General features: G+C 28.1%; 62 protein-coding genes and 1 tRNA gene (1 of these 63 running past the window's edge). 29 read left to right on the forward strand and 34 right to left on the reverse strand.

Features of this window, described 5'->3' with window-relative positions; translation table 11 throughout:
- The first annotated feature begins 98 nt into the window (after positions 1–98).
- Both B9N70_RS00005 and B9N70_RS00010 read left to right on the forward strand, forming a co-directional pair.
- On the forward strand, positions 99–1,211 hold the full coding sequence (locus B9N70_RS00005; protein ID WP_445082311.1) for a hypothetical protein: 1,113 nt from the start codon (positions 99–101) through the stop codon (positions 1,209–1,211).
- Positions 1,212–1,268: 57 nt separating this feature from the next.
- On the forward strand, positions 1,269–1,529 hold the full coding sequence (locus B9N70_RS00010) for a hypothetical protein (protein ID WP_231909395.1): 261 nt from the start codon (positions 1,269–1,271) through the stop codon (positions 1,527–1,529).
- Here B9N70_RS00010 and B9N70_RS00015 read toward each other — a convergent pair.
- A complete protein-coding gene (locus tag B9N70_RS00015) occupies positions 1,526–1,876 on the reverse strand; it encodes a DCC1-like thiol-disulfide oxidoreductase family protein (protein WP_085113775.1) in 351 nt (116 codons plus the stop codon). The two genes, B9N70_RS00010 and B9N70_RS00015, sit on opposite strands and share 4 nt — an antisense overlap.
- Before the next feature lie 88 nt (positions 1,877–1,964).
- Here B9N70_RS00015 and tldD point away from each other — a divergent pair, with 88 nt between their 5' ends.
- From tldD to B9N70_RS00030, 3 genes are read left to right on the forward strand one after another with little or no spacing between them, the layout of a single operon-like run.
- Positions 1,965–3,377: a metalloprotease TldD gene (gene tldD, locus B9N70_RS00020; RefSeq protein ID WP_085113776.1), complete on the forward strand. Its 1,413-nt coding sequence runs from the start codon at positions 1,965–1,967 to the stop codon at positions 3,375–3,377.
- Positions 3,378–4,694 carry a TldD/PmbA family protein gene (locus B9N70_RS00025; RefSeq protein WP_085113777.1) on the forward strand — a complete coding sequence of 439 codons (1,317 nt, stop codon included), beginning with the start codon at positions 3,378–3,380 and terminating at the stop codon, positions 4,692–4,694.
- Positions 4,691–5,659 carry an NAD(P)-binding protein gene (locus B9N70_RS00030; RefSeq protein ID WP_085113778.1) on the forward strand — a complete coding sequence of 323 codons (969 nt, stop codon included), beginning with the start codon at positions 4,691–4,693 and terminating at the stop codon, positions 5,657–5,659. The genes B9N70_RS00025 and B9N70_RS00030 overlap by 4 nt, the downstream gene beginning before the upstream one ends.
- A 1-nt stretch (position 5,660) precedes the next feature.
- Here the strand turns inward: B9N70_RS00030 and B9N70_RS00035 are convergent, their stop codons facing one another.
- The gene (locus B9N70_RS00035) at positions 5,661–6,344 is read right to left on the reverse strand and encodes a DUF6134 family protein (protein WP_085113779.1); all 684 of its coding nucleotides are present in this window, start codon (positions 6,342–6,344) and stop codon (positions 5,661–5,663) included.
- A 55-nt stretch (positions 6,345–6,399) separates the two neighbouring features.
- Between B9N70_RS00035 and yczE the strand changes: the two genes are divergently transcribed.
- Positions 6,400–7,047, forward strand: coding sequence for a membrane protein YczE (yczE, locus tag B9N70_RS00040; protein WP_085113780.1), 648 nt, complete (start codon positions 6,400–6,402; stop codon positions 7,045–7,047).
- Here yczE and typA read toward each other — a convergent pair.
- From typA to groES, 3 genes are all read right to left on the reverse strand, one after another.
- Entirely contained in the window at positions 7,044–8,870 is a 1,827-nt protein-coding gene (gene typA / locus B9N70_RS00045) for a translational GTPase TypA (RefSeq protein WP_085113781.1), read from the reverse strand. The two genes, yczE and typA, sit on opposite strands and share 4 nt — an antisense overlap.
- 278 nt (positions 8,871–9,148) lie before the next feature.
- Positions 9,149–10,810 carry a chaperonin GroEL gene (groL, locus tag B9N70_RS00050; protein ID WP_085113782.1) on the reverse strand — a complete coding sequence of 554 codons (1,662 nt, stop codon included), beginning with the start codon at positions 10,808–10,810 and terminating at the stop codon, positions 9,149–9,151.
- 22 nt (positions 10,811–10,832) lie between these two features.
- Positions 10,833–11,123 carry a co-chaperone GroES gene (gene groES, locus B9N70_RS00055; RefSeq protein ID WP_085113783.1) on the reverse strand — a complete coding sequence of 97 codons (291 nt, stop codon included), beginning with the start codon at positions 11,121–11,123 and terminating at the stop codon, positions 10,833–10,835.
- A gap of 124 nt (positions 11,124–11,247) precedes the next feature.
- Here groES and B9N70_RS00060 point away from each other — a divergent pair, with 124 nt between their 5' ends.
- Genes B9N70_RS00060 through B9N70_RS00085 form a run of 6 tightly spaced genes read left to right on the forward strand, consistent with a single transcriptional unit; the run spans position 11,248 to position 17,654 of the window.
- Complete coding sequence (locus B9N70_RS00060; RefSeq protein WP_085113784.1) at positions 11,248–12,066, forward strand: TIGR01459 family HAD-type hydrolase; 819 nt, start codon at positions 11,248–11,250, stop codon at positions 12,064–12,066.
- A 4-nt stretch (positions 12,067–12,070) separates the two neighbouring features.
- Positions 12,071–12,988, forward strand: coding sequence for a bifunctional riboflavin kinase/FAD synthetase (locus tag B9N70_RS00065; RefSeq protein ID WP_085113785.1), 918 nt, complete (start codon positions 12,071–12,073; stop codon positions 12,986–12,988).
- Entirely contained in the window at positions 12,988–15,702 is a 2,715-nt protein-coding gene (gene ileS, locus B9N70_RS00070) for an isoleucine--tRNA ligase (RefSeq protein WP_085113786.1), read from the forward strand. Before B9N70_RS00065 ends, ileS begins: the two co-directional genes overlap by 1 nt.
- Positions 15,702–16,187 carry a signal peptidase II gene (gene lspA, locus B9N70_RS00075; protein WP_157101733.1) on the forward strand — a complete coding sequence of 162 codons (486 nt, stop codon included), beginning with the start codon at positions 15,702–15,704 and terminating at the stop codon, positions 16,185–16,187. Before ileS ends, lspA begins: the two co-directional genes overlap by 1 nt.
- Positions 16,180–16,500: a DUF3035 domain-containing protein gene (locus B9N70_RS00080; RefSeq protein ID WP_085113788.1), complete on the forward strand. Its 321-nt coding sequence runs from the start codon at positions 16,180–16,182 to the stop codon at positions 16,498–16,500. The genes lspA and B9N70_RS00080 overlap by 8 nt, the downstream gene beginning before the upstream one ends.
- Positions 16,500–17,654 carry a glucose-6-phosphate isomerase gene (locus B9N70_RS00085; RefSeq protein WP_231909396.1) on the forward strand — a complete coding sequence of 385 codons (1,155 nt, stop codon included), beginning with the start codon at positions 16,500–16,502 and terminating at the stop codon, positions 17,652–17,654. The genes B9N70_RS00080 and B9N70_RS00085 overlap by 1 nt, the downstream gene beginning before the upstream one ends.
- Here B9N70_RS00085 and rsmD read toward each other — a convergent pair.
- On the reverse strand, positions 17,646–18,209 hold the full coding sequence (gene rsmD / locus B9N70_RS00090; RefSeq protein ID WP_085113789.1) for a 16S rRNA (guanine(966)-N(2))-methyltransferase RsmD: 564 nt from the start codon (positions 18,207–18,209) through the stop codon (positions 17,646–17,648). The two genes, B9N70_RS00085 and rsmD, sit on opposite strands and share 9 nt — an antisense overlap.
- The gene (gene purD / locus B9N70_RS00095) at positions 18,209–19,471 is read right to left on the reverse strand and encodes a phosphoribosylamine--glycine ligase (RefSeq protein WP_085113790.1); all 1,263 of its coding nucleotides are present in this window, start codon (positions 19,469–19,471) and stop codon (positions 18,209–18,211) included. The genes rsmD and purD overlap by 1 nt, the downstream gene beginning before the upstream one ends.
- 24 nt (positions 19,472–19,495) lie before the next feature.
- On the opposite strand from purD, the gene B9N70_RS00100 reads away from it, so the two are divergent.
- Positions 19,496–19,687 (forward strand): DUF2093 domain-containing protein, encoded by a 192-nt coding sequence (locus tag B9N70_RS00100; protein ID WP_085113791.1) that lies wholly within the window; start codon positions 19,496–19,498, stop codon positions 19,685–19,687.
- Between the two features lies 1 nt (position 19,688).
- On the opposite strand, the gene B9N70_RS00105 is transcribed toward B9N70_RS00100, so the two are convergent.
- From B9N70_RS00105 to ubiA, 5 genes are read right to left on the reverse strand one after another with little or no spacing between them, the layout of a single operon-like run.
- Positions 19,689–20,549, reverse strand: a complete 861-nt coding sequence (locus tag B9N70_RS00105) for a lysophospholipid acyltransferase family protein (protein ID WP_085113792.1) — start codon at positions 20,547–20,549, stop codon at positions 19,689–19,691.
- Entirely contained in the window at positions 20,550–21,482 is a 933-nt protein-coding gene (gene lpxK, locus B9N70_RS00110) for a tetraacyldisaccharide 4'-kinase (RefSeq protein ID WP_085113793.1), read from the reverse strand.
- Entirely contained in the window at positions 21,463–22,701 is a 1,239-nt protein-coding gene (locus tag B9N70_RS00115) for a 3-deoxy-D-manno-octulosonic acid transferase (RefSeq protein ID WP_085113794.1), read from the reverse strand. The genes lpxK and B9N70_RS00115 overlap by 20 nt, the downstream gene beginning before the upstream one ends.
- Positions 22,702–24,438, reverse strand: coding sequence for an ABC transporter ATP-binding protein (locus tag B9N70_RS00120; protein ID WP_085113795.1), 1,737 nt, complete (start codon positions 24,436–24,438; stop codon positions 22,702–22,704).
- A gap of 10 nt (positions 24,439–24,448) precedes the next feature.
- Positions 24,449–25,312 carry a 4-hydroxybenzoate octaprenyltransferase gene (gene ubiA / locus B9N70_RS00125; RefSeq protein ID WP_085113796.1) on the reverse strand — a complete coding sequence of 288 codons (864 nt, stop codon included), beginning with the start codon at positions 25,310–25,312 and terminating at the stop codon, positions 24,449–24,451.
- A gap of 51 nt (positions 25,313–25,363) precedes the next feature.
- On the opposite strand from ubiA, the gene B9N70_RS00130 reads away from it, so the two are divergent.
- Entirely contained in the window at positions 25,364–25,768 is a 405-nt protein-coding gene (locus tag B9N70_RS00130; RefSeq protein WP_085113797.1) for a DUF2721 domain-containing protein, read from the forward strand.
- Here B9N70_RS00130 and B9N70_RS00135 read toward each other — a convergent pair.
- The 4 genes from B9N70_RS00135 to B9N70_RS00150 are packed head-to-tail and all read right to left on the reverse strand — an operon-like array spanning position 25,765 to position 28,520.
- Complete coding sequence (locus B9N70_RS00135; RefSeq protein ID WP_085113798.1) at positions 25,765–26,736, reverse strand: quinone oxidoreductase family protein; 972 nt, start codon at positions 26,734–26,736, stop codon at positions 25,765–25,767. The genes B9N70_RS00130 and B9N70_RS00135 overlap by 4 nt on opposite strands.
- 3 nt (positions 26,737–26,739) lie before the next feature.
- Complete coding sequence (locus tag B9N70_RS00140; RefSeq protein WP_085113799.1) at positions 26,740–27,576, reverse strand: pirin family protein; 837 nt, start codon at positions 27,574–27,576, stop codon at positions 26,740–26,742.
- 34 nt (positions 27,577–27,610) lie between these two features.
- Complete coding sequence (locus tag B9N70_RS00145; protein ID WP_085113800.1) at positions 27,611–27,847, reverse strand: CDGSH iron-sulfur domain-containing protein; 237 nt, start codon at positions 27,845–27,847, stop codon at positions 27,611–27,613.
- 1 nt (position 27,848) lies between these two features.
- On the reverse strand, positions 27,849–28,520 hold the full coding sequence (locus tag B9N70_RS00150) for a haloacid dehalogenase type II (RefSeq protein WP_085113801.1): 672 nt from the start codon (positions 28,518–28,520) through the stop codon (positions 27,849–27,851).
- 16 nt (positions 28,521–28,536) lie between these two features.
- Here B9N70_RS00150 and B9N70_RS00155 point away from each other — a divergent pair, with 16 nt between their 5' ends.
- From B9N70_RS00155 to B9N70_RS00200, 9 genes are all read left to right on the forward strand, one after another.
- Entirely contained in the window at positions 28,537–29,238 is a 702-nt protein-coding gene (locus tag B9N70_RS00155; protein WP_085113802.1) for an RsmE family RNA methyltransferase, read from the forward strand.
- 58 nt (positions 29,239–29,296) lie between these two features.
- Positions 29,297–30,112: a cytochrome c oxidase subunit II gene (gene coxB / locus B9N70_RS00160; protein WP_085113803.1), complete on the forward strand. Its 816-nt coding sequence runs from the start codon at positions 29,297–29,299 to the stop codon at positions 30,110–30,112.
- Positions 30,113–30,114: 2 nt separating this feature from the next.
- Complete coding sequence (gene ctaD / locus B9N70_RS00165) at positions 30,115–31,749, forward strand: cytochrome c oxidase subunit I (protein ID WP_085113804.1); 1,635 nt, start codon at positions 30,115–30,117, stop codon at positions 31,747–31,749.
- A gap of 22 nt (positions 31,750–31,771) precedes the next feature.
- Positions 31,772–32,686, forward strand: a complete 915-nt coding sequence (locus B9N70_RS00170; protein ID WP_085113805.1) for a heme o synthase — start codon at positions 31,772–31,774, stop codon at positions 32,684–32,686.
- Between the two features lie 118 nt (positions 32,687–32,804).
- Positions 32,805–33,338 (forward strand): cytochrome c oxidase assembly protein, encoded by a 534-nt coding sequence (locus B9N70_RS00180; protein ID WP_172819931.1) that lies wholly within the window; start codon positions 32,805–32,807, stop codon positions 33,336–33,338.
- A 9-nt stretch (positions 33,339–33,347) separates the two neighbouring features.
- Entirely contained in the window at positions 33,348–34,136 is a 789-nt protein-coding gene (locus B9N70_RS00185) for a cytochrome c oxidase subunit 3 (protein ID WP_085113807.1), read from the forward strand.
- Between the two features lie 85 nt (positions 34,137–34,221).
- Positions 34,222–34,800, forward strand: a complete 579-nt coding sequence (locus B9N70_RS00190; protein WP_231909397.1) for an SURF1 family protein — start codon at positions 34,222–34,224, stop codon at positions 34,798–34,800.
- Positions 34,801–36,183, forward strand: a complete 1,383-nt coding sequence (thrC, locus tag B9N70_RS00195; protein WP_085113809.1) for a threonine synthase — start codon at positions 34,801–34,803, stop codon at positions 36,181–36,183.
- Entirely contained in the window at positions 36,180–36,665 is a 486-nt protein-coding gene (locus B9N70_RS00200; RefSeq protein WP_085113810.1) for a peroxiredoxin, read from the forward strand. The genes thrC and B9N70_RS00200 overlap by 4 nt, the downstream gene beginning before the upstream one ends.
- On the opposite strand, the gene rnhA is transcribed toward B9N70_RS00200, so the two are convergent.
- Genes rnhA through B9N70_RS00275 form a run of 15 tightly spaced genes read right to left on the reverse strand, consistent with a single transcriptional unit; the run spans position 36,657 to position 49,327 of the window.
- The gene (gene rnhA, locus B9N70_RS00205) at positions 36,657–37,082 is read right to left on the reverse strand and encodes a ribonuclease HI (RefSeq protein WP_085113811.1); all 426 of its coding nucleotides are present in this window, start codon (positions 37,080–37,082) and stop codon (positions 36,657–36,659) included. The genes B9N70_RS00200 and rnhA overlap by 9 nt on opposite strands.
- Positions 37,082–38,050 (reverse strand): homoserine kinase, encoded by a 969-nt coding sequence (locus B9N70_RS00210; RefSeq protein ID WP_085113812.1) that lies wholly within the window; start codon positions 38,048–38,050, stop codon positions 37,082–37,084. The genes rnhA and B9N70_RS00210 overlap by 1 nt, the downstream gene beginning before the upstream one ends.
- Positions 38,050–38,994, reverse strand: coding sequence for a 4-hydroxy-3-methylbut-2-enyl diphosphate reductase (gene ispH / locus B9N70_RS00215; protein ID WP_085113813.1), 945 nt, complete (start codon positions 38,992–38,994; stop codon positions 38,050–38,052). The genes B9N70_RS00210 and ispH overlap by 1 nt, the downstream gene beginning before the upstream one ends.
- Positions 38,975–39,910 carry a Brp/Blh family beta-carotene 15,15'-dioxygenase gene (locus tag B9N70_RS00220; protein ID WP_085113814.1) on the reverse strand — a complete coding sequence of 312 codons (936 nt, stop codon included), beginning with the start codon at positions 39,908–39,910 and terminating at the stop codon, positions 38,975–38,977. Before B9N70_RS00220 ends, ispH begins: the two co-directional genes overlap by 20 nt.
- 8 nt (positions 39,911–39,918) lie before the next feature.
- Complete coding sequence (locus tag B9N70_RS00225; RefSeq protein ID WP_085113815.1) at positions 39,919–40,983, reverse strand: lycopene cyclase family protein; 1,065 nt, start codon at positions 40,981–40,983, stop codon at positions 39,919–39,921.
- Complete coding sequence (locus tag B9N70_RS00230; protein WP_085113816.1) at positions 40,970–41,821, reverse strand: phytoene/squalene synthase family protein; 852 nt, start codon at positions 41,819–41,821, stop codon at positions 40,970–40,972. The genes B9N70_RS00225 and B9N70_RS00230 overlap by 14 nt, the downstream gene beginning before the upstream one ends.
- Positions 41,821–43,278, reverse strand: a complete 1,458-nt coding sequence (gene crtI / locus B9N70_RS00235; RefSeq protein ID WP_085113817.1) for a phytoene desaturase family protein — start codon at positions 43,276–43,278, stop codon at positions 41,821–41,823. The genes B9N70_RS00230 and crtI overlap by 1 nt, the downstream gene beginning before the upstream one ends.
- A gap of 39 nt (positions 43,279–43,317) precedes the next feature.
- Positions 43,318–43,830 (reverse strand): F0F1 ATP synthase subunit B family protein, encoded by a 513-nt coding sequence (locus B9N70_RS00240; RefSeq protein WP_231909398.1) that lies wholly within the window; start codon positions 43,828–43,830, stop codon positions 43,318–43,320.
- The gene (locus B9N70_RS00245; RefSeq protein WP_085113818.1) at positions 43,805–44,395 is read right to left on the reverse strand and encodes a F0F1 ATP synthase subunit B family protein; all 591 of its coding nucleotides are present in this window, start codon (positions 44,393–44,395) and stop codon (positions 43,805–43,807) included. The genes B9N70_RS00240 and B9N70_RS00245 overlap by 26 nt, the downstream gene beginning before the upstream one ends.
- Before the next feature lie 6 nt (positions 44,396–44,401).
- Positions 44,402–44,629 (reverse strand): F0F1 ATP synthase subunit C, encoded by a 228-nt coding sequence (locus tag B9N70_RS00250; protein ID WP_006997791.1) that lies wholly within the window; start codon positions 44,627–44,629, stop codon positions 44,402–44,404.
- 18 nt (positions 44,630–44,647) lie between these two features.
- Positions 44,648–45,382: a F0F1 ATP synthase subunit A gene (locus B9N70_RS00255; protein WP_085113819.1), complete on the reverse strand. Its 735-nt coding sequence runs from the start codon at positions 45,380–45,382 to the stop codon at positions 44,648–44,650.
- 8 nt (positions 45,383–45,390) lie between these two features.
- Positions 45,391–45,666 carry an AtpZ/AtpI family protein gene (locus tag B9N70_RS00260; RefSeq protein WP_085113820.1) on the reverse strand — a complete coding sequence of 92 codons (276 nt, stop codon included), beginning with the start codon at positions 45,664–45,666 and terminating at the stop codon, positions 45,391–45,393.
- Positions 45,667–45,672: 6 nt separating this feature from the next.
- On the reverse strand, positions 45,673–48,246 hold the full coding sequence (locus tag B9N70_RS00265; protein WP_085113821.1) for a chromosome segregation SMC family protein: 2,574 nt from the start codon (positions 48,244–48,246) through the stop codon (positions 45,673–45,675).
- 8 nt (positions 48,247–48,254) lie between these two features.
- Positions 48,255–48,842, reverse strand: coding sequence for a thioredoxin domain-containing protein (locus tag B9N70_RS00270; RefSeq protein ID WP_085113822.1), 588 nt, complete (start codon positions 48,840–48,842; stop codon positions 48,255–48,257).
- The gene (locus B9N70_RS00275) at positions 48,839–49,327 is read right to left on the reverse strand and encodes a DUF721 domain-containing protein (protein WP_085113823.1); all 489 of its coding nucleotides are present in this window, start codon (positions 49,325–49,327) and stop codon (positions 48,839–48,841) included. Before B9N70_RS00275 ends, B9N70_RS00270 begins: the two co-directional genes overlap by 4 nt.
- On the opposite strand from B9N70_RS00275, the gene B9N70_RS00280 reads away from it, so the two are divergent.
- A complete protein-coding gene (locus tag B9N70_RS00280; RefSeq protein ID WP_085113824.1) occupies positions 49,328–50,314 on the forward strand; it encodes an A/G-specific adenine glycosylase in 987 nt (328 codons plus the stop codon).
- The gene (locus B9N70_RS00285; RefSeq protein WP_085113825.1) at positions 50,311–51,453 is read left to right on the forward strand and encodes an FAD-dependent monooxygenase; all 1,143 of its coding nucleotides are present in this window, start codon (positions 50,311–50,313) and stop codon (positions 51,451–51,453) included. The genes B9N70_RS00280 and B9N70_RS00285 overlap by 4 nt, the downstream gene beginning before the upstream one ends.
- On the opposite strand, the gene B9N70_RS00290 is transcribed toward B9N70_RS00285, so the two are convergent.
- The 3 genes from B9N70_RS00290 to B9N70_RS00300 form a co-directional block, all read right to left on the reverse strand.
- Positions 51,450–52,520, reverse strand: coding sequence for a site-specific DNA-methyltransferase (locus B9N70_RS00290; protein WP_085113826.1), 1,071 nt, complete (start codon positions 52,518–52,520; stop codon positions 51,450–51,452). The two genes, B9N70_RS00285 and B9N70_RS00290, sit on opposite strands and share 4 nt — an antisense overlap.
- Before the next feature lie 92 nt (positions 52,521–52,612).
- Positions 52,613–53,185 carry a ribonuclease HII gene (locus tag B9N70_RS00295; protein WP_085115096.1) on the reverse strand — a complete coding sequence of 191 codons (573 nt, stop codon included), beginning with the start codon at positions 53,183–53,185 and terminating at the stop codon, positions 52,613–52,615.
- On the reverse strand, positions 53,185–53,904 hold the full coding sequence (locus B9N70_RS00300) for a uracil-DNA glycosylase (RefSeq protein WP_085113827.1): 720 nt from the start codon (positions 53,902–53,904) through the stop codon (positions 53,185–53,187). The genes B9N70_RS00295 and B9N70_RS00300 overlap by 1 nt, the downstream gene beginning before the upstream one ends.
- A 14-nt stretch (positions 53,905–53,918) precedes the next feature.
- Between B9N70_RS00300 and B9N70_RS00305 the strand changes: the two genes are divergently transcribed.
- From B9N70_RS00305 to B9N70_RS00320, 4 genes are all read left to right on the forward strand, one after another.
- Positions 53,919–55,604 (forward strand): tetratricopeptide repeat protein, encoded by a 1,686-nt coding sequence (locus B9N70_RS00305; protein WP_085113828.1) that lies wholly within the window; start codon positions 53,919–53,921, stop codon positions 55,602–55,604.
- Positions 55,604–56,443: a 4-(cytidine 5'-diphospho)-2-C-methyl-D-erythritol kinase gene (locus B9N70_RS00310; RefSeq protein ID WP_085113829.1), complete on the forward strand. Its 840-nt coding sequence runs from the start codon at positions 55,604–55,606 to the stop codon at positions 56,441–56,443. The genes B9N70_RS00305 and B9N70_RS00310 overlap by 1 nt, the downstream gene beginning before the upstream one ends.
- Positions 56,444–56,476: 33 nt before the next feature.
- Positions 56,477–56,550, forward strand: a tRNA-Gln gene (locus B9N70_RS00315).
- A gap of 3 nt (positions 56,551–56,553) precedes the next feature.
- Positions 56,554–57,671 carry the 5' portion of a CCA tRNA nucleotidyltransferase gene (locus B9N70_RS00320; RefSeq protein ID WP_085113830.1) on the forward strand. Its footprint extends 157 nt past the window's final position, so 1,118 of the gene's 1,275 nt are visible here — the first part of the coding sequence; its start codon is at positions 56,554–56,556; its stop codon lies beyond the right edge, outside the window.

Consider the following 57,671-nt stretch of genomic DNA (forward strand, 5'->3'; position numbering starts at 1 on the left):
AAAAAAAAAAAAAAAAATTATCAAAAAATAAATCTAAAGAAAGAAGGAAAAGAAAAGCAAATTTTCCAAAAAAGATTAAAAAATTAAATGTCAAGATTATTAAAACTAAAACTAAAAATAGATTTAAAAAAAAAATAAATCCAAAAGCGAAAAAAATTAAAGTTTCAAAAAAAGCAAAGCAAAGAAAAATATTAAAGGTTCAAAAAAGAGTTAAAGAGGATTTAATTACTAAGATTATAAAATTTCAACTATCGTTGAAGCCAAACTTCAAATTTAATCTAAACTTTAATTTAGAAAAATACATTCAATCTTTTTTTGATAAAATTTCAGAAACAATTGAAAGATACAAAATTGTAAAACAAGATCAAAAGAGAAAATTAAAATTAGAACAAATTGAAAAAGAGCGTTTAGAAAAAATAAATTTTCAAAAAGAAAAAGAAGAGGAAGAAAAACTAAAAATTAAGATTAAGGAACAAGCTCTCAAAGATGAAATAAGATTAGAAAAACAAAGAAATAGAGATATCAAGCTTTTTTTAAGAAAAGAGCAGGCACTCATAAGAATTGAACAAGCTGAAAAGCAAAAACAGTTTTTACAACAATTAAAATTAGAAAAACAAATTGAAAGATTTAGAATTAGAGAAGTAAAAGAACTAGAGAAATTAGAAAAAATATCCCTTAAAGAAAAAAGAGAAGATTACGCTGGATTACAAGAGAGAATTGAAAAATTAAAAGAGAAATATCGAATTATAAGAGATCAAAAAATTAGAGAGAGAGTAGAGGCATTAGGTGTCAAGATCCAAGGAGATGAAGATAGAGAAACATTATTACAAAAAGAAAAAGAATATACTATTGCAAGACAAAAAATTGAATTTGCTCTTGAAAGTTTTTATAGAAGCGCAAGTAGTTTAGTATTTCAATTAAATAAAAGACATATTACTCGCCATATGTCCATTTTAAGATGTATTGATAGGAGATTTGAAACTGGTGAAATTTTTGTAAAATGGGACGAGGCAGTTGATGAAGAATGGTTATTACTAATTTATATAAAAAATAATTCTCCTGATGAAGGAATAGTTATTGAGGATAAAACAAATCCAGAAAAAAATATTTCACACGAGTTTAAAAATAACGAGATTTTTAAAGCTTCAGATACAATGGTTGATGCGCTCACCCAATTAATTGCTAAAAAGAGAGAAAAAAATACTAACTAGTTTTTTAGATTAATTGTAAAATTAATCATGTTTTTTGGCACTATTTTTTTAATAATAATGTATTTAATTTTTAAATATGTCTTGGCATGGATATCCTATGTAAATAGTCTTGATGCTAGACTTGGAGATAGTACTTGGAGATGGACGTACGATTATCAAGTAGTTGGGGAAAGGGATTATTCTGATTTAGATGATAAGGATTTTGTAAGACTTAGAAGAAAAAAAAATAAATTAGTTACTTTAATGTATTCAATTTTTTTAATTATGTTTGTATCTTTTATGTCTTGGTTGAGTAAATTTTTAATTTTAATTCTTTAGTTAATTTTTATTTGTTTTTTATTTTTCAGATATAAAAAAAATGCAATTATCTCATATCCAATGGAAAAAATTTGAAAAATTATTGGCAGGCTAAAAATTGAATATAGAAATTTATATTTTGGAATATTTTTCCAAACTAATAAAAATGCTTTTGCTCCACTGAAAATTTGACCATTTTTCTCAACATGCAATCTTCTTAATAATTCTTTTGAATCTTTTTTTGTTTCAATCTTAGCTTGATCATTATTAGTGATATCAACCCAATTAATCTCATCAATCTTTTCTTTTTTATAAAGATCAATTTCTGCTTTACATATCTTACATGAGTTATTGAAATAAACTTTCATAATTTGAGACAATATTAAATATTAATAGCTATGTATATGAGTTAATAACTCTAGTTGAAATTCAAATTAAACTCATTATGTACATCTCGTGAGTAATTTCTTCGAAAAAACAGATTTAACAAGAAAAGATGCTGAAAATATAGTTTCAGATACTTTAAATAAATGTGATGATGGTGAGCTGTATTTTGAGGACTCTAAATCAGAAAGTATTATGTTGGATGATAATAAAATTAAAAGTTCCAACTACAGTTCAGATTTAGGCTTTGGTTTCAGAGCAATTTCAGGAGAAATTGTTGCTTATTCTCATTCTAATGAAATTTCTAAAAATTCTTTGAATCAATCTTCTAGAAATTTAAAATCTACACTGAAATCTTCTAACGGTACCTATAATCAAGAAATACCCAAAACTAACAAAAAATTTTATAATGATATTAATCCAATTGAAGAAAAAAATTTAAAGTCAAAACTAGAAGTTTTAAATAAAGTAAATGATTACTTGAGATCAAAAGATACAAATGTGAAACAAGTTACTACTAGTTTCTCAGGCGAACAAAAATCAATTGAAATTATACGATTAGGAGGTCAGTCAATCACAGATGTAAGACCACTTGTTAGATTCAATGTTTCAGTCATGCTTGAAAAAAATGGAAGAAAAGAAACAGGTGTATATGGAATTGGTGGAAGGCAGTCATATGACTCTTATTTAGATAATGAAAATTGGAAAAATGTTTGTGATGAAGCATATAGAATAGCTTCTGTTAATTTAGAGAGCAAGCCTGCTCCTGCTGGAGAAATGAAGGTTGTTTTAGGACCAGGTTGGCCTGCAATTTTAATTCATGAAGCAATTGGCCATGGTTTAGAGGGTGATTTTAACAGAAAAAAAACATCAGCTTTTCACGATTTAATGGGGCAGAGGGTTGCAAGCGAAGGAGTTACTATTGTCGATGATGGTACTCTTGATAAGAGAAGAGGCAGCTTAACAATTGATGATGAAGGAACACCAACCGAAAGAACGGTTTTAATTGAAAATGGAATATTAAAAAATTTTATGCAAGACAGACTCAATGCAAGATTGATGAAAACAAAATCAACAGGTAATGGAAGACGTGAGAGTTATAAACATGTAGTCCTCCCAAGAATGAGAAATACAATGATGTTGAGTGGTAAAAATACTCAAGATGAAATGATTAGTTCAGTTGATAAAGGGATATTTGCAGTTAGTTTTGGAGGAGGGCAAGTAGATATTACTTCTGGTAAGTTTGTTTTTAATTGTACTGAAGCATATGAAATTATTGATGGTAAAATTGGATCACCAATAAAAGGAGCAACTTTAATTGGAGATGGTCCATCAATACTAAAAGAAGTGTCAATGGTAGGAAATGATATGATGTTAGATCCAGGCATTGGAACATGTGGTAAAGCCGGACAAGGAGTGCCTGTTGGAGTAGCACAACCTTCAATTTTAATTGATAAGATGACTGTGGGTGGAACCAAACTTTAAATGATTAAAGGTCAAGAATATTTAAAAAATAAGGCGTCTTATTGTTTGGACTTAGCAAAAAAACTAGGAGCAACATCTGCAAGTGTAAGCGTTGGTCATTCAATTTCAGAATCTGTAAGTTTTAGAAATAAAATTTTAGATGAGTCAAATAGATCAGATAATTTAGGAGTAAGCATCACAGCCTACATTGATAAAAAAAAATCATCCATCTCTTCTTCAAATTTATTAGGCGAGAATTTAAAAACTTTAATTGAAAAATGCATTGAAACTACAAAAATAACCCCGGAGGATGAATTCAATGGGCTGCCAGATAAAAAACTATTAGCAAAAAGTGTAAAAGATCTAAATTTATATGATGAGTCTCATATTGAGAATGATGAAAAAATTGAATACTTAATAGAACTAGAGACAGTCACTTCAGAAAACAAAAAAATAGTTAATACAGAGTCAGGTTTTACTGAAAATAAATCAAATTTTATCCTAGCAACTTCAGATGGATTTTGTGATGGTTACAAAACCTCATCATTTACTGCTTCATGTGTAGCGGTTGCAAAAGATGATAAAAGTATGGAAAGAGATTATGATTATACTTCAAAATGCTTTTTATCTGATATTAAATCATCAAGTAAATTAGGAAAAGAGACTAGAGAAAAAACAATTAAAAAACTTAATCCTAAAAAAATTGGTAGTGAAAAGATTAATATAATTTTTGACAAAAGAATTGCGAGCAGTTTGTTGAGCACTTTTGCAGGAGCAATTAATAGTTCAGCTATTTCAAGGGGAACTTCTTTTTTAAAAGATAAATTAAATGAACAAATTTTTTCACCAACTATTAATATTATAGATCAACCCGATATTCCAAAAGGTTTAGGATCAAGGCCTTTTGACTCTGAAGGAGTAGAAACAGAAACCTTAAAACTCGTAGAGAATGGTAGCCTAAAATCTTATTTAATTGATACTTACAATGGAAAAAAACTTAACCTTAAATCAAATGGAAGATGTGGAGGAACTTCAAATCTTTTTTTTGAAAATGGAAAACTAAGTTTTAATGATCTTTTGAAATCTCATTCGAAAATGATTTATGTTACTGAAACAATTGGTCATGGAACAAATTTAGTTACAGGTGATTATTCAGTAGGTGCAGCTGGATTTTTAATTGAAAATGGTGAATTTAAATATCCAATTAATGAATTTACTATAGCTGGAAATTTTAAAGAAATGTTTAATAATTTAACATTAGCAAATGATCTAGAATTTCAGTTCTCAACTAATTCACCCACTGCAATGGTAGAAGGAATGGTTGTTGCAGGCAAATGAAAGATTTTTGTGTAATTGGGTCAGGTGTCTCGGGCTCAACAATTGCAAATCTTCTAAATAAAAAATATTCAGTTGATCTTTACGATAAAGCTAGAGGTCCAGGTGGTCGATCTTCATTTAAAAGATTAAAAGATAAAATAGGCTTTGATCATGGAACGCAATATATTTCACCAAAAAGCCAAAAGTTTAAAAGATTTGTTAATCAATTAATTAAAAAAAAAGTTTTAAAAAATTGGGGTGGAAGACATTTATTTTTAAATACTCAAAAAAAAGAGGATAAAAAACATGTTAAAATTATTGGAGTTAAAGGTAACAACGATATTAGCAAGTATCTTTTAAAAAATATTAATTGTCATTTTCATAAAGAATTAAAAAAAATTGAGAAAAAAAATAAAAAATGGGTTTTGTCATTTCCTGATGGAGACAAAAAACAATATTCAAATTTAATTTTAACATGTCCGTTTCCTCAATTAAAAAAACTTACTAAAAAAATTATTCACCATTCATTCCTTAAGCAAAGAATAAAGATGGATGCAAATATAACGGTTATGATTTCTATTAATAAAAAAATTAGTATAGTTAGCAGTTATTTTTTTGATGATCCAATTTTAGGATGGGCTGCTAATGAAAATACAAAAAAAAGATTTAAAAGTAATAAGAATTTATGGACGTTACAAAGCACATATAAATGGGCAAATAAGCAGATTAACAATAACAAAATCAATAAAGATAAAAATTCTCAAATTTTAATCAAAAGATTTTTCGATCTTTTGCAAATAAAAAAAATTAAACCTCAAGACATAATTAATCATGGGTGGAAATATTCATCTAATTCCATGCCTCCAAAGATTAATAGTTATTGGAATTCATCATTAAAAATTGGAGCATGTGGTGATTGGTTTGTGGGTCCAAGGTTCGAGTCTGGTTGGATTAGTGCGATGGATTTATATAAAAAGATAAAATAATTTAATCGTAATTTTTTAATCTATATTCCCAATTACCCATTCGATTATAAGAAACTCTAATTATTTTACCTGTTTTGCTGTCATACCAGATATCAAAATCTAGTCTTTTATCCTTAGAAATATTCATATCTTTAGATCTTAATTTAAAGTGATCAGTATTATAGATTTTTCCATACTGTTCTATTTTTTCTTTTTTTATAAAGGTTACGACTTGTTCTTTAACACTTCCAGATACAGGACTTATTTGACTAGTTGCTTGTAAAATTTTATGGTTCCACCAACTTCCAATTACGTTATCTAAAGATCCTTTTCCAGTATATGATGAGCCTTCTATTTCAAATTCTTTATTTTCTTTATTGAATGATAAATTTACAAATTTTTCTTTATCATTTTGTTTCGTTTTAGAATTAAAAGATATCAATTGATCTTCTAAATATTTTTCTTCAGCATAGCCCTCAACTTTAAATATTGTGGTCCCTAAAAGTTTTACTTTAAATTGTATTTGATTTGTAACAATTGTTTCTTTGCCATTTCTCTTAAAAAAATAAAAGTTATAGCCAATTACTTTATTATTTCTCAAAATTTCCATCTCTAACTTGTTAAAATCATTGTAGTGATCTATATGACCAAAAGAATTAGTAGATAACGAAAATAAGACAACAAAAGTTAAATAGATTTTTTTCATATAGTAATTTTGAATATAAAGCTTATTATTTTATATAGATAAAGTATTCAACAATATGTTCCTTAAAATTAAAAATGTACCATACGTTTGGTGGAGTTCAGAAAAACCATTAAATTTTAAACCAAAAATCTCAACATTTTTTTATTTATGTTTTGGATTAACTTTATTTGGCTTAGGAGAGGGGTTATTAATAGTTTCTTTTACTGGAGCGTCACCATGGAGTGTATTGGCTCAAGGAATTTCATTAAATGTAGATTTATCAATTGGCACAATCACTTTTCTCATTAGTATTGGTGTTTTATTTCTTTGGATTTTTTTAGATCAAAAACCTGGGATCGGAACAATTTTAAATGCATTAATAATTTCTGTAATGATAGATCTTTGTATTAAGTTTGTTCCAACACCGTCAGACTTTATTTATCAATTAATCTTAGCAATTTGTTCAGTGGTATTAGTTGGTATTGGCGGTGGTATTTATTTAGTTGCAAACTTGGGACCCGGACCAAGAGATGGTTTAATGATTGGTCTTCAAAAAAAAACAAATTTACCTATTGCTCTTGTAAGAGCATTATTAGAAATAACAGTTGTAACTATTGGATGGTATTTAGGTGGCATAGTAGGCATTGGAACCTTATTGTTTGCCATTGGTATTGGCCCTTGTGTAGCCTTAGGGTTATATTTGGTTGATAAATTATTTAATTAAGCTGCAGCGCTTGATTTTTCACTTCTTTTTCTTTCGTGTGGATCTAAAATTGCTTTTCTCAATCTACAAGAAGTGGGTGTAATTTCTAATGCTTCGTCAGTATTAAGCATACTTAATTGTTCTGCAATAGACATTTTTCTAACAGGCGTAAGTACAACATTTTCATCAGTACCTTGAGTTCTCATATTAGTTAATTTTTTACCCTTCATGACATTAATAATCATATCACCAGGCTTAGGAGATAAGCCTACAATCATACCTGCATAAACCGGATCATTGTGTGTTACGAACATTTCACCTCTTGCCTGTAGGTTAAAAATTGCAAAAGCAACAGCTTTGCCTTGTTCCATTGCAATCAAAGCGCCATTTCTTCTACCTTCCATATCCCCTTCATAAGCACCATAGCCATGAAAAATTCTATTTATGACCCCGTTACCTTTTGTAAGAGTTAAAAATCGACTTGTGTAACCCATCAACCCTCTTGTTGGTGCATGAAAAATAAGTCTCTTTTTGTCTTTTCCAGTATCTTTAAGATCAATTAGCTTACCTTTTCTTCTATTCATTGAATCTATTACTTTTGATGAATATTCATCATCAATGTCTACAGTGATTTCTTCAATTGGCTCTAATCTATTTCCAGCATCATCTTTTTCGAATAATACTTTTGGAGGACTTACTGTCATTTCAAATCCTTCTCTTCTCATTTGAGTAAGCAAAATCTCCAACATTAATTCACCTCTACCACTTACTACGAATGAGTCATTTCCATCATTTTCAGAAAAAGAGATACCAACATTATTCTGTGCTTCTTGAAGCAATCTATCTCTAATTTGTGTACTTGTTAGTTTTTTACCCTCTGTGCCCGCTAGTGGAGAAGTATTGACAGTAATCGTAATAGACATTGTAGGTGGATCAATTGGTGTTGCTGGTATTGGATCATTAACTTCTAAATCACATATGGTATCTGCAACGTTCGCTTTTTCTAGGCCAGCAATAACGACAATGTCACCTGCTTCACCTACTTCTATAGGTACTTTTTTTGTTCCTTCATATCTAAATATTTTAGTTAATCTTCCCTCATCAACTTTATTACCTTCTAAGTCGATTGCTTTAATAGCTTGATTTGCTTTTGCAGTTCCTTGATTAATTCTCCCAACTAAACTTCTACCTAAAAAACTATCTGAATATAACAATGTTGATAGCATCGCAAATGGTTTAGATTTATCCAACTCTGCTGGTTTAACATGATCTATAATTTGATCTAAAAGAGGGTTTAAATTTTCTCTTGGTCCATCAACTTCCTTATCCGCCCAACCTGATCTACCACTAGCATAAAGCACTGGAAAATCTAATTGTTCTTCATTTGCATCTAAACTTACAAATAAATCGAAAGTTTCATCCAAAACTTCATTTGCTCTTTGATCAGCTTTATCTAATTTATTAATAACAACTATTGGCTTCAAGCCTTGCTTTAAAGCTTTAGCTAATACAAATTTAGTTTGAGGCATCACACCTTCTGCAGAGTCTATTAAAAGTAAAGCACCGTCAGCCATACTTAAAACCCTCTCAACTTCCGCAGCAAAATCTCTGTGACCAGGAGTATCAATAATATTTATTCTAGAATTTTTCCAATTGATTGATGCAGGTTTTGCAAGAATAGTAATTCCTCTCTCTTTTTCTAATTCACCAGAGTCCATTAGTCTCTCATCTACTACCTCATTCTCTCTGAAAGACCCACTTTGTTTCATGAGGTTATCTATTAAAGTTGTCTTCCCATGATCAACATGGGCAATAATCGTAATATTTCTTATTTCTTGGCTCATAAATTGTCGCCGTTATATAGAAATAAAAAGCTTTGGAAACTTAAAAAAAACCACAATAACCTCACTTTTATTTGTTATTTTGTGTTCAATTTGATTTTTTTTGCTTTTCTTTTTTGATTCTTCTTTTTTCTTTTAAACTTAATTTTGGCTGTTTTTTTACACTAGAATCTTTAAATGATTTTCCACTATATCTTTTTGACATAAGTTTATTTTATTAATTCCAAAAAAAAAGGCCATCATAAAGATGGCCTTTTAAATTTTTGTTTGATAGTAGGGGATTACATTCCCATTCCACCCATACCACCCATGCCGCCCATTCCTCCAGGCATACCACCAGGCATTCCGCCTGCAGCATCTTTTTCTTCTGGCTTGTCAGCGATCATAGCTTCTGTGGTTACTAATAATCCAGAAATAGAAGCAGCGTCTTGTAGAGCAGTTCTCACAACCTTAACTGGGTCTATGATACCTTTTGAAAACATATCGCAATACTCTTCACTCTGAGCATCATAACCATGTGTTTTCTTGTTTTGCTCTAACAATTTACCAACTACAACTGAACCATCTACACCAGCATTTTTAGTAATTTGTCTGATAGGAGCCTCAAGTGCTTTTCTAACTAACTCAACACCAGCTTTTTGGTCATCACCTTTAACTTTGACCTTACTTAGCTCTTGAGCAGCATATAACAATGCACATCCACCACCTGTTACAATACCTTCCTCAACAGCAGCTCTTGTTGCATTTAAAGCATCTTCAACTCTATCTTTTCTTTCTTTAACTTCAACTTCAGTTGCACCACCAACTTTGATTACTGCAACTCCACCTGCTAGTTTAGCAAGTCTCTCTTGAAGTTTTTCTTTATCGTAGTCAGATGTTGTTTCATCAATTTGTTGTTTGATTGAAGAGCATCTAGCCTCGATATCAGATTTTTTACCACTTCCGTTAACAATTGTGCTGTTATCTTTATCAACCTTAACTTTTTTACAAGAGCCAAGATCCTCAAGTTTAACATTTTCAAGTTTAATTCCTAAGTCCTCAGAAATTACCTGACCACCTGTTAAGATAGCGATATCTTCAAGCATAGCTTTTCTTCTATCACCAAATCCAGGAGCTTTAACAGCTACAACTTTCAAACCACCTCTAAGTTTGTTTACAACAAGTGTCGCTAGTGCTTCACCTTCAACATCTTCAGAGATAATCATTAATGGTCTGCCAGCTTGAACAACTGCCTCTAAAAGAGGAACCATTGGTTGTAAGTTAGTCAATTTTTTCTCATGTAAAAGAATAAAAGGATTTTCTAACTCTGTAGTCATTTTATCACTGTTAGTGATAAAGTATGGAGATAGATAACCTCTGTCAAACTGCATACCTTCAACAACATCTAATTCAGTTTCAATACCTTTATTTTCTTCAACTGTGATTACACCTTCATTTCCAACTTTTTGCATCGCTTTTGCAATCATAGTTCCAATTTCTTTGTCACCATTTGCAGAAATAGTTCCTACTTGTGCAATCTCATCACTGTCTTTTACTTTCTTCGCAGAGGAAACAAGATTTTCTTTTACAACTTCTACTGCCGCATCAATCCCTCGTTTAACATCCATTGGATTCATGCCTGCTGTAACATATTTTACACCTTCTTTAACTATAGCTTGAGCTAAAATTGTTGCAGTAGTTGTACCGTCACCAGCTTCATCATTTGTTTTACTAGCAACTTCTTTAACCATCTGAGCACCCATGTTCTCAAATTTATCTTCTAGATCAATTTCTTTAGCTACTGAAACACCATCTTTAGTTATTCTTGGAGCACCATAAGATTTGTCCATTACTACATTTCTACCTTTTGGTCCCAACGTAACTTTTACCGTATCAGCTAAGATGTTAACACCTCTCATCATTGCTGCTCTTGCTTCAGCATCAAATTTAATTACTTTTGCCATTATATTTCTCCTTTAAATTAAATTATTTGCTTGAAATACCCATAATGTCTGATTCTTTCATTATGCTGTATTCTTTGCCATCAATTTTGACTTCAGTTCCTGACCATTTGCCAAATAAAACTTTGTCACCAACTTTAACATCCATTGGAATTATTTTTCCATCTTCAGTTTTTGCACCACCGCCAACTGCAACAACTTTACCTTCTTGAGGTTTTTCTTGTGCTGTGTCAGGGATGATTATTCCACCAGCAGTTTTTTCACTGCTGTCTAATACTTCAATTAAAACTCTATCGTGTAACGGTTTAAATTTCATAAAATTCTCCTTTATAAATATGTCCCTCATATAGATACTAGCCACACCATTTCAAGGTACTCGTTAAAAATACTAATTAAAAAATATAGGAAATATAAGGTTATTTAGTTTATAGATGGCTTAAATGACTAAAAATTTAGACAAAGACGGCTTGAGTTCAATTGCTAAAAATTACGACCTTTTTTATATTGATTTATGGGGTGTACTTCACAATGGAATTAGTCTTCACCAAGAAGCAGTCAAAGTACTCAATGAGCTAGAGCAAGAAGGCAAAGAATATGTCTTGTTAACAAATGCTCCAAGACCAAGTCAGGCTGTAAGAGTTTTTTTAAAGAATATGCAATTAGATGAGAAAATTAGAAATCATGTATTCAGTTCAGGTGAAGCCTCTTTGAATTATTTAAAAAATAATTTTGCAAATAAAAAATTTTATCACATAGGACCACCAAGAGATTTTGATTTGTTTAAAGAATTTGAAAAAGATAAATCACAGAGTATAGAAAATTCTGAATATTTACTATGCACAGGATTGTTTGAAAAATATGATAAAGATTTAAATTACTATAAAGATTTATTTGAAAAAAATATTAATAAACAAATGATATGCACTAATCCAGACCTAATTGTGGACAAAGGAGATAAAAGAGAATTGTGTGCAGGATCAGTTGCAATGGTTTTTGAAAAAATGGGAGGCAAAGTAACTTACTTTGGAAAACCGTATTCAGAAGTTTATAATCAATCAATCGATAATAAAAACAAAAAAGTTCTTTGTATAGGAGATAACTTAAATACAGATATTAAAGGTGCAAATTTATTAAATTATGATTCATTATTAATCAGTAACGGTGTTCATAAAAAAGAAATTGAAGAGAAGGGTATAGATGTTGTTTCAAAAAATTATGAGGCAATATGTAATTTTACTCAAAGTGAATTAAAGTGGTAAATAAATGAAAGTTTATAAAAACTTCAATTTAAATCAAAGTCATAAAAAATCTATAATCTTAATTGGTAATTTCGATGGTATTCATTTGGGCCATAGAAAATTATTTAATTTAGCAAAAAAATTTAGTGATAAATTTAAATTAAAAATTGGTGTTTTAACTTTTGATCCAATGCCAAAAATTTTTTTTAATAAAAATATTAAAAATTTTAAAATTTCAAACTTTGAACAGAAAAAAAATTTATTAAAAACTCTTGGAGTTGAATTTATCATTAATAAAAAATTTGATTTAAGTTTTTCAAAAACAAGATCTATAGATTTTATTGAAAAGATAATTTTTAAAAAATTAAATCCAAAATTTATATTTGTTAGTAATAATTTTAGATTTGGTAATAAGAGAGAGGGAAATGTTGCACAACTAATTGAATACGAAAAAAGATACGGATACAAAATAATAAAGCCAGAACCATTAAAATATAAAAGTAAAATTGCATCATCTACTTTAGTTAGAGGATTTCTAGAAAAAGGTTATTTAGATAAAGCCAATAAACTATTAAAGAGAAATTGGACAATCATAGGCAAAGTTGAAAAAGGCAGAAAAGTTGGAAAAAAAATTGGTTTTCCCACATGCAATATTGACATTAAGAATTATGTCTTAGCAAAACCAGGTGTTTACGCAGTAAGAGTTGAACAAAAACAAATTAAATTAAAATTAAAGGGAATAGCCAATCTTGGCTATAGACCAACGTTTAATCAAAAAAAGTTGTTACTAGAGGTTCACTTATTTAACTATTCAGGAAATCTTTATAATAAGTATTTGTCAGTTGAGTTTTTAAAATTTATAAGAGCAGAAAAAAAATTTAAGAATGCAACGCAATTACAAAGCCAAATTAAAAGTGATTTGTTAGTCGCTAAAAAAATATAATGAGTAAATCCCAAATAAATCTTCCAAAAACGGCTTTTTCTATGAAGGCCAATCTTCCTGCTCGAGAACCTGAAATTCTTAAATATTGGGATGAGATCAGTTTATATAAAGAACTTAGAAATTCTAGAAAAGGAAATGAAAAATTTATTCTTCATGATGGACCACCTTATGCAAATGGAAATATCCATATGGGTACTGCACTTAATAAAATACTTAAAGATATCATTGTTAAATTTCATCAAATGGATGGAAAAGACTCTGTTTATGTGCCTGGATGGGATTGCCATGGGTTACCTATCGAATGGAAAATAGAAGAACAATATAAAAAAAACAAAAAAAATAAAAATGAAGTTCCAATAGTAGAATTTAGAAAGGAATGTAGATCATTTGCAGAAAAATGGATCGAAATTCACAAAACTCAATTTAAAAGATTAGGTGTAGTTGGGGATTGGGATAACTATTATTCGACAATGAGCTTTGATGCTGAGGCTCAAATTGTTAGAGAACTTGGAAAGTTTTTAAAAGAAGGTAGTCTGTATAAAGGTTTTAAGCCAGTCCTTTGGTCAACTGTTGAAAAGACTGCACTTGCAGATGCTGAAGTAGAATATCAGGATCATAAATCAGATACCATCTATGCTACTTTCACTGTTAAGTCATCAAATATAAAAGAACTTGTAGATAACGATATAGTTATATGGACGACAACTCCATGGACCATACCAGCCAATAAAGCCCTAGCTTATAATGAAAGTTTAGATTATTTATTAATTCAAATTGAAAATGGTATTTTCAAGGATAAAAAAATTGTAGTTGCTGCAGCTCTATTAGAGAGTGTTTTAAAAGATTGTAATATTTCAAATTTTAAAAAGATAAAAGAATTTAAAGGTAAAGAATTAAAGAATACAATATGTAATCATCCATTTTTAGAATTAGGTTATGATTTTGAAATTCCAATGTTAGAAGCAAGGTTTGTCACAACTGAGCAAGGAACAGGAATTGTTCATTGTGCACCAAGCCATGGACCAGATGATTTTAACCTTTGTTTAAATAACGGAATTAAGGCTATAGAGACAGTTGATGGGGATGGTAAATATACAAAAAATGTACCCTTGTTTGAAGGTCTTCATATTTTTAAGTCTAATTCAATTGTCATTGAGAAACTAAAAGAACAAAAAAAACTTTTGGCTAATGGGGAGCTAGTACATTCTTATCCACATTCGTGGAGATCTAAAGCACCCTTGGTTCATAGAGCAACTCCACAATGGTTTATTTCTATGGATAGCCATAAACTTAGAGATAAAGCACTTAAGTCAATTGATGAAACAATTTTTTACCCAAATAAAGGTAAAGAAAGATTAAAAGCAATGATTGAAACTAGACCTGATTGGTGTGTTTCTCGACAAAGAGTGTGGGGAGTTCCTCTTCCAATTTTTATAAACAAAAAAACTAAAGAGTTACTAGTCGATGATGAAGTAAACGAAAATATCGCAAAAATTTACGAGAAAGAAGGTTCTGATTGTTGGTTTTCAGATGATCCTCAAAGATTCTTAGGAACAAAATTTAAATCAGAGGATTATGAAAAAATCAGTGATATCGTGGAAGTATGGTTTGATAGTGGATCAACGCACTCTTTTGTTTTAGAAAAAAGAAATGATTTAAAGTGGCCAGCATCAATGTATTTAGAAGGATCAGATCAGCATCGAGGTTGGTTTCATTCATCTTTATTAGAATCATGTGGAACTAGAGGTAGAGCACCATTTGAGTCTATTTTATCTCATGGTTTTGTCGTTGATGGTAAAGGATTAAAAATGTCTAAGTCAGTTGGAAATGTTATTGCACCTGAGGATATTTTAAAAAAATATGGTGCTGACATTTTAAGAATTTGGGTTGCTTCATCTAATTATGCAGAAGATTTAAGAATTGATTATTCTATTCTAGATCAGCACGCTGACTCATACAGAAAAATCAGAAACACATTTAGATTTTTGCTTGGAAATTTAAATGATAAGTATTCAAAAATAAATTTAGAAAAGCTAGATGTTAAATTATTGCCTGAGCTTGAACAATTCATGCTTAGCAAAATTTATACTTTAAACTCTAGATTTATAAAATATTTTAAAAATTACGATTTTCATAATTTATACAAAGATTTATTAAATTTTTGTACAGTTGATTTGTCAGCATTTTATTTTGATGTTAGAAAAGATACTTTGTATTGTGATCCAATTGACTCAGATAAAAGAAATTCATGCCTAACAGTACTGAATATAATCTTAGAATCACTTTTAAAATGGTTTGCTCCAATCCTATCTTTCACAACTGAGGAAATTTATAGATTATTAACATTTGATAAAAATAGTATTCATTTAGAAAAATTTTTAAAATTTCCTGAAAATTTTAATAACAGTGATTTAGATAAAAGATGGGAAGAGCTACTTAAAATAAAAGAAGTTTGTAATATTAGTATAGAGGAACAAAGAGCAAAAAAAATAATTGGCTCAAGTTTGGAGGCGGAATTAAATGTAAAACTAAATTCCAAATATCAACAAACATTAAAAAATGTAGATTTGGCTGAATTATGTATTACCTCGAGAGTGAATATTTTATTTAATGAAGTTGATGATATTTTTGTGGAAACAAAAAAAGCCCCTGGAGAAAAATGTCCTGTATGTTGGAAAATAAGCATTGATCCATGTTCTAGACATCAACAATAATGCTAAGATTTTTAAATCAAAAAACTATTATTAATCTAGGAGTTTTATTACTAATATTTGCAATTGACAGATTTTCTAAAATCTACATCGTCCAAAAAAACTTAAACGGACTATCAAGTGAAATTAAACTTAATAATTTTTTAAGCTTAGATCTAGTTTGGAATAAAGGTGTTGCTTTTGGTCTTTTTTCAATGAACAGCGTAGCATTTTACAATGTGCTAACAATATTAATTTTAATAATAATTTTAATCATTTTGTATCTTTCCTTTACAAGTAGTGGTTTTAAAAAAATTGCATATTTAATGATTGCTGGTGGTGCAATTGGAAACGTTTATGACAGAATATTTTATAGACAAGTTCCAGACTTTATAGATTTCCATGTTAGAGATTTTCATTGGTTTATCTTTAATATTGCAGATATATTTATAACGTTTGGTGTAATTTTTATGATATTAATTGAATGTAAAACAAATAAAAATGAATAAAGTACAAATTATTATAATAATATTTCTCTCTTTTTTTCTTTTACAAAATTGTTCGACAATTAAAGAGGGATTTACTTCGCAAAAGAAAAATAGTGTAGACGAATTTTTAGTTGAAAAGAAATCACCTTTAGTCATGCCACCTGAGTTTGGAGAATTGCCAATTCCTGGAGAAGTAGCTGTAAATGAAAATGAAGACCAGACTGATATTAAGTCTTTATTATCTTTAGATAATAAAAAAACCAAGACTGAGACAAATACTACTCAAAAATCAACAACTCTTGAGGATTCAATTTTAGAAAAAATTAAAAATTGATGATTAATTCTAGAATTAATTTCAAAAATTTTAGATTTAAAAAAAGAAACCTTCAAATAAAAAAATACCTAATTGAAATTACAAAAAGTTCAAATGCTATAATTAATTCATTAAAAAAAGATTATAAATATTCTTATAAAAAATTATTGTTGAGGAAGCTTACAAAGTATCAAAATCTTAGAGTAATAGGAATGGGCGGCTCTGTTTTAGGATTTAAGGCAATTCATAGTTTCTTATTTAGTAAGGTTAAAAAAAAATTTACATTTCATGATAATATTGAAAGTTTTGATAAAATTGATTTTAAAAAAAAATATTTAAATATAATAATCTCAAAAAGTGGCAACACAACAGAGACAATAGCGAATTCAAATTTGTTTATTAACAAAAAAAATGAAAACATTTTTGTAACAGAAAATAAAGTAAATTACCTAAATAAATTAGCAGCCAAACTTAAAAGTGACATAATTCACCATAATAATTTTATTGGAGGAAGATACTCTGTTTTATCAGAGGTAGGAATGCTGCCAGCTGAATTAGCTGGTTTAAAAGTAGAAAACTTTAAACAATTTAATAATTTAATTAAAAATAAAAAATTTATAAGTTCATTAGTGAATAATGTTTCTTCAATACTTCACTTGGTAAAGAAAAAAAAATTTAATTCTATTATTTTAAATTATGACAAAAATTCTGAAGACTTATTTTTTTGGTATCAACAATTAGTAGCAGAGAGCTTAGGAAAAAAAAGTAAAGGAATTCTGCCTATAATTTCTAATATGCCAAAAGATAATCATAGTTTAATGCAACTTTATCTTGATGGTTTTACAAATAATTTTTTTACTTTTTTTAGTGTTAAAGAAAAAAATATTAATAGATTAAATAATTCACTAATTTTAAATGAAAAAAAATTTTTAAAAAATAAAAGTATTCAAGAAATTAAGCTTTCTCAAAGAAAAGCAACAGAAAGAGTATTTAATAAAAAATTATTACCATTCAGGTCTTTTGAGATTAAAAAAAGAGACGAAAGAACTATTGGAGAATTATTTACTTTTTTTATTTTAGAAACAATCTTATTAGGAAAGTCTTTGGGTGTTAATCCTTATGACCAACCCTCTGTAGAATTGATTAAAAAAGAAACAAAAAAAATTTTAGCTTAAAATACCAAAATAAACTTTTGATAATCCATAAATTTTTTCTTCTAATATTTTGAAATTTAATGGAAAGTTTTCGACACTTTTTTTGTGACGGTGGAGAATAATTATACCATTATCAGTAAGAATTTCTTTCAAAAACAAATTTGATAGTAATTGAGAGACTTTATTTTCTTTATATGGTGGATCCAAAAAAATTATTTCATATTTGAAAGTTGAGTTATTTAAAAAACTTTCATCAAAAATATTATCAGTAATAATTTCACATTTATCTTTTAATTTAAAATTTTGAATATTTTGTTTTAAAATATTCAGTGTCTTTGAATAATTTTCAACAAATGTTACATATTTGGCTCCTCTAGATAAACATTCCACTCCAAATGAACCAACCCCACAAAATAAATCCAAAACTTTGGAATTATCTAGTTCTACAGAAAACTTGTTTGAATGAGTTATTATATTGAATATTGCCTCTTTAGTAATGTCTTTAAGTGGTCTAGTAGTTTTGTCTAAAGGTTGTAGTATCTTTTTTCCTTTAAGGTAACCAGAAATTATTCTCATCAATCTTGAGTTTTATAACCTATATCTTTTCTATAAAAACCATTTTTCCAATTAAGCTTTTCAAGATTTGAATACACATTCTTTTTTATGATATTAAAATTATCATCAAGAGATATGAAATTTAAAACTCTTCCTCCTATTGCATAAGTTTTATAATTTTCTATTTTAGTTCCAGCATGGAATACTAGATTATTGTTGTCTAATTTAAGCTGTTCTAAATTTTCAATTTCAATATTTTTTTTATAATCATCGGGGTAACCATTCGAACATAAAACTACACAAAGACTTTTTTTATCTTTCCACTCAATATTTGCCTCATTTAACTTTTGATTAACAGTTGAAAAAAATATCTCGGCCAAACTACTTTTTAACTTCGGTAATATTGTCTGACATTCAGGGTCACCCATTCTTACGTTATATTCTATTAAATATGGATTACCGTCTTTTATCATTAAGCCTGCATACAAAAAACCGTTATAGGTAATACTTTGTTTTTTTAGAGCTTTTAAAGTTGGATGTATTATTTGATTTAATATTTTACTTTTTAAATCATCACTAATTAATCTGGATGGTGAGTAACAACCCATGCCACCTGTATTTTTACCCTTATCACCCTCAGAAACTCTTTTATGGTCTTGAGCAGTGCCAAATTCTTTTATTGTTATACCATCAGTAATTATGAAAAAACTCATTTCTTCACCTTCAAGAAATTCTTCAATCAAAACATTATTTGCAACCCCAAATTTTCCATCGAATATTTCATTAATTGCATTTACAGCCTCTGTTATATTGTTAGATATGTAGACACCTTTTCCAGCTGCAATATTATCTGCTTTAATTACAATTGGAAATTCAGAGCTTTTTAAGTAGGAAATTGAATCTTCCTTATTTTTGAAAATACCAAATTTTGCAGTTGGTATATTTTCCTTTTGACATAATTTTTTTGTAAATATTTTAGAACCTTCTAATTGAGAAGCTTTTTTGTTAGGCCCAAAAACTTTTATACCAAATCCTTCTAGATAATCGGTCAAACCATCAACCAAGGGTTTTTCAGGACCAATAACAACTAAGTCAATTTTATTTTCAATAATAAAGTTTTTTATTTTTTCAAAATCACCAATATCAATCTCAATATTCTTTGCTAGCAGTGATGTGCCCCCATTTCCTGGTATACAATATAGTTCACTTATATCTTTTGAGTTTTTTAAACTAACACAAATTGAATGTTCTCTGCCTCCACTTCCAATTACTGCAATTTTCATGTAAAGATATATAAACTAAAATTTATGAAAAAATTAGCTAAAATAAAGTACCTTCCAAATAATTTTGAAATAATTGAAGATGGTGATCATGTTATTTGTGCAATTTCTGGAAAACCAATTAGTTTAGAAAAGCTTAACTATTGGAATGTAGAACTACAAGAACCTTATTTTTCTTATATAGAGTCTAATAAAAAAAGAGAAATTTTAGAAAAATAAATTATTTCCATCTATTATGTGTCCATATCCATTCATTGGGATTTTTAATAATCATTTTTTCAATTATTGAATTTAGTTTTTTTGTAATTTCTGGAGTGGTTTGGTTATCAGTAAAATAAATTGGATCATAAACCTTCATGACAAAATTTAGATCCTCTTTTCTCTCAATAAATATAGGAACAACGGGCATTTTGTATTTCTTAATAATTTGTGCTGGGATTGTCGTAGTAAAAGCATCTTGATTGAAAAATTTTGATTTAATACCTTGAGAAACTCTTTGATCTAGCATTAGTGCGGCAGAGTAGTTTTTTTTTATTAATGAAACTAATTCTCTCATTCCACTTATGCCTTTTTTAATTTGTTTTTCACAAATATGTTTAATTCGAATATTTTCCATAATAGGATTCAAATAGATATTATTTAAAGGCCTATAAATTGCAGATAAATTAATTCCTTGCTTTTTGATTTGCATCGCCATTAGTTCGAAATTACTAAAATGGCCTGATACAAAAATAACTTTTTTATTTTCTTCTTTTAGTTGTTTGAGAATCTCTTTACCCTCTATTTTTATATTATCTTTAAGATTTCCTGAATTAAATTTCTCCATGAACATATATTCAGCAAAAACTCTTCCATAATTATTCCACATATTTTTCGAAATATTTTTTAATTCTTTATTTTGAATATTTGGAAAGACTCTTAGGATATTCTCATGAATAATATGTTTCGATCTAAACAAAGGCCCTAAGAGTTCAAAAAGTTTACCAGATAAATAAGAAGAAAGCTTGGCTCCAAGTAGTTTAAAAATTAAAAAGAAAAAAATTACAAAAATAAACTGAAAAAAATATTTTAACTTTTTCACTTAATTTAAAATTTTTTTAATAAATTTTTTTTCATCTTGTAGCTTTAAATCTACTTTAATAATATTAAAAATATGATTAGTTTTATTTCTAAGTCTTTCAAAATCCTTCTCTGTCGTTAAAAGCCTACATTGAAATTTTTTTGATAAATTTATTAATTTTGCAATATCTTCTTTACTATAAGTATAATGATCTGGAAATTCAAAGTCTTTGATAATTTTCATTTTATACTTTTTAAGCATTCCTATAAAAGTTGAATGGTTGCCAATACCAGAAAAAACAATATATCTTTTATTTTTTTTAAACTTTTTTATATTAGTTGGCACATATTCACCAATATTTATATTCAATTTTTGATCTATATTTTTTTTTATAAAATTTTTTATATTTTTAAGATTTTCTAAATTTCCATTTAGAAAAACATGATCGTATTTTCTAATAGAATTAATATCTTCTCTTAATGGACCTGATGGAATTGTTTTTCCATTTCCTAACCAATTTTTATTATTAAAACATACGATTTTCTTATCATATTCTATTGTCTTATCTTGGAGTCCATCATCAAAAATAGCAATTTTAAATCCTCTTTTAATTGCTTCTAACAAAGCTTCTTTTCTTGTTTTTTTTGATATTAAAAAACCTTTCATAGATAATAAATTTCTTTCATCTTCCTGATTACTATAAAATTTTTTTATGAAACAAACTTTTAAACCTCTTCTTTTAAGTAAATTATAAATCTTAATACTTAATGTTGTTTTTCCTGTTCCACCTAAATAGATATTTCCTATACAAATTGTAAATATTTTATTTGAATGATATTTTTTTTTAATTGATATTTTATTTAAAGAATTTATTAAAATTGCAATTGGGCTTAATAAAATTGAATATAAACTAGTATCTTTTAAATCCCAAAAATTAGGTTTTTTTAATTTCATTACAAGTTTGTTCTAATATTTCATTTCCAATAATCCTAATTTTATTTTGAACAGTGTTAGTTTTAAGGCTGTTTGATAAAAATTTATCTAATATTTTGATGAGCTTCGTTAAAGAATTAGCTTGGTAAGAAATTCTTTCTTTTTTTAAATAATCATAAATTTCTTTAAAATTTGAGATAAAAGGTCCGTTGATGATACGACACCCATATCTTATTGCCTCTAAGGGATTCTGACCTCCATGCTTTACAAGGGATCCACCCATAAAAATATTCTTAATTTTATTATAAAATAAAGCTGTTTCGCCATAAGAACTTACCAGGTAGATATCAATTCCATCTTGAATTTTATTTTCTTTTTTGTGAATTTGCACTCTTAAACCAGATTTTTCTAAATTATTTTTAATAATGCTAACTCTATTGATATGCCTTGGTATTATTACTGTAAGCAAATTCTTGTATTTTTTTTTTAAATTTTTATGTGCTAACCCACAAATAAGTTCTTCATTTTCATGTGTGCTAGATGCACACCAAACTTTTTTTGTTTTTAAATATTCAGAAAATTTTTTATTATCATTAATATTTTCTCTAATATTTTTTATAAATTTTAAATTTCCAATATATTTTAAATTTTTTACTTTAAGTTCTTTTAAGTATGTTTTGCTTTCCAAATTAGCAGGGAGACACAAATTAAATTTAGTAAAAATTTGTTCAGAAAATTTTTTTAAAAAATGCCATCTTATAAAAGTTTTGTTTGTAATTCTTGCATTCAATAAAATTAGTGGAATTTTTTTCTTACTAAGAAAAAAAATTAGATTTGGCCAAATTTCAGAATCAATTAAAAAAACTTTATTTGGTTTCCAATAATTAATAAACTTTTTAATTATAAAGTTAGAGTCGATTGGAAAAAATTGATGAACCACTTTCTTTAGATTATAATTTTTTAAAATTTTTGATGAACTTAGTGTATTTGATGTAACTAAAACTTGATTGATAGTTTTATCTCTCTCAAATTTAATTAATAGAGGAATAATACTTTTTAATTCACCTACGCTTGCACCATGAAACCAATAAAGATTTCCAATTTTTCTTTGTCTAGAAGAAAAAGCAAATTTTTCAATAAATCTTTTTTTATCCTCTTTTTTTATTATGATTCTGTAAATGATTATTAATGGAGAAAAAATAATTAAAAGATTTATTAAAAATCTATAAATTATTATCATTTATCTTTTAATTTGTTTTTCATAGAAATTTTTGTACTCACTAGAAGACAAAAGTAAATCATTATGCTTTCCTTCACCAATTACCAAACCATCATTAATTACGTAAATTTTTTCAGAATTAAGAATAGTTGAAAGTCTATGAGCAATTACAATTGTTGTTCTACCTTTTGTTAATAAATTAATAGCGTCTTGAATTTTTTCTTCAGTATCTGCATCTAATGAGGAAGTTGCTTCATCAAGAAGTATGATTGAGCTTTTTTTTAATAAAGCCCTAGCGATAGAAATTCTTTGTTTTTCACCACCGGATAGTCTTATTCCATTTTCACCTATAATTGTTTCGTATTGATCTGGCAGTTTTTCTATAAATTCATTTGCATATGAATATTTAGTAGCTTTAATTATTTCTGTCTCAGTTGCTTCAGGATTGGCATATTTAATATTATTTTTAATTGTATCGTCAAATAAAGTAGTATCTTGACTAACAAGTGAAATTTCATTTCTTAAAGATTGAATTGTAACCCCAAATATAGATTGATTATCTATTTTAATATCACCATTTGTTTTGTCGTAAAATCTGGGTATTAGATTTAATATGGTAGATTTTCCAGCCCCACTCAAACCTACTAATGCAGTCATTTTTTTACCTGGAAAAGACAGATTTATATTTTTTAAAATTTTTGTTTTATTTTTTGGATAATAAAATTCCACATTCAAAAAATCAATTTTACCTTGATCAACTTTTAAAATTTTAGCTTCAGGTAGTTCTCTGATTTTGGGAGCATCATCAATAATTGGTAATAATCTTTTTGCCCCAGACAAGCCTCTTTGAATTTCCATGTGTAAAGTTGCTAAGGATCTAACTGGCTGATAGGCAAGCATCATTGCAGCTAAAAAAGAAAAAAAATTACTTACTTCAAGTTGACCATTAGATATTAGTTTTGCAGAAATAAAAATTAATAAAGCTATCATTATACCAGTAAGAAATTCCATTATTGGCGAATTTCTAACTAGAATAATTTGTATTTTTTCAGATTTATTTTTATAATTTTCTATTTTTTCTAATGCTTTGTTTTTTTCAAATTTTTCCTGTTGAAAAATCTTTGTTAGTTTGTGATTTTTAAATATTTCAATTAAGTAAGAATTTAGATCTCCCGCTGTAGTCATTAATTGATTTGTAACTTTTCCCATTCTTTTACCCAATATTTTTGCGGCTAAACTTGCAAAAGGTATCATAATTAATGCAACCAATGCTAATTTCCAATTTTGATAGAACATTACAAATAATAATCCAATCAATGTTAAGCTATCTTTAAATAGATTCAGTAAGGCTACAGTTACAAGACCATTTACAGTATTAACATCATGAGTAATATTTGAAATAAATTCCCCTGAATGTTTTTCATCAATTGATTGGGTATCAGCATTAATTAAAGATGAAAATAAATCGTTTTGTATTTTTTTTCTAAAATTTTCTCCAACTTTAATCATTATTACTTTCGCAAAATAAAGTGAAACACCTTTAAATCCAAAAGCTAAAACTATTAGACCTGGTAAAATAAAAATTAATGTTTTATTTTGTTCTATGAAAAGTTGTTTTATTGCAGGATCTAATAAGTATGCAATTGAAGATGTGCTTCCTGCTAGAACAATTGTAAATAAAAATGCTAAAAAAATTTTTGAAATATATTTTTTAGTATAATCATTATACAGACGCTTAAGTATTTCTATATTTGTCATTAGTTTTAAACTAAATTTTACCCAAAACTAAACTTAAAAAAACTAAAAAACCAATGATATTGTTGGATTTAAATATTGATAAGCAGTTTTTAGAAGATTTTATGTCCAATTTTTTTATTTGCAGAAAAAATAATTGAAAACCAATTACTATTGAAATGAAATAAAATACTAAGTTTAGCATAAGTAAAGTTCCAACAATTATTAAGCAGATAAAAAATATTAAATAAGAAATTGTCAGGAATAGACCTGGGATTTGTTTAAATTTGATTGAAGTAGATTTTAGCCCTATAATTTCATCATCCTCAATATCTTGAAATCCATAAATAGTATCATAGCCTAATGTCCAAAAAATTGCACCTACATAGAAAATTAAAGGAATTAAATTCAATTCACCTGTGACAGAAGTCCAACCAAGTATAAGACCGTAGTTAAAAGTTACACCTAAAAAAAGTTGAGGCCAGTATGTATATCTTTTCATTAATGGATAAGTGAATGCTAGAGGCATAGAGCCAAATGCCAATAGAATTGTGAAATTATTAAATTGAATTAAAACTATAAATGCTAAAAAGCATAATGATAAAGAATAAAAGATTCCCTTTTTTACAGAAATTTTTTTTGATGCAATTGGTCTATTTTTAGTTCTAAAAACTTTTTTATCAAAATTTTTATCAAAAATATCATTTACAATACAACCAGCTGATCTCATTAAAACTGAACCGGTTAAAAAAAGTAAAATATAAAAAATATATGTAGTTACTTCTCCATTAAAATCATAAGCTATCGACAATCCCCAAGCACATGGCCAAAAAAGGAGCATATAACCAATTGGCTTTTTAAATCTTGTAAGTTCAATGAAAAGTTTAATTTGATCCATAAAATTCTGTTGTAAATAACAAAGAGAAGTTTGATAATCAAACTGATTCGCATGAATATAGACTATACCGTTACAGCATTAATGTTCCCTGCAATTCCTTTGTTAATGAGCGTTTACAGTAACCGGTTTCACTCGTTAAGTATTTTGATCAGACAACTTCATGATGAGCATGTTTATGAAAAGCATATTCCACCTGAGTGGAAAAAACAGTTTATCAATTTAAGTGGACGTATAACACTTTTGAGGTGGACTATACTTTTTGCATCTTTTGGATTTCTTTTTAACATGCTTACTGTCTTTGCACTTTATTTGGATGAGCTATTTATAGCTAGAATGATATTTGGATCGTGTTGTTTATCTATGATTATCTCAATTTTATTTTTCATTAGAGAAATACATATATCAACTAATGCACTTAAGCTTCATATGTCTGATATGGATGTTGATGTTTCTTAAGGTATTATAACTGCAGGACCAGTTAATCTTCTTCCCTCTAGATCTTCATGAGCTTTTTGAGCTTCATCAAGAGAATATTTTTTTGAAATCTCAACTGTAAATTTTTTACTCAAAACTGCATCGAAAACTTTTTTAGCCGATTCTTCTAGCTCTTCTCTTTTAACTGTGTAATGAGCAATTGATGGTCTAGTAAAAAATAATCCTTTTGTGTTAATATGTTTTTTAACATCAATAGTATCCACATATCCAGATGCATTTCCAAAAGCTACCATCATTCCTCTGATTTCTAAAACTTCTATTGATCCTTCAAATGTTTTTAAACCAACACCATCGTAAACTACATCAATTCCATTTTTACCTACAATTTTTTCAACTTCTTCAACAAAGTTTTTATCAGTATAATTTATTACGTGATGACAACCATTTTTCTTTGCAATCTCTTCTTTCTCTTTAGAGCCAACTGTACCAATCACTTCTGCACCAAGAGCATTTGCCCACGGGCATAAAATTTGACCAAGGCCACCAGCAGCTGCATGGTATAAAACTTTATCACCTTTCTTAAGTGGATACGCTCTATGTAGTAAATATTCTGCAGTTATTCCTTTTAAAGTAATGCAAGAGGCAACTTCATTTGAAACTCCATCTGGAACACTTACTAATTTGTCTTCAGGCATAATTTGTTTTTCAGCATAAGCACCAATTGGCATTGATGCATGAGTTACACGATCACCAACTTTAAATAATTTCACTTCAGATCCAACTTCTTCAATTTCTCCACAAGCTTCCAAGCCAATTCCGCTTGGTAGGGGAATAGGGTAGAGACCTGATCGGTGATAAGTATCAATAAAATTTAAACCAATAGATAAATTTTTAACTAAAACTTCTTTTGGACCCGGTTTACCAATTGCAATATCTTGGATTTCCAAAACCTCTGGTCCACCAAACTTTTTAAATGTAACAGCTTTCATAATTTATTTTACAAAAGTACCATTATGATAATCTTGAACTGCTTGCAAGATTTCTGCTTTAGTGTTCATTACAAAAGGACCACCTCTTGCAATCTCCTCATTAATTGGTTTACCTGAAATTACTAAAAACTTAGCATCTGTTGAAGCTTTAACATTTAAGTTTTCACCCTTAGTTAACAATATTAAAGTACTATCCTTAACTTTATCGTGATCTTGTTCACCAATTTTAATTTCACCACTTATCAAATAAATAAAAGTATTATGAGTGCTTGGTAAGTTATAGTTGAATTCTTTATCTTTTTTTAACTCCACATCAAAATAAGTTGGTTCAACATTATGTTTTTTAACTGGACCTTCAGCTTTTTCAAATTTACCAGCTATAACTTTAACTTGTTTTTCATCATCTTTATGAACAGCCATTTTATCTGCATCAATATAAATGTATTCTGGTTTACTCATCTTTAGTTTTGCTGGCATGTTGATCCAAAGTTGAAACCCGTGAAGTTTCCCTTCTTTCATTGCAGGCATTTCAGAATGAATTATACCACTTCCAGTTTTCATCCACTGAACATCTCCGGCAGTCATTCTACCTTCACCACCTGTGCTATCTTTATGTTCAAAATCTCCTGCAAGCATATAAGTTACTGTTTCTATCCCTCTATGTGGATGAGGGGGGAATCCAGCAATATAATCCTCACTATTCTCTGATCCAAATTCATCTAGCATTAAAAAAGGATCAAAGTAATTTGGCTCAACACCAATGCTTCTTTTTAATTTAACCCCAGCCCCATCGGATGCTGGAATAGGATCAATAATTTTACTTACTTCTATATTTGACATTCTATTTATGTAATGACTAAAACTTTAATTTCAATTATCTATTATGAGAGCCGTCACAAAGTGGCTGGTCATCAGTTTGTTTGCATGTGCAAAAAAATACTTTTTTACTTTCTTCTGCTTTATAAGCTAAAGGAGTAAACTCAGTTCCTTTGTGAGAGCCATCACAAAATGGTTGTTTAGAACTCTTACCACAAGTGCACCAAAAATATGATTTTCCCTCTTCAACTACTATTCCAATTGGGCTAGATCCTGCTTTTTCACCTTTATTCATTTCAATCCCTCTTTATAATATTTTTTAATTCAACAAGACTTTTTATTTCATACTCTGGTTTAAAATCAAGATTATCAAAAATATTATTATTTCTATTCACCCAAATTGAATTAAAACCATAATTTCCACCACCTGATACATCCCAAGTGTTGGCACTTAAAAAAGCAACTTCATTTTTTTGGATTTGATATTTTTTAATTGGCAAATCATAAACTTTAGAGTCTGGTTTATAAATACCAACTTCTTCAATAGAAAATAAATCATCAAAGATATTTTCAAGATTATTACTTTCAACAAGTTCTTTTAGAAGAGATGGTGATCCATTTGATAGAATTGCTAATTTTAAATTTTCATTTTTTAAATCTTTCAAAACTTTTGAAACCTCCTCAAAAGGAGAAAGAATTTTATAAAGATCTAATAACTCATTTTTCATTGAAGTATCTATGTTGAAAGCTTTCATTGACTTATCCAAACTATCCTCTGTTATTTGCCAAAAGTCTTTATGTCTATTCATTAAACTTCTAAGCCATGTATATTCTAATTGATTAGTTCTCCAATAATTTGCAAAAGCTTCCCATTTGTCTCCAATTTTATTTTTACACTTTTGAGCTGCAGAATTGACATCAAATAATGTTCCGTATGCATCAAAAATTATTGCTTTAATATTTTTCATAATTAAACTTTATTATGTGAGTAATATTAGATTATTTTTTCCAGAAAGTTTAACAATTAATTTTGAAAGTAAATTAGATAAATCTCAATCACATTACCTTTTAAAAGTAATGAGAATTGAAAATGATAAACCATTTTCACTTTTTAATATTAGCGGAGAGTGGGAAGCAGTAACAACTGAAGTTATAAAAGGTATTGTGAATTTTAAAGTTACTAAACAACTTAGACAAAAAGAAAATAAAAAAGAAATTTGGTTAGCTTTTTCTCCAATTAAATCAAATTATCAAAATTTTATGATTCAAAAAGCAACAGAGCTTGGTGTAACAAAATTTATTCCAATCATTTTTGATAGATCTATTGTTAGAAAAATTAATCAAGAACGATTTAACAAGATAATAATCGAAGCTTGTGAACAGTCTAATAGAATTCATTTACCTGATATTAGTAAACCTCAAATTTTAAATGAATTTTTAAATTCCAATGAGGTTAATTTAGTTTTTACTGATTTAAATTCAGAAAATAAAAAATTAGATAAAAGTAAGTTTGATACCAAACCAATCTGTGTTTTGGTTGGTCCTGAGGGAGACTTTTCTGAAGAAGAAAGAGAAAAGATTCTTAAATATAAGAGAGTTTTTTCAATTAAAATTAATGATAATATTCTTAGATCAGAAACGGCGGTAATTTCATCATTATCAATCATAAATTACGCAATATCTTGATAAATTGTCGCGAAATCTAAAGTGTAAATTTAAAAAAAGGGTATTATAAAACTTTCTAATGAAAAAAATTTTAATCACATTACTTGCAGTTTTAAGCTCAGTTGAAGCTCTAGCTAATCAACCAAAAAATTGGCAATTAGGTTTCCAAGAGAGCGCATCAGAAACTATGAGAGACATAGTTAGTTTTCACAATAATTTATTGTTGCCTGTAATTGTTGCAATTAGTGTGTTCGTTTTATTTTTAATGGCATATGCTTGTTTTAGATTTAGAGCATCAAGAAATCCAAACCCATCAACCAGAACGCATAATGTTGCAATTGAAGTTTTATGGACTTTAATCCCATGTTTAATTTTAATTGTTATAGCAGTTCCTTCATTTAAGACTTTATATAGTCAAGATAGAATTCCAAAAGCAGATGTAACTATCAAAGCAGTTGGATACCAGTGGTACTGGGGTTACGAGTATCCCGACGAAAATATAATTTTCGACTCTTACATGCTTGAAGATAAAGATCTTAAGGCAGATCAACCTAGATTGTTAGCAGTTGATAATGTGGTAGTTGTACCGGTTAACAAAGTTGTTAAAGTTTTAATTACAGCTAATGATGTGTTGCATGCATGGGCACTTCCATCTTTTGGAGTAAAAAGAGATGCTGTTCCAGGAAGAATTAATGAAACGTGGTTTAAAGCAGAAAGAGTTGGAACGTTTTATGGGCAGTGTTCAGAGCTTTGTGGAATTAAACATGCTTTTATGCCTATAGAAGTTAGAGTAGTATCAGAGGAAGATTATCAAGAATGGTTAACTGATGCTAAAGTAAAATTTGCAAAAGAAATAATTGAAGAAGATAAATATAAAAAACTAGCGAGTAAATAAATATGTACACACAAACTGCATCACACGATGATCATCACACTCCAACTGGTTGGAAGAGATGGGCTTATTCAACAAATCATAAAGACATAGGAACAATGTACTTAATCTTTGCAATCGTTGCAGGGGTTATTGGAACAGCCTTTTCAGTTTTAATGAGAATGGAATTGATGCATCCTGGTGATGGCATATTAGGTGGAAATTATCACTTATATAATGTGTTAGTTACTGGTCATGGTTTGATCATGATTTTCTTCATGGTTATGCCAGCAATGATTGGTGGATTTGGTAACTGGTTTGTACCAATTATGATTGGTGCACCAGACATGGCTTTTCCTAGAATGAATAATATTTCATTTTGGTTATTGCCTGCTTCTTTTATCTTATTACTGTTGTCAATTTTTGCTGACGGCCCTCCGGGCGCACAAGGTGTTGGTGGAGGATGGACTTTATATCCACCTTTATCATCTAAAGCTGGACAACCAGGTCCTGCAATGGATCTTGCGATTTTAAGTTTACACTTAGCGGGCGCTTCATCAATCTTAGGTGCAGTTAACTTTATTACGACAATATTAAATATGAGAACTCCAGGCATGACATTACATAAAATGCCATTATTTGCTTGGTCAGTTTTAGTTACAGCATTTTTATTATTATTATCTTTACCAGTTTTAGCTGGTGCGATTACGATGTTGTTAACGGATAGAAATTTTGGAACCGCATTTTTTGAAGCTCAGACAGGTGGAGACCCAGTATTATACCAACATTTATTTTGGTTTTTTGGTCACCCTGAAGTTTATATTTTAATTCTGCCAGGTTTTGGAATGATAAGTCATATCGTTTCAACATTTTCAAGAAAACCAGTATTTGGATATCTTGGAATGGCTTATGCGATGGTTGCAATTGGAGTTGTAGGTTTCGTTGTATGGGCTCACCACATGTATACAGTTGGATTAAGTACGGATACGAAAGCATATTTCCTAGCCGCAACTATGATTATTGCTGTTCCAACAGGAATAAAAATATTCTCCTGGATTGCAACGATGTGGGGCGGATCGATATCATTTAAAACTCCAATGGTTTGGGCATTAGGATTTATTTTTATGTTCACAGTTGGTGGTGTAACAGGAGTAGTCTTGGCAAATGCTGGAGTAGATACAGCTATGCATGACACTTATTATGTAGTTGCACATTTCCATTATGTTTTATCTTTAGGTGCGGTATTTGCGATCTTTGCAGGTTTCTATTACTGGTTTGGTAAAATGTCTGGCTATGAATATTCAGAATGGTTAGGACAGTTGCATTTCTGGCTAACGTTTATTGGTGTTAATCTAATTTTCTTTCCACAACATTTCTTAGGTTTAGCTGGAATGCCTAGAAGATATGCAGATTATCCAGATGCATTTGCTGGCTGGAATTATGTATCTTCGATTGGATCATATGTTGCAGTTATAGGTTTAGGGGTATTCTTTATTAATCTGATTTATTCATTTTATAAAAAGAAAGCTGCAGCTGCAAATCCATGGGGAAAAGGCGCTACGACTTTAGAGTGGACAGTACCATCTCCGCCAAACTTTCATACTTTTGAAGAGTTACCAAAGTTTGAGGATGATCAAGATACTCAAAAGTCTCACGGCTAAAAAAATTTGAAATTTAAAACAGATGAGTAGTAGTTCAAGGTTGAAGAAAAAATCTTTAAGCCAAGAAGATCTATTTAATCTTTCAGAATTATTTAAATTGATGAAGCCAAGAGTTATGTCCTTGGTAATATTTACTTGTGCCGTTGGACTATTAACCTCACCAGGAATTATCTCAACAAAGGATGCAATAATTGGTATTTTATTAGTTTCAATTGGAGCAGGAGCAGCTGGTGCGCTAAACATGTGGTACGAGTCTGACTTAGATGCGTTAATGACTAGAACATGTCTTAGACCAATCCCAACTGGTAAAGTGAATAAAAACCAAGCACTCATTTTTGGAGTAACTTTATCTATCATTTCTGTTGTTGCTCTTGATTATTTTGCAAACAGAGCATCTGCAATTTTGCTACTTTCAACTATATTGTTTTATTTGTTTGTCTATACAATTTGGTTAAAAAGAAGAACCCCACAAAATATAGTTATTGGAGGAGCAGCAGGTGCTTTGCCACCAGTTATTGGGTGGACGATAGCAACAGGCTCGCTATCTATTGAACCGTTAACGTTTTTTCTGATAATATTTTTTTGGACACCATCACATTTTTGGGCATTAAGTTTATATAAATCTGATGATTATAAAAAAGCTAAAATTCCCATGTTGCCTTTAACAAATGGCATTGAAAGCACAAAATTAAATATATTTGTATATTCCTTGTTAATGTTGCCAGTAATAATTTTTCCTTATTGGATTAATTTTGTTGGAGAAGTTTTTTTAGTGCCAGCATTAATGCTTACTTTATACTACAACTACTTATGTTATGAGTTATATAATTATACAAAAAATAAATTTAACTCTAAAAAAGCAAAATCAATTTTTGGATATTCTATATTATATTTATTTTTAATTTTTGTATTATTCTTACTGGATAAAATATTATGATGGTCCCGGACAAAAAAACTAAAAGAAAAAACTTATTAACTGCAATTGGAATAATTGCTTTTATGATTTTTTTATTTTTATTCACTCTTTATAATACGGGAGTATTTAACAGAGCAATATGATTCAAAAGAAAAATCTTACTCCGGTTTTATTGGCAGGTGTTTTTGTTTTAATGCTTGGCTTATCATATGCCGCTGTGCCATTGTATGATTTATTTTGTAGGGTAACAGGATTTGGAGGAACAACCCAAGTTTCTAAAACAGCTCCAGACATAGTATTAGATAAAGTTGTTAGTGTAAGATTTGACACTAATGTAAATAATTTACCATGGGATTTTAAAGCCAAAAGTAATGTCATAGATGTAAAAGTTGGCCAAGTTAATAAGATAGAATTTGAGGTAGAAAATTATAGCAGTGAAGATACTGCTGGTACCGCAAGTTTTAATGTTTCGCCTTCTAGTTTAGGAAAATATTATAGCAAATTAGGTTGTTTTTGCTTTGAAAAACAAGTTTTAAAAGCCGGTGAAAAAGCGACTTATGTGATGACTTTTTATTTAGATCCAGAAATGGTCAATGACCCAACAACTAAAGATCTACATGACGTTACTATGTCATATACTTTTTTCTCGACAGATTATTATAAACAATCATAAATACATATTATGTCAGCTGAAAAAAAACATGATTATCATCTAGTAGATCCAAGTCCCTGGCCAATCTATGTATCATTTTCATGTTTAGTTTTAGCAATTGGTTCAGTTTATTATCTTCATAGTGATGTTTCATGGGGCATGTATGTTGGGTTTGCACTATTAATTTATGGTGCTTACATGTGGTTTAGAGACGTTGTTATAGAGGCCGAACATCAAGGGCATCACACGCCTGTAGTTCAAATACATCATCGTTATGGAATGACATTGTTTATCGCTTCAGAAGTAATGTTTTTTGTAGCATGGTTTTGGGCATATTTTGATGTGAGTTTATTTCCAAATGAATTTGTTGGTAACGTTTGGCCACCAAAAGATATTGAAACTTTTGACCCTTGGGACATACCTTTAATAAACACTTTAATCTTATTACTTTCGGGAACCACAGTTACATGGTCTCACCATGCTCTGATTGAGGGTGATAGAAAAAGTTTTATTCAAGGATTATGGCTAACAGTAATTCTTGGTTTTTGTTTTACTCTTTTACAAATTTATGAATATCAACACGCAACATTTTCTTTTTCAGATCATATTTATGGCTCAGTATTTTATATGGCAACAGGTTTCCATGGCTTCCATGTCTTAGTTGGAACGATATTTTTAGCTGTATGTTTGGCAAGAGGAAAAAAGGGACATTTTACAAAAGATCATCATTTTGGTTTTGAAGCTGCAGCATGGTATTGGCATTTTGTTGATGTAGTTTGGTTATTCTTATTTGCAGCTATATATATCTGGGGAAGTTAATCATTAATCCTTGAGATATAAGTTTTTATTTTCTGTTTTTGTTTTCTTTTTTATTTTTATTTTTATTTCTTTAGGAACATGGCAAATGATAAGATTAAACTGGAAGTTAAATCTTATCTCAGAAATTGAAATTTCTCTTACTAAACCGCCTGTTGATTTGTTAAATAGTGAGAAGAAAAATTTTTTAAGAATAAAAACTTCAGGTGAGGTTGATTATGACAAGCAGATTTATCTCTATAATTTGAACGAAGAAGGAAAGCCCGGGTTTGAAGTAATAAATCCAATTATGATAAATACAAAAAATTATCTTATAAATCGAGGTTGGATAACATTTGATCAAAAAAACTCTTTAGAGATAAACAATTTAGATGAACAAAATATAATTGGTGTTTTAAAGAAACAAAATAAAGCCAATATTTTCAAACCAAAAAATGATATTAAAAAAAATTATTGGTTCACACTAAACCGTGATGATGTATTTTCTTATACTGGAAAAAATTTTTCTGAATATGTAATTTATTTAGATGGAAATTACCAAATTCCTAAGCCAAAAAAAATTGATGCTAATATTTCAAATAATCATAAAAAATATGCACTAACTTGGTTTTCGTTAGCGATTTCAATTCTTTTATTATATTTATATTTTAGAAAAAAAAATTATTAGATGAACTACGTCAGTACTAGAAATAAATCAAAAGTTTTCAAATTTAAGGATGTCTTTCTAAAAGGCCTTGCTGATGATGGTGGATTATTTGTTCCTGAAGTTGAATTTAAGTTTAATGATGAACAACTAAACTCTTTAAAAGGCTCAGATTACAATCAATTAGCTAAAGAGATAATATCGCCATTTGTTGATGATTTTATTAATGATCATGATTTGACTAAAATAATTGAAAAATCTTATTCTTCATTCAGAAAAAATAATGTGATTGATTTAATAAAAGTTGAAGACAGATTTATTCTTGAGCTTTTTCATGGACCAACATTAGCTTTTAAAGATGTTGCGATGCAATTATTAGGAAATTTCTATGAATACTATTTAGAAAAAAATAATGAAAAGATTAATATTGTTGTAGCAACTTCTGGAGATACTGGAGCAGCAGCAATTGAAGCAATAAAGGGTAAAAAAAATTTAAATATATTTGTTCTTCACCCCCACAATAGAATCTCATCAGTGCAAAGAAAAATAATGACTACAGTCAAAGATAACAATGTTTTTAACATTGCTATTAATGGAAACTTTGATGACTGTCAAAACCTTGTAAAATCAATGTTTGAAGATAGGAATTTTTCTAAATCAATAAATATGTCGGGAGTTAATTCCATTAATTGGGCTCGAATTATTGCACAAAGTGTTTATTATTTTTACAGTTATTTTTTGATTCAGGACAAAACAAAGCCAATAAATTTTTCAGTCCCAACAGGCAATTTTGGTGATGTTTATGCTGGTTACCTTGCAAAAAAAATGGGACTGCCAATTAATAAGTTGGTAGTTGCCACAAATCAAAATGATATTTTACACAGAGCAATCTCTGAAGGAAAATATGTATCAGAAAAAGTTTCTGAAACTTTATCTCCAAGTATGGATATCCAAATAGCAAGTAATTTTGAAAGATTAATTTATGATTTAAATAATAAAGATGACAAACTAACAAGTAGTATAATGAAATCTATCAAAACGGATGGGTTGTACATAATTGACGAAACTACTCTTAAAAAAATTAATTCAGATTTTCTGTCAGCTAGTTTAAATGAAAATGAAGTATTGAAAACAATAAGTAATGTTTATACTAAGAATAATTTAATTTTAGATCCTCATACAGCAATAGGTTTTGCTGCATTTGAAAAAGTAAAATTAGATGGCAATAATATTGTTTTAGCAACAGCTCATCCTTCAAAATTTCCAGATGCAATTAACAAAGCAATTAAAATGAATGCAGAGTTACCAAAAGAACTTCAATATGTTTTGAGTGAAAAAGAAAATTATGATATTATTGAAAATAATCTTGAAAGTATAAAAAAACACATAACAGAAAGAGTAAAATGAATTTAAAAGAAAATGATCAAATACCTAATTCTGAGATATTTATTTTTGAAAATAACGCACCAGTCAAAAAAAATTTACATGATTTACTAAAAGGAAAAAATGTAGTGTTATTTGGTCTGCCTGGAGCTTATACATCTGTATGCTCTGCAAAACATTTACCAGGTTATGTTAATAATTTTAATCAATATAAGGAAAAAGGTGTAGATCATATTATTTGTATTTCTGTTAACGATCCATTTGTAATGGATGCATGGGGAAAAGAGCATAAAGTAGAAGATAAAATTATAATGATGGGAGATCCTTTTTTAAATTTTACCAAATCTATAGGAGCTGATGTAGATAAAAGTGAGCGAGGTCTTGGAATACGTTCAAATAGATACACAATGTTAATTGATGATCTAAAGGTTGTTAAATTACAAGAAGAGAAAGATACGGGTTCTTGTGAAATTTCAGCTGCTGAAAATTTTTTACAACTAGTTTGATTTAGCCGCATCTTTTGCAAGAGCGTCAACTTCTTCATTTAAAGTATTGCCAGCATGGGCTTTTACCCAATGCCACTCAATATCGAGAGATTGCGTTAACTTATATAAATTTAACCAAAGATCTTTATTTTTTACATCTTCCTTCTTAGATGTCTGCCAATTATTTTTAATCCAATTATGTATCCAATTGGTAATACCCATTTTTACGTACTGAGAATCTGTAAAAATTTTAACTTTCTTTTTTTTGTTAATCTTACCTAAAGCTTCGATTGGAGCCATTAATTCCATGCGATTATTTGTAGTATTCTTTTCAGACCCACTAATTTTTTCAATCTTTCCATCATCATTAATTATAGCTGCCCAACCACCATTTCCTGGGTTTTCTAAACAAGAACCATCAGTATAAATCTCAATCATTAGTTTAGATAATCTCTAAAAGTTTTTAGTTGAGTATGAGCTAAAAGTTTTTGGTAATATTCTCTTGGATCTTTAATTTTAATTAGTGCAGTTTTTGGTGTGTTTGAAAAATCATACAATCTAGTTAAAAGATATCTAAATGCTGAACCCAAACATAATATATTCAAATATTTTTTCTCATTAGAATTAAATTTTCTAACTTTTTCATATCCTTTAAGCAAAGAATTTACTTTATGTTTATTGATTTTGAATTGATTTTTTTTATCATCAAAACATAGTGCATTAATACATATTGCAACTTCGTACATATAGAATTCATTTGAAGCAAAATAAAAATCGATTATCCCTGAAATTTTATTTTTTTTAAAAAAAATATTATCTATAAATAAATCTCCATGAATAATTCCTTTTGGCAAATTTTTTGGCCAGCTTTTTTTTATTTCAACAAATGTTTTTTTAAGATCTTTATTAATATTTTTAGCAAATTTTATTTTTTTAAAATTTATACTTTCGAGAAGCTTTGGCATATTTTTCATACCCATTGAATTTTCTCTTTTTATTTTAAATCTTTTTGTGATTTGATGCATTTTCGCAAGTATTTTGCCAACCTGATAACAATTTTTTGTAGTTAAAATTTTTTTGTCTTTTCCATCTAAAAAAGTGACAATACAGGCAAGTTTACCTTTAATCTTAAATAGATATTTATTTTCTAAATTTTTAATTGGTTTTGGACAATTTATTTTTGATGAATTCAATAAATCCATTAATTTCATAAAAAAAGGTACATCTTTATTAGCAACTCTTTTTTCAAATATTGTTAAAATGTACTTTGCTTTTTTTGTTTTTAATAAATAATTAGTGTTTTCTATTCCTTTTTTAATCCCAATGAAGCTAGTAATTTTCTCTAAATGAAAAATTTTATTTATGTTTAAAATATCTGAATGATTTATTTTAGTATATACAGCCATTAATTTAATTTTTTCGGAACTTTGAATACAATATCTTCTTTGATAATTTCAACTTCTTTTATTTCTAATTGATATTTTTGATTTAGTTTATCTAAAAAATCATTCACTAATATTTCAGGAGCTGATGCTCCAGAAGATACACCTATAGTTTCGCAATTATTGATTTTATCAAATGGAATAACACTTTCTGAGTGAATTAAATAAGATTCTACACAACCAGATTTTTGAGCTACCTCGACTAGTCTTACTGAGTTAGAAGAGTTTCTGCTACCAATGACAAAAAACATGTCACATTTTTGAGCAATATTCTTTACAGCTTTTTGTCTATTTGTCGTTGCGTAACAAATATCTTCTTTGACTGGTTCTTTAATGTTTGGAAATTTTTTTTTTAAAACGTTTATAATATTAATTGTATCATCTACAGATAAAGTGGTTTGTGTAACATACGCTATTTTGTCTTTGATTTTTGGTGAATAATTTTCTGCCTCATTTTCATCTTGAATGAGATCAATAGAGCCTTTTGGTAATTGGCCCATAGTTCCAATCACTTCAGGATGATTTTTATGCCCAATTAATATTAAATGAAATCCCAGCTTATTTAAATTTTCAGCTTCTCTATGAACTTTAGAAACTAGGGGGCATGTAGCATCAACATATTCCATATTGTGCTTCATTGCATCTATGGACACATGCTTCGGAACTCCATGTGCTGAAAATATAACAGGTCTTGTTTTATCAGAAATTTCCTCTAGTTCCTCAACAAAAATTGCCCCTTTTGATTTTAAATCATCAACTACATATTTGTTATGGACAATTTCATGTCTCACATAAACAGGAGAGCCATATTTTTTTAATGATTTTTCTACAATCTCAATCGCTCTTTCAACACCGGCACAAAATCCTCTTGGAGCAGATAAAAGTATATTAAGTTTTTTGTTTTTCATTTTTTTCTAATAAATATTCCAGCAATATATGTGGAAAGGTCAAAGACGCCAAACCAATAAAGATAACTTTAATAATTGCATCATCTAATATGACTTTAAAATTAAGAAAATAAAGTGAGATCAATGCAATTATACCTGTAAGTATAGTTAAAGGAGCTGATTTAATCGTAAACAATTTTACTCCATTTAAAAAATTTTCTTTATCTAATTCAAAAATTAAATTCACCATGTGCCTAATAGAATGCAAGAAACAAAAATAAATTGTGAAAGCTATTAGTGGAGAAAAATAAAAGTTAACCAATAGAATTGAGACATAATCAATAAAAATTATTATTTTCTTTATTTCATAATTTTTTAAAAAAAGATAAATATTTGCTAAAGTGCTTAAGCTAAGAGCAAATAGAAATATCTTAAGCTCCTCTAATTTACCTAATATTAAGTAAAAATTTTCATCATCTATTAATAACAACTTAAATAACTCAATTGTTTCAGTTAAATGAAAAAATAAAGGTGCAAAAATAATCAATGAACCTTTTAGTGTGAAAAATAATTGATTTGAGTAATTATTTGAACTTATTAAAAATTGTGTATCCTCCTTACCAAAATGGTAAGTGGCTACAATTAGAAATAAGGCTAGTAAGTATGTTGGAAAGCTGAGCCACAAAATTATAGTCAAACAAGCAACAAAGATATAAGCAATATAAAAATAAAAAGTATTCTTTATATTATAGTATTCTAATAATCTTTTTCCTTTTAAATGATCTAGAGATCCATGAGTAACACCTATTAATAATATTAAAATTAAGCATACAAGTGGGGAAATAGAAAAATTAAAAAATATTAAATTTAAAGAAATAAGTATATTAACAAGTAAAAAAAATATAAATGAATGATTAAGATTTATTTTTTTTATCATAAAAAAATTTAAAAAAGTTCTTTAACAAACATCCATTTAGGCATTTTAGAAATTATTTGGATGTCTTCTATTATATTACTTTTGTTGGATAAAAAATTAATTATAGAAGAGTTTCTTACACTAAACATTCTATAGAATACTTCAGGCATTTTTTGTGGATTGTTACTCAAAACTTTTAAAAATATTTTATCTAAAAATTGATATTTGTTAGAAATAATATTTGCTTTTAATCTATGAATATTATTTAGATTTTTTCTGATAAATTTTGAGTGTTCTTGAATGTTAAGAAAAGTGTAACCAGTACTTAGTCTTGTTAAACCACCCGCTGTTCCGATATCAATTTGGTTTAATCTCTTAACATTGTTAGCATGGAATAGGGGGATTGCACCTTCTTCTTTAAAAATAACTTTGTACCTTTTTATATTTAAACGATTTTCTACATAATCTTTTAATTGTGCTTTATAACTATCAACAGATCTATGGTTCAAATTTGATAACCATGTACTTTCAACAAGTGCATTTTTTTTTGAAAATGGAAGTGTATAAAAGAAATGAACACTATCATCTTGTTCACAATCAAAATCCATTAAATTAAATATTTCTTCATCAAAAAAATCTTTCTCAGTTTCGATTTCTACCCCGCTGAAGTGTTGCCATAATTTTTCTTTAGTATTTTCAAAATCTGGAACACTATTAAAAATTGTTGAATTTTTTATCTCTATTTCATTAATATTATCAAAGAATTGAATATTCTTGTTTTTTTTTAAAGTTCCTAAAATTTTTTCATAAAACAAGCCACTATCAATAGTTTGATATGGGGCAAAAGTACAATCATGGTATTTTGTTTTTTTTGGAAGATTTATTGAAAAATTATTCCAACTTTTTTTTACACAATCTTCAAAATTATGATCAAAAACTTTCCAAAAAGACCACGTCTTATCTTTTTGATATTTATCTCTGGGTTCTACAATAGCTAGAGTTTTGTCTTTAAGTTTATTTGTAATCTCTAATTCATATGCAAGAGATAGTCCAGAACATCCTCCACCAATGATTATATAATCAAATTCTTTCATCAAAATTAACTAATTCATTTATATTTTTGTAATTTAAATTATTTCTTTCACTATTATTCTTAATTATAATTAATTTAATAAAATCATAAATTGAAAATATAGTTTCTAAAGTTTTTTCAAATTTATTCACATAAATTTTTCCTGATTTTTTGTAAATTTCAAAGTTATCAATTTTTAAAATTTTACGACCTATTCTTCTATAAACTCTTCTTGCAACTAAAATTGCAAATCTTAAATTAATTGGAATGTCTTTTATTGAGTAGAATGAATTATTATAAAAAACTTCTGAAACCTTAATTGTAGCCTTGATATCCTCCATTGAGTGATTAATATAAAATCTATTATTAATGCTATCTTCAATTACATCTCTGGATATATTAGTTAGCTGCATAGCTATCCCTAAATTTACTGCTGCTTTGAGTGATAATGGAGATGTAACTCCCAAAATTTTGGCCATCATAAGTCCAACAGTACCAGCCACTTGATAAGAGTATAATAATAACTCTTTTTCTGAATTTAGTTCTATTTTTTTTTTAATATCAAATTCTATTCCATCAAATAAATCATTTATTATATTTCTAGAAATATCATATTCTTTTTCTAATACTTTCATGTCTTCAATTATAAAATTATTAGAAGTATTAATTGAATATTGATCTTTAAAATCCTTAAATTTTCTTTTTTTATTTTCTATTGTGTCTTTTTCATCCGCAATATTATCAAGAACTCTACAGAAGCTATAAAGTTTAGAACAGCTTTCATAAGTATTTTTTGGAAGAAAAAAACCAGCCCAATTGAAAGATTTAGCGTAAATCGATAAATAATTTTTTTTAGACATTATAGAATTTTGTCTAGGACTTTTGCAGAAGATAATACTCCTGGTACACCCGCACCCGGATGAGATCCTGCTCCAACAAAATACAAACCATTATAAACCTCAGATTTATTATGAAATCTAAAATAAGCAGACTGAGTAAATTTTGGCTGAATAGAAAAACCTGATCCATGTTTTGTATTGAGTTCATTCTCAAAATAATCTGGTGTTAAATAAAAATCTTCTACAATATTTTTTTTTAAATTTGGAAGAAGATGTTCCTGCATTTTTTCAATAACAAGATTTTTGAGTTTCTCACCTTCAATTTTCCAGTCTATTTTAGATTGATTATTAGGCACTGGGACAAGGACATAAAAACAGTCATGATTTGGTGGTGCCATAGATTTATCTGTTGCAGTTGGTCTGTGTAAGTAATAACTTATGTCATTATTAAGTTTTTTATTATCAAATATATCATCTAAATGTTCCTTATACTTGTTTCCAAATTTTATAGTATGATGTTCTATTTCATTATAAATTTTTTTTGTCCCAAAATAATAAACAAATAATCCCATTGAGTAATCCATTCTTTTTTTTTTCCATCTAAATAAAAAACTCTCATTACTTTTATCAATCATTTTTTCATAAACAGAAGGGGGGTCTGCATTACATATAACATTATTAGCTTCAATAAATTTACCGTCACTTAGCCTTATGCCATTAACATTATTTTTATTTGTATTAATTTCAGACACCTCATGCCCTTTTATTATCTGAATTCCTTCTTCATTCATTAGTTTTTCTAATCCACTTATTATATTGCCAGTACCACCCATAGAATAATGAATTCCCCATTTTTTCTCTAAGTATAAAATCAATCCATAAATTGACGTTGTGGTAAATGGATTACCACCCACCAATAATGGATGCATACTTAACATCCTTCTTAATTTCTCATTTTTTATATATGAAGAAACAAGTGAATAGACAGACTTATAACTTTTTAGTGCTAAAAGAGATGGCAATTGTTTAATCATTGTAAAAGGTTTATCAAAAGGAACATCTGCTAATTCTAAATAACCTTTATCAAATATTTTTTTTGTAAATTTTACTAATCTTGAATATCCATCAACATCTTTTTTTTCAATTTGTTCAATTTGTTTCTCCATTTCAATTTCATTTCCAGAATAATTAAATTTTGAGTTATCCTCAAAAATGAATTGGTACCAGGTTTTAAGGGGTGTTAATTTAATGTAATCTTTTGAATCTTTATTGAATAAATTAAACAACTCATCAATTAAATAAGGGGCTGTAATAACTGTTGGTCCACCATCGAATGTAAATCCATTTTTTCTAAATACTCTAGCTCTACCACCTAGATCATTGTGTTTTTCGATTAATGTAACTTTATGATTTTTTGCTTTCAAACGAAGTGCAGCAGCAATTCCACCAAATCCAGAGCCGATAACAACTGATTTCATGAATACAATTTATAGTTTTTTAAAAAAATTGTAAGATTATTATGAGTTAATTTTTTTTAACTCTTGTTTTGTCTCATCAAGATTTTTTTGAAATAAATTATCTAGCTTGGATGAGTCTACTGATGTGGTTATTATCTTTTTTACAGAGTCTACAGCTATTTTAATTGATGCATCCTTGATTTCTTTGATAGCATTTTCTTTCATTTGATTAATCTTATTCTCAGCTAAATTTTTTTTCAAATCAGATGATTTATGAAATTTGTCATTTAACTCGATAATTAATCGATCACTGTCTTTTTTTGCTTGTTCGAGAATTTCATTTTTTACATCTTGAGCAGTATCTAGTTTGTTTTGTGCATTATCTAACAAAGTTTTTGCTTCAGTTCTTAATTTTTCACTTTCATCTATTTCATTCCTAATATCTAGTATAAGTTTGTTGAGCACCTCGTTTATTTTGTTAGGTATTTTTAAATATATTAAGCCACCAAAAAAAATGACAAATGAAACCGCTACCCAAAATGTTGCATCAATTGCCATAATATTTATCTCCATTTCTTTTTGACAAATCGTCTACGATCGCTGAAATACTGCTATTATTCACCTCAGCACCAATTAGTTTTTGAGTTAGTTCAGAGGCAGTTTCAATTGCAATTTTGTTAATTTTTACTGGCGCACTTTTTCTTAATTGATCAATTTCATCCTCAGCTTTTTTAACTTCTTCATGGATTTGCTTGTCTAAAACTTCTCTTTTTGCATTAATATCTTTTAATGCTTTTTCTCTAGCTTCATTGAAAATATTTTTTGCCTCGTTTTTACTTTTTAAAACAATTTCTTCATATTCTTTTAACTTAGCTTCACTTTCTTCTCTTTGTTTGTCTGCAGCCTCAATATTATCTGAAATCTGTGATTTTCTAGATTCTAAGTTAGCACTTATCTTCGGCAATATTAGTTTTGATAAAACTACATACAAAAGACCAAATGTTAAAGTTAACCAGAATATCTGAGAAACCCAAAACTCAGGATTTAATTGAGGCATACCTCCACTTTCAGCAGCAAAAACTTTCTTCTCAACAAGAAAGCTAAAAGTTACTAACTGAAAAATAATTTTTTTAATCATTCAAATCTAAAATGCAAAGAGAATAATTAAAGCTACTACTAATCCAAATAGACCAGTTGCTTCTGCAAGTGCAAATCCTAATAGCAAGTTTGGAAATTGTTTTTGAGCTGCAGATGGATTTCTCATCGCACCAGACAAATAATTTCCAAAAATTATTCCGATACCTACACCAGCACCCGCTAGAGCGATTGCTGCAAGTCCTGCACCGATCATTTTTGCTGCTTCTAATTCCATTATATCCTCCTATATTAATTAATGGTGTAAATTTAATGCATCATTTAAATAGATGCAGGTTAAGATTGCAAAAACGTATGCTTGAAGAAAAGCAACTAATATCTCCAAGCCTGTTAAAGCAACCGAAAAACTCAGTGGAAGCCATCCACCAACTATTCCAAGGCTAATCACAAAGCCTCCGAAAACTTTCATCATAGTGTGACCAGCCATCATATTTGCAAATAATCTGACTGATAAACTTATTGGTCTGCTTAAGTAAGAAATTATTTCAATCACAACAATAAGTGGAAGTAGCACCGCTGGCACTCCACTTGGAACAAATAATTTTAAGTAACCAAACCCATGCTTAATAAAACCAATTATTGTTACTCCTATGAATATAAATGCTGCTAACATGAAAGTAACAATGATATGACTAGTAACAGTAAATGTGTAAGGGATCATACCAAACATGTTGCAGAATAAGACAAACATGAATAAAGAAAATATAAAAGCAAAGTACGGTCTTGCCTTTGATCCTGCTGTATCACCAATCATCTTTGAGACAAAGGTGTAGCTGAGTTCAGCGAGCAGCTGGAGTTTGTTTGGCAAAAGAGAATTCCTTTTTGATCCTAAGTTAAAAATTATCAAAATTGCAACTGTACTGACAACCATGAATAAGCTTGCATTTGTAAATGAAATATCAAATGCACCAATTTTAATTTCGGGACCAATTCGATAAACCTCGAATTGTGTCATCGGATTTCCTGCCATAAAAAATTCTACTTTTGCATTTTTTTTGCGGATCTGATCACGTTAATTATGCCTGCAACCACACCAACAAAAAAAAATATTATAATTAACCAGGGCTTAGTACCAAAGGTCTTGTCTAAAATAAACCCAATAATTGTCCCAACAGCTACTGCAGAGACTAATTCTGTGCTTAATTTAAAAGCGGCACCAATAGAAGATGAATTTTGATTATTTTCATTTAAATTTTTCTTTAAAAGCTTATTTTTTGCAATCTGTAAGCGAGTTTTAAATTGATCTTTTGACATTCAAATTTAAGCGACCATGCTCTCTGCTTTTTGAAGGTCGACTGCTACTAGCTGGCTTATTCCTTTTTCTGGCATGGTTACACCATAAAGCCTATCCATTTTAGACATGGTCAAAGCATGGTGAGTTACTATTATAAATTTTGTACTCGTAATTTTTGTAAGCTCTTCAAGCAGACCACAAAATCTTGTTACATTAGCGTCATCAAGCGGCGCATCAACTTCATCCAAAACACAAATTGGGGATGGGTTGGTTAAGAATACAGCGAAAATTAATGATAGGGCAGTTAGTGCTTGTTCACCACCTGATAATAAAGTTATAGATTGCAATCTTTTTCCTGGAGGACTTACAAGCATTTCAAGACCTGCTTCAAGTGGATCATCAGAGTCTACTAATTCTAATTTTGCATTTCCACCATTAAACAACTTTGTATACACCTCATTAAATTTTCTATTAACTTTTTCAAATGCCTCTATTAGTCTTTCCCTACCTTTTTGATTTAATTCATTAATACTTTCTTTAAGTTTAATAATTGCAGTAACTAAATCTGCTCGATCTTGCTCCATTTTTTTAATTTCGACTTCATATTTGTTTGTTTCTTCATCAGCTTTTAAATTTACAGATCCAAGCTTTTCTCTTTCTTGTTTTTTTTTATCTAATAAATCTTCTTGATCAATATGATTTGGCAATTCTTCAACACCATTTAAATTAGAATTTTCTAATAAATTATCTTCATTTAGATTTAATTCTGAACTAATTCTATCTAATAAATCTGATTTTCTTTTTTTAAGACCCTCAATAGTAGCTCCTGAGCTAGCTTTCCTTTCTCTAAATTGTATAGATTGCTCTTGTATTTTATTTAATTCATTTCTTAAATTTTCAATTTTTTCATCAGTTTCATTAATAATTATTTCATTATCACTTTTTTCTTTTTCTGAGATTCTTAAATTTTCAGATATCTGTCCTTTTCTTTCTGCTTGAGTTCTTGGTTGATTTTCTAGTTGCTCTAATTGTTGGTTGAGCTTATTTTTTCTTTCAGTCAATTCATTAACCATTTTTTCAGAACTACTTAAAAGATTTTTCCAACTTTCTATTTCTGTTTCAATTGTTTTAATTCGCTCATTTCTTTTTATCGACTCTTTTTTAATAGATTGATTTTTACTAAAAGCATCTGCATATTTTTCTTGTAGTATCTTTATATTTTTTGATTTTTCATTTACACCTATCAGGTCATTTCTACTTTTATCATCTTTGATATCTTTTAAAAAATTATCAAGTTCAATGTTACATCTATCTAATAATGTAAGTGCCTGATTTATTTCATTACTCTCAATTAATTCTTTAGCTCTAGTGATGGTATTTTTTATATTTTTTATTGGGCCTAAACTAATATTAATAGTACTGTCAGCTATATTATTGACTACCGCATCAACTTCTTTCTGTTCTTGATCTAGTTTATTTTTAGCATTCTCAAGATCTTCATTAGATAATTTTTCAGTTTCAAAATATTTAGAGTCGATTTCTATTAATTCACTTTTTTCTTCCTTGAGACGTTTTTCATTAGAATTTGCATCAATAATTATGCCTCTTTCTCTTGAAATATCTTCTTCTAAAGTTTTTAAAGACTCTTTTATAGACTGTATTTCATCTTGAATTCTTGTATTTTCCTCGTCTAAACTTTGTAACTCTAAATTTAATCTTTGAATTTTTGATAAATTTTCAATATTTTTTTCTCTCAGCGGATTTACTTTATCAGTTTCAGATTTAATTTGCTTTTCAAACTCTGATATCTTTTCATTGAAACCTGTAACTTCACCCTCAGCTTCATTATTTATTTCATTCTCTATAGTAATTTCTTTATCTATATCTATTAATTTTAAATAATAGAGACCAGCCTCTACTTTTTTTATTTCTTCAGAAATAAGCTTATATTTTGTTGCTTCTTCAGCTTGCTTTTGAAGATTAGCAAGTTGTCTTTCTTGTTGTCTTCTTAGTTCGTCTGCTCTTTTTAAATTACTTTCAGCAGCATTTAATCTTAATTCTGCTTCGTGTCTTCTAACATGAAGACCAGATATACCAGCCGCCTCCTCCAAAATTGCTCTTCGATCAGTTGGTTTAGCTGTCACTAAAGCCCCAATACGTCCTTGACTTATCATTGAGGGAGAATGAGCACCAGTTGATAGATCAGCAAAAAACATTTGAGCATCTCGTGCCCTAACTTCTTTGTCGTTAATATAAAATTTTGAACCTTTATCTTTTTCTATTTTTCTTCTGACATGAACCTCATCTAATTCACGGTATTGTATAGGACCTTCATTGTTTGGATTGCTTACCGATATAGACACTTCTGCAATATTTTTTGAGGCTTTATTTGAAGTACCAGAAAATATTACATCTTCCATGCCCGAGCCCCTCATGCTTTTAGCAGAGGTTTCTCCCATAACCCATCTCAACGACTCTACTATATTTGATTTACCACAACCATTAGGACCCACTATTCCAGTTAGACCTTTTTCGATTAAGAAATTAGTTTTATCGGCAAAAGATTTAAATCCATTCAGCTGGATTTTTTTAAACTCCATGCACTAACTTATATCAGTTTTTCTAGAGTTTTTTTTAAATTTTTATAATTTAGAGATTTTTCAAACTTTTTATCATTAATTATAATCGTAGGAGTAGCATTTACTTTGAATTTTTTAGCGCCCTCGATTCGATCATTCAAAACAAAATCTTCAATATTTTTATTAGACGTACATTTATTAAAATCAATTGTAATGCCTTCTGATTCTAAAAATTTTTTTAAGTTTTCATTAACCTCGTTAACAGTTTTGCCCTTGATCCACTTTGGTTGATTAAGATACAAAGTATTTAAAATGTCTGAGTTACCATCATTTTTACATTGAGCAATTTTTGAAGCATTAAATGCAGCTATATCTAATGGAAAATGTCTAAATTCAATCTTTGCAAGACCTTTATCGATGAAATCTTTTTTTAAATCTGGCAACACATTAATGTGAAAATTTGCACAATGACTACAAGTTAAAGATTCGTAAGCAATAATACTAATTTTGGCATCTTTATTACCAATTATAATTCTATTAATATCTTTTGAACTATCTGCACTAACAATTGAAAATTGGAATAAAATTAACAAGAAAAGTGCAATAATTTTTTTCATTTTTGTTTAAATACTTTTGTAAGCTCTATTAATGATTTTTTAATCTTATCATTTTTAATATCATTTATCTTAGTTTGATATTTCTTAATTGTCACATTTTTTTCAGTGTCATCATCTGAGGTAAAAATGTTCTGATCATCATCAAAACTAATAAATTTTAGTTTTTCAACAACAGAATATCCAAAAAAACTATTCATCTTATCCATGATATCTTTTTTTGAGTACTCCATATCAACTTCATGACCTCTTTTTACCATAACTAGCAAAGTACTTACTCCAAATCGATTGGAATTTTTAAAAGATTTTGGATAACAAATTTTGAATAACTTTTCACCGACAATATATTTCCAGTTATTTAAAGTTTCAGAATAAATATGACCTTTTTTGTTAATAATTTTTTTAACATTTTTTGGCAAAGTATCTCTAAATGATCTTAAGCCTTGAATGACTGAGTTTCTCTGCTTAGTATTATTTTTTGATTGCATATGAAAGATCCAACAATAACAAATAAAATTCTTAAATGGTACGATTTAAATAAAAGATCTCTTCCATGGAGAAAAAAAGTTTCTCAAGAAAAAAAGGAATATTACACACTTATAAGTGAATTTATGCTGCAACAAACCCAAGTTGCTACTGTCATACCTTACTTTCAAAGATTTATAAAAAGTATCGCAAATATAGAAAAGTTATCTAAGTTTAATGATGAAAAATTGATTAAGCTATGGGAAGGTCTTGGATATTATTCAAGAGTAAGAAATTTAAAAAAGACAGCACAAATTGTTGTTAAAGATTTTGATAAAAGATTACCTCAAAGTTTTATAGATTTAAAATCTCTTCCTGGTATTGGAGACTATACAGCAAGTGCTATCTCTGCAATTGCATTCAATAAACCATTAATTCCTTTGGATGGAAATATTGAAAGAGTGTTGAAAAGACTTTTGTATTTAAAAAAACAAAATCAAATTAAAAAAGAAAATTTACAAAAGTACAAAAAAGTCTTTGGAATTTCAGTTAATAGATCTAGTGATTATGCCCAAGCTTTAATGGAATTAGGAGCCTTAATTTGCAAGCCCGTAAATCCATTATGTAAACAATGTCCAATATTAAAAAAATGTGAGTCATTTAGAAATCAAGATTTTGAATTAGTAAAAATAAAAAAAAAAGACAAACAAACTTTTTATAAATTAAATGTTTATAAAAAAAATAATCAATATCTATTAATTAAGAATGATAAATTCAAATTTTTGAAAAATTTTGATATCTTTCCAATGGAGGAATTAATAAGCCCTAAAAATTTCAATAAAGATTTGAATTTCAAAATATCAAATATGAACATGAATATTAAGATTGAATACAAAAATAAATTTAATTTAGATGGTAATGTTAATTGGATTGATCCTAAAAAACTTCAAAAGTATACACTTCCAACTTTTACAAAAAAAATAGTAAAATTTTTAGAAAATCAAAAATGAAAAAAATAGCAATAATTGGAGCAGGTATTTCAGGTTTATACCTAGCAAATTTGTTTAAAGGCAATAAAGATTATCAAATTACAATATATGAGAAAAAAAAATCAATAGTTACAGAGGAAGGTTATGGAATTCAGTTATCTGTGAATAGTATTAAGCTTTTGAATAAAATAGGCTTTAATTCATTACCTGAGGAAGAAAAATTTAATCCAAAGAAAATTGATTTTTATGAAATAAGAAATTCAAAAAAAATATGTGATCTAGAAATTTCGAAATTTAATTCTGAAAATTGTAAATATACAACTTTAAAAAGATCAAAACTTCTTCAGTTTTTAAAAAACAATTTAGGGGATGACGTAATTAGATATAACCACAGTGTTAATCAAATTGAATATGATAATGATTTAATAACTCTAAATTTCGATAATCATAAAATCAATTGTGATTATTTAATTGTTTCAGATGGAGTTTTTTCAAAAGGCAAATCCTTGATTTCAAATAACCAATCTAAACCCATTTATAATAATTGTGTTGCCATTAGAGCCAACATCTCAAAAAATAATCTTCACAACATTAATAATGAAAATATTTCTTTATTTTTAGGGGCAAATTTTCATTACGTAGTTTATCCATTAAATAGAGATCAAAACTTAAATTTTATAGGAATATTGAAATATAGATTAAATTCCAATGAACAAGCAAATCAAAAACTAAATGAAGAAAGTTATTTTATAGAAGCTATAAAAAGTAAATTAAATCAAAAAATTTCTGCCTCACTTTTTGAATGTCTTCAAAACGTTAAACTATTTCCAGTTTTTGTAAGTAAAAATTTTTACAATGCTCCTCAAAATACATTTTTAGTTGGAGATGCTTTTTTTGCACTTTCTCCTTCTTTTGCCCAAGGTGCTTCGCAATCAATAGAAGGGAGTTATGAATTATATGAGAGTATATTAAATAATCTTGATTTTCATAACAAACGTATGCAAAGAATAAAAATGATTAATAATCGGTCAAATTTTAATCAATTCGCTTTTCATTTATCAAATCCAATAATGACTTTGTTTAGAAATATTTCTTTAAAACTTTTAACTAAGAATAAAAAATTTTTAGAAAGTTATTTAGGCAAAGTTTATAAAAATTAATTTTTTGAAATAAATTTTTGTCTTAGATAGTCTATTGGATGTATTCTTCCATTGATATCACAATGCCAATAAGTCCATCCATTACAGCTTTCTGCGCCTAAAATTGTTGCTGCAACTTTGTGAATAGAGCCTTCTGCTTGATTATGTTTGATACTTCCATCAGCCATAATTCTTGCAGTTATCTTTTTTTTGTTATCAAATATACTCGTACCTGGTTTAATAATTCCCAATTCAACTAATGACCCAAAAGGAATTCTTGGCTTTGATCGATTGTTTTTGAGTGTATCTAGTAAATTATCTTCAAAAGGCTTTGTATTTTTTAATCTTTGTTCTGCAGCTTTAAAATAATTTTTTTCTTTTTCTATACCAAAATAATTTCTTCCTAATTTCTTAGCAACCGTAGCAGTTGTTCCAGAACCTAAGAATGGATCTAAAATCATATCCCCTTTATTTGATGTTGCTAATAAAACCCTATGGAGCAATGACTCTGGTTTTTGGGTTGAGTGAATTTTTTTTCCATTTTTTTTTAATCTTTCAGTCCCATTACAAATTGGCAGATCCCAATTTGATCTCATTTGAAGATCATCATTTAAGCACTTTAAAGATTGATAATTAAATGTGTATTTAGATTTTTCACTCTTTGAAGCCCAAATTAAAGTTTCATGCGCGTTAGTAAATCGAGTTCCTCTAAAGTTTGGCATTGGATTATTTTTATTCCAGATGACATCATTCATTATCCAAAATCCTAAATTTTGAATAGCTGTACCGACTCTAAAAATATTATGATAACTACCAATAACCCAAATTGCTCCATCCTTTTTTAAAATTCTTTTACATTCGCTAAGCCAATCGTATGTAAATTCATCATATTTTTTAAAACTCTCGAATTGATCCCACTTATCATTTACAGCATTTACCTTAGATCTATCTGGTCTAGTTAATTCAGTTTTGAGTTGTAAGTTGTATGGTGGATCTGCAAAAATTAAATCAAAAGTTTCACGTGGAATTTTTTTTAATTCCTCTAAGCTGTCTCCGTTAATAATTTTATTTTTGAACTCAGTTTTCATTTATAAAAATGAATTAGACTCCAAATGGATTCTACGGTCAACCTGAGATTGAAATATTTGGATTCGACTTGTGCTAACCTTATGGATGATAACTAGATCTTGTGTATAGATATTTTCGAAACAGGTGCAAAAGTTTTTCTATGGTATTTTGTAATACCTAATTTCTTTAAAGCTTTTAAGTGTTGTTTTGTGCCATACCCAAAATTTTTATCCCAATAATAACCTTTATTTTTTTTTGACAAAGAAATTATAAAATTGTCTCTAGCTACTTTTGCAATAATTGAAGCTGCTGAGATTGCTGGTATTTTCTTATCTCCTTTTATGATGGCTTTTATTTTATAATTATTCATTAATGGTACTTTGTTACCATCAACTAATACTTGTGAAGGTTTTTTTTTAAGTTTTTTTATTGCTCTCTTCATTGCAAGTAAACTTGCCTGAAGAATATTAATTTTATCAATTTCATCTTTGGATGATTTTGCTATAGCCCAAATAGAATTTTTTTTAATATATTTTGACAATATTTCTCTTTTATCTTTTTTAATACTTTTAGAGTCTTTCAGTATTTTAAGATTAACATTTTTATTTAAAATAACAGCAGCCGCATAAACAGGACCAATTAAACTGCCTCTACCAACTTCATCAACACCAGCGATAATTTTCATTAAAATTTTATTTTTAATTCTAAAATTTTTTGTCTGATTTTTTTTAAGTCTTCCCACGAAAATTTTTTGTTTTCAGGAAATCGGATTAGATAAGAGGGACTGAATGTTATCATTAAAAGATATGTTTTATTATTTAGTATAATTTCTTTCCACTTACCTCTTTCATTAGAAATTCTTTCATTGGATGAGATAACAGCCTCCATTGCAGTACTTCCAAATAGGATGATAATTTGTGGGTCAATTATCGAAATATGTTCTTTTAAAAAAACAGAGTATCTTTTAATTTCCCGAGATGTTGGTTTTCTATCCTCTGGCGGTCTAAAATTTATGGCATAAGTTGAGTAAATAGAATTTTTTTCTATATTAATTGCTTTAAGCATTTTCTCTAGCAAGGTCCCTGATTCACCTTGGAAAGTTTTTTCTGTTTTTTCTTCTTCAACACCAGGGGCTTCTCCTACAATCATTATAGGACTACTGATGTTACCATCACCAAAAATTAATTTCTTTGCATTATCTTTTAGATTACAATTTTGAATTGAATTAATATGTTTTTTAAGCTCCAAAATTTTTGTATTTTTATCTAGTTTATTTTGATTGTTTTCAGTTTTTGGAATTCTAAATCTATTTAAGGGTTTATCGCTAAAAATAAAATTTGGCTCTATTGAATTTAACAATTCTTCCCTATAAGACATATTTTGATCTAAAAATTTTTTGGTCATAATAGCTAATCTATATGTTTAAAAAAAAAATTATAATCATACTTATTTCTGTCTTACTGTATCAGAGCCCATTATTATCTAAAAGTACTAGTTTTGATGAATTTAGTTCAAGAAATTTATCAAAATATTTTTCTGGAATTGTAGCATTAGAAAATAAGAATAATTCTGAGGCACTAGATTTTTTTAATTCCTCTAAAATTCTTATAAATCAACATGAACCATATTTAGAAAGGTTAGTTACAACATTAGTTTTGGAGGACAAAGTTCCTCAGGCAATCAATTTTATAAGGATAAATAGTGAAAAAAGTAATTCACAATTTTTTGAAGCTTATATTTTATTAGCTTTAGATAATTTGAAAAAAAATAAAATTAATAAAGCAATTGAAGTTTTATCTAAAATTCCAGAGGATTTTAAAAGAGACAGATTTAACTTTATTATTACGAATTCATTAATTCAGTATGCAAATGTAATTAGAGATAAAGAAGTTAAAGTAGAGAAAACAAATTTTGGTAATTTATCTCTGATATCTGAAACTTTTCAAAGATGTTATTTAGATGACAAAAGTACAGATACTTTTTTTTCCAAATTGATTAACAATGTTCAAGCAGATTATTCAAGATATATCTTTTTTTATTTAACACACTTGATTGAAAAAAATAGAATAGAGGATGCCAAAGAAATAACTCAAGGATTAGACTATGTAAATACAACTTTGCTATTATCTCAAGGCAAAAGCTGGGTCGAAAGAGATCAAATTAAAGAATTTAGTAAAGTTTTCTCATGCACTAATCATAATGATATTATAGGAGAGTTTTTATTTTTAATTTCTAATTTATTTTCTTCTCAAAATGAATTTGAAAAATCAAATTTTTATTTAAGTTTATCGACTTATTTAAATCCTAAATTTGTATTTAATTTATCATTGATTGCAGAAAATTTATATCTTAATCAAGATTATGAAAAATCTAAAAATATTTTAAAAAATTTTAATAAAAATCAAGATTTTTACTATTGGTATAGATCAAAGAAAGAAGCACAAATAATTACCAAGACCAGAGACAAAGACGAGGCATTAAATTATATCAGATCAAAATTTGATAAAATTGAAAATCCCAATGATAAATTTATTTTTGATATTGCAAATTTTTATAAAAATTCAAAAAAGTACGAAACTGCAATTGAGTATTATTCTTTAATTATTAATAAACTAGATGATGATAGCGAAGTTAAAGCAGATTTATTGTATAGAAGAGGGGGAAGTTACGAGAGATTAAAAGATTATGAAAGTGCAGATAAAGATTTATTAGCTTCTCTTAAAATAAAACCAAATGATGCTTACGTATTAAATTATTTAGCTTACTCTTGGCTTGAAAGAGATTTTCAAATTAATGAAGCTATTGAAATGCTTGAGAAAGCTTATGAAAAAGAAAATAATGATCCATATATAATAGACTCTATAGGTTGGGCTTACTATTTGGTGGATAATTTTATAAAAGCTGAGCAATTTTTAAAAAGAGCTGTTCAGCTAATGCCAGATGACCCTATAGTCAATGACCACTATGGCGATATTCTTTGGAAGTTAGATAGAAAAATACAAGCTCGTTATTTTTGGTCTATGGTACTTGAGATGGAAGATGTGGAAGAGGACTTGTTAGATCAAATTAAAGATAAATTGATTACAGGCCCTAAAAACTCATAATGAGTTATATAAAAATTAAATCTCATGCCAAAATTAACTTAGCTTTAAATATACTTGGCAAAACAAAAACACTTCACAAAATAGAGAGTATAGTGAGTTTTTTAGATTTACATGATGAAATCAAAATAAAAAAAATTAATCAAAAAAATAATAAAATCAAATTTTTCGGAAAATTTTCGAAGGGGATAAAATCTAAAAATACTGTTTCTGAATTATTAAAGAATATTGAGAAAAAAAAATTATTTAAAGAAAAATTTCAAATTACTATAAAAAAAAATATTCCCTCTGAAGCTGGGTTAGGAGGAGGATCAATGAATGCAGCCAGCGTTCTAAATTTTTTTATTAAAGAAAAATTATTAAAAAGAAAAAAAGAAATTTTAGAAATAGCAAATGCAATTGGTTCTGATGTTGTTTTAGGTTTGTACAAAAAAAATTTAGTTTTAAAGTCTAATAATGAAATTAAGGTCATACCTTCCAAGAAAAAATTTAATATTTTGCTTGTTAAACCAAGTTTTGGTTGCTCTACAAAAAGAATTTATTCAAAGGTAAAAAAATTTTATAAACCAGAATTTAATACCAAAATTAATGATTTGATGAGATCAGATTTTTTAAGAGAAAAAAAAAATGATTTAGAGCCTATTGCAATTGAGAGCTATCCAAAACTTAAAATCCTTAAGGATTTTTTAGACAAATTACCTAACACTGAATTCGTCAGAATGACAGGATCAGGATCTACGATTATTGCTTATTTTAACTCTTTAAAAAAATGCAAGGAAGCATCAAAAAAAGTAAGTAAACAATTTAGAAATTACTGGTGCAAAACTTCAAAAACTATATAAATTTATTTTTTTTGTGTTATACGAAAATATTATTGGGGCGTAGCCAAGCGGTAAGGCACGGGTTTTTGGTACCTGCATCCTAGGTTCGAATCCTAGCGCCCCAGCCAAATATGATTAACTTTTTAGATAAATTTTTTAAAAGAACTCAAAATCTAAATAGTCTTACGAAAAAGATTGTAGATATTTCTAAAAATACTCCAGTTAAAAAAATCTTTAACTCAATTAACAATTTTTCCTCTAACTCTGAAGTTAGATACGTAGGTGGTTGTATTAGAAAAATAATTAAAGGAGAATTGGTAGATGACATTGATTTAGCAACTAATTTAAATCCACAACAAGTTTGTGAAGCTTTAAAAAAAGATAATATCAATTTCTATGAAACTGGAATTGAACATGGAACAATAACAGCAGTAATAGATGACTATAACTTTGAGATAACAAGTTTAAGAGAAGATGTTGTAACTGATGGGAGGCATGCACAAGTTAAATTTTCAGATGATTGGAAAAAAGATGCATCAAGAAGAGATTTTACAATTAATGCAATTTATTCAGATATCGAGGGAAATTTATTTGACCCCTATAATGGTAAAGAAGATCTAGAAAAAGGATTGATAAAATTTATTGGTGACCCTGAGCAAAGAATTAAAGAAGATTTTTTAAGAATACTTCGTTATTTAAGATTTTATCTAAGTTATTCAAATTGTGGACATGAGCCTGAAACGTCAAAAATCATTAAAAAAAATATAGTTGGAATTTCTCAATTATCTAAAGAACGATTATTAAATGAATTAAAAAAATTTTTTAAATCGAATACTTTAACTAAGCTGTCGAAAGATCAATTTTCACTTGAATTATTTGATATCATATTTCCTCAACTTGAAAATTTTAAAGTATTTTCAAATCCAAATAATTTTGCAAAAGATAAAATTAAAGAGTCAGATTTTATATTTTTACTCTCAACTTTATTAATTGATGGCACCGACAACACTGACTATTTTGTTTACAAATTTAATCTTTCTAAAAAAGATCAAAAACGTCTTAAAATAATAGATAATTTTTATAAAGAAAAAGTTTCAGCAAAATCTTTTTCAGAAAAGAATTTAAATAGATTATTTTATTATAAGGGAAAACAGTCTTTAATTGATATTCTCAGTTTTAAAGTATTTACCTCAAAGAAAATTGATCAAAAAATTTTAAATTTGATCGAAAAATATCAATCTAAAAATCA

Source organism: Candidatus Pelagibacter sp. HIMB1321, from assembly GCF_900177485.1.
Taxonomy (GTDB): Bacteria; Pseudomonadota; Alphaproteobacteria; order Pelagibacterales; family Pelagibacteraceae; genus Pelagibacter.

Bases quoted from the DNA above. Each gene is read 5' to 3' on its own strand.
- B9N70_RS00010 (WP_231909395.1), top strand. From the start codon at position 1,269: ATGTATTTAATTTTTAAATATGTCTTGGCATGGATATCCTATGTAAAT.
- B9N70_RS00245 (WP_085113818.1), bottom strand. From the start codon at position 44,395: ATGATTAAAAAAATTATTTTTCAGTTAGTAACTTTTAGCTTTCTTGTT.
- B9N70_RS00025 (WP_085113777.1), top strand. From the start codon at position 3,378: ATGATTAAAGGTCAAGAATATTTAAAAAATAAGGCGTCTTATTGTTTG.
- B9N70_RS00190 (WP_231909397.1), top strand. From the start codon at position 34,222: ATGATAAGATTAAACTGGAAGTTAAATCTTATCTCAGAAATTGAAATT.
- rnhA (WP_085113811.1), bottom strand. From the start codon at position 37,082: ATGATTGAGATTTATACTGATGGTTCTTGTTTAGAAAACCCAGGAAAT.
- B9N70_RS00285 (WP_085113825.1), top strand. From the start codon at position 50,311: ATGAAAAAAATAGCAATAATTGGAGCAGGTATTTCAGGTTTATACCTA.
- B9N70_RS00120 (WP_085113795.1), bottom strand. From the start codon at position 24,438: ATGACAAATATAGAAATACTTAAGCGTCTGTATAATGATTATACTAAA.
- B9N70_RS00150 (WP_085113801.1), bottom strand. From the start codon at position 28,520: ATGAAAAATATTAAAGCAATAATTTTTGATGCATACGGAACATTATTT.
- B9N70_RS00200 (WP_085113810.1), top strand. From the start codon at position 36,180: ATGAATTTAAAAGAAAATGATCAAATACCTAATTCTGAGATATTTATT.
- yczE (WP_085113780.1), top strand. From the start codon at position 6,400: ATGTTCCTTAAAATTAAAAATGTACCATACGTTTGGTGGAGTTCAGAA.
- B9N70_RS00065 (WP_085113785.1), top strand. From the start codon at position 12,071: ATGAAAGTTTATAAAAACTTCAATTTAAATCAAAGTCATAAAAAATCT.
- B9N70_RS00035 (WP_085113779.1), bottom strand. From the start codon at position 6,344: ATGAAAAAAATCTATTTAACTTTTGTTGTCTTATTTTCGTTATCTACT.
- B9N70_RS00305 (WP_085113828.1), top strand. From the start codon at position 53,919: ATGTTTAAAAAAAAAATTATAATCATACTTATTTCTGTCTTACTGTAT.
- rsmD (WP_085113789.1), bottom strand. From the start codon at position 18,209: ATGAGAATAATTTCTGGTTACCTTAAAGGAAAAAAGATACTACAACCT.
- B9N70_RS00145 (WP_085113800.1), bottom strand. From the start codon at position 27,847: ATGAATAAAGGTGAAAAAGCAGGATCTAGCCCAATTGGAATAGTAGTT.
- B9N70_RS00300 (WP_085113827.1), bottom strand. From the start codon at position 53,904: ATGACCAAAAAATTTTTAGATCAAAATATGTCTTATAGGGAAGAATTG.
- B9N70_RS00265 (WP_085113821.1), bottom strand. From the start codon at position 48,246: ATGGAGTTTAAAAAAATCCAGCTGAATGGATTTAAATCTTTTGCCGAT.
- B9N70_RS00270 (WP_085113822.1), bottom strand. From the start codon at position 48,842: ATGAAAAAAATTATTGCACTTTTCTTGTTAATTTTATTCCAATTTTCA.
- typA (WP_085113781.1), bottom strand. From the start codon at position 8,870: ATGAGCCAAGAAATAAGAAATATTACGATTATTGCCCATGTTGATCAT.
- groL (WP_085113782.1), bottom strand. From the start codon at position 10,810: ATGGCAAAAGTAATTAAATTTGATGCTGAAGCAAGAGCAGCAATGATG.
- B9N70_RS00170 (WP_085113805.1), top strand. From the start codon at position 31,772: ATGAGTAGTAGTTCAAGGTTGAAGAAAAAATCTTTAAGCCAAGAAGAT.
- B9N70_RS00085 (WP_231909396.1), top strand. From the start codon at position 16,500: ATGATTAATTCTAGAATTAATTTCAAAAATTTTAGATTTAAAAAAAGA.
- groES (WP_085113783.1), bottom strand. From the start codon at position 11,123: ATGAAATTTAAACCGTTACACGATAGAGTTTTAATTGAAGTATTAGAC.
- purD (WP_085113790.1), bottom strand. From the start codon at position 19,471: ATGAAAATTGCAGTAATTGGAAGTGGAGGCAGAGAACATTCAATTTGT.
- B9N70_RS00100 (WP_085113791.1), top strand. From the start codon at position 19,496: ATGAAAAAATTAGCTAAAATAAAGTACCTTCCAAATAATTTTGAAATA.
- B9N70_RS00030 (WP_085113778.1), top strand. From the start codon at position 4,691: ATGAAAGATTTTTGTGTAATTGGGTCAGGTGTCTCGGGCTCAACAATT.
- B9N70_RS00275 (WP_085113823.1), bottom strand. From the start codon at position 49,327: ATGCAATCAAAAAATAATACTAAGCAGAGAAACTCAGTCATTCAAGGC.
- B9N70_RS00220 (WP_085113814.1), bottom strand. From the start codon at position 39,910: ATGATAAAAAAAATAAATCTTAATCATTCATTTATATTTTTTTTACTT.
- lspA (WP_157101733.1), top strand. From the start codon at position 15,702: ATGCTAAGATTTTTAAATCAAAAAACTATTATTAATCTAGGAGTTTTA.
- thrC (WP_085113809.1), top strand. From the start codon at position 34,801: ATGAACTACGTCAGTACTAGAAATAAATCAAAAGTTTTCAAATTTAAG.
- B9N70_RS00210 (WP_085113812.1), bottom strand. From the start codon at position 38,050: ATGGCTGTATATACTAAAATAAATCATTCAGATATTTTAAACATAAAT.
- ubiA (WP_085113796.1), bottom strand. From the start codon at position 25,312: ATGGATCAAATTAAACTTTTCATTGAACTTACAAGATTTAAAAAGCCA.
- ileS (WP_085113786.1), top strand. From the start codon at position 12,988: ATGAGTAAATCCCAAATAAATCTTCCAAAAACGGCTTTTTCTATGAAG.
- ctaD (WP_085113804.1), top strand. From the start codon at position 30,115: ATGTACACACAAACTGCATCACACGATGATCATCACACTCCAACTGGT.
- B9N70_RS00080 (WP_085113788.1), top strand. From the start codon at position 16,180: ATGAATAAAGTACAAATTATTATAATAATATTTCTCTCTTTTTTTCTT.
- B9N70_RS00135 (WP_085113798.1), bottom strand. From the start codon at position 26,736: ATGAAAGCTGTTACATTTAAAAAGTTTGGTGGACCAGAGGTTTTGGAA.
- B9N70_RS00115 (WP_085113794.1), bottom strand. From the start codon at position 22,701: ATGATAATAATTTATAGATTTTTAATAAATCTTTTAATTATTTTTTCT.
- B9N70_RS00310 (WP_085113829.1), top strand. From the start codon at position 55,604: ATGAGTTATATAAAAATTAAATCTCATGCCAAAATTAACTTAGCTTTA.
- coxB (WP_085113803.1), top strand. From the start codon at position 29,297: ATGAAAAAAATTTTAATCACATTACTTGCAGTTTTAAGCTCAGTTGAA.
- B9N70_RS00290 (WP_085113826.1), bottom strand. From the start codon at position 52,520: ATGAAAACTGAGTTCAAAAATAAAATTATTAACGGAGACAGCTTAGAG.
- B9N70_RS00240 (WP_231909398.1), bottom strand. From the start codon at position 43,830: ATGGAGATAAATATTATGGCAATTGATGCAACATTTTGGGTAGCGGTT.
- B9N70_RS00060 (WP_085113784.1), top strand. From the start codon at position 11,248: ATGACTAAAAATTTAGACAAAGACGGCTTGAGTTCAATTGCTAAAAAT.
- B9N70_RS00130 (WP_085113797.1), top strand. From the start codon at position 25,364: ATGAATATAGACTATACCGTTACAGCATTAATGTTCCCTGCAATTCCT.
- B9N70_RS00250 (WP_006997791.1), bottom strand. From the start codon at position 44,629: ATGGAATTAGAAGCAGCAAAAATGATCGGTGCAGGACTTGCAGCAATC.
- B9N70_RS00230 (WP_085113816.1), bottom strand. From the start codon at position 41,821: ATGTCTAAAAAAAATTATTTATCGATTTACGCTAAATCTTTCAATTGG.
- B9N70_RS00295 (WP_085115096.1), bottom strand. From the start codon at position 53,185: ATGAAAATTATCGCTGGTGTTGATGAAGTTGGTAGAGGCAGTTTAATT.
- B9N70_RS00180 (WP_172819931.1), top strand. From the start codon at position 32,805: ATGATTCAAAAGAAAAATCTTACTCCGGTTTTATTGGCAGGTGTTTTT.
- crtI (WP_085113817.1), bottom strand. From the start codon at position 43,278: ATGAAATCAGTTGTTATCGGCTCTGGATTTGGTGGAATTGCTGCTGCA.
- lpxK (WP_085113793.1), bottom strand. From the start codon at position 21,482: ATGAAATTAAAAAAACCTAATTTTTGGGATTTAAAAGATACTAGTTTA.
- B9N70_RS00185 (WP_085113807.1), top strand. From the start codon at position 33,348: ATGTCAGCTGAAAAAAAACATGATTATCATCTAGTAGATCCAAGTCCC.
- ispH (WP_085113813.1), bottom strand. From the start codon at position 38,994: ATGAAAAACAAAAAACTTAATATACTTTTATCTGCTCCAAGAGGATTT.
- B9N70_RS00255 (WP_085113819.1), bottom strand. From the start codon at position 45,382: ATGGCAGGAAATCCGATGACACAATTCGAGGTTTATCGAATTGGTCCC.
- B9N70_RS00140 (WP_085113799.1), bottom strand. From the start codon at position 27,576: ATGTCAAATATAGAAGTAAGTAAAATTATTGATCCTATTCCAGCATCC.
- B9N70_RS00225 (WP_085113815.1), bottom strand. From the start codon at position 40,983: ATGAAAGAATTTGATTATATAATCATTGGTGGAGGATGTTCTGGACTA.
- B9N70_RS00015 (WP_085113775.1), bottom strand. From the start codon at position 1,876: ATGAAAGTTTATTTCAATAACTCATGTAAGATATGTAAAGCAGAAATT.
- B9N70_RS00280 (WP_085113824.1), top strand. From the start codon at position 49,328: ATGAAAGATCCAACAATAACAAATAAAATTCTTAAATGGTACGATTTA.
- B9N70_RS00260 (WP_085113820.1), bottom strand. From the start codon at position 45,666: ATGTCAAAAGATCAATTTAAAACTCGCTTACAGATTGCAAAAAATAAG.